This is a genomic window from Cellulomonas hominis (genome assembly GCF_901521055.1).
Lineage (GTDB): Bacteria > Actinomycetota > Actinomycetes > Actinomycetales > Cellulomonadaceae > Cellulomonas > Cellulomonas endometrii.
Window position 1 is genome coordinate 1 of the sequence record NZ_CABEGA010000036.1, and the last position, 42,788, is coordinate 42,788.

The following is a 42,788-nucleotide window of genomic DNA, read 5'->3' on the forward strand; positions in this document are numbered from 1 at the left end:
ATCTCCGATGTTCGTTATTCTTGATGTATTGTGGGATGCCGCCTCGTACGCCTGACTCTCCCCATCCGCTTTCGTCGGCGGCGTCAGATGTGTATAAGCGACCGCCCCCGCCGCCGCCTCCGCCGCCGTCGTCGACGACCGGGGGCGCACCCTCGCGACCCGGTCCTCGGGCGAGACGCGCCGGCACGCCGAGGCCCTGACGCCCCTGGTCGACGCGGTGCTGGCCGAGGCCGGTGTCGCGCGCGGCGACCTCACCGCGGTGGTCGCGGGCACCGGCCCGGCACCGTTCACCGGGCTGCGTGTCGGCCTCGTCACGGCCCGGACGCTCGGTCTCGCGCTCGGCATCCCGGTGCACGGCGTCTCGTCGCTCGACGCGGTGGCGCTCGCGACGGTGCGCGCGGCGGCCGACGGCGCGGTGGACCTGGGCGACCGGGAGCTCCTCGTGGTCACCGACGCCCGCCGCCGCGAGGTGTACTGGGCGCGCTACCGGGCGGTCGTCGGCGCGGGGACCGAGCCGGGCGTCGAGCTGGTGGACGGCCCCGCGGTCGAGGCCCCGGCGGCGCTCGCGGAGCGCGGGCTGGACGGCGCCGTGCTGGTCGGCCAGGGCACCGGGCTGTACCCGGACCTGCTGCCGGCCCTCGACGGGGCGCCCTCCGACGTCGACCCCGCGGACCTGGCGCGGGTCGCGCTGACGCGGTTGGGCGTCGGCGGCGACGGCGTGACGCTCCCGACGGAGCCGCTGTACCTGCGCCGCCCCGACGCGGTCCCGTCGGCCGCGGCGAAGCGGGCGCGCGCGTGACGGGTGCCCCCGCGGACGTCGTCCTGCGCCCGCTCACCGACGCGGACCTGGACACCCTCGAGGACCTGGAGCGGGTGCTGTTCGGGGCCGGCGCGTGGTCGCGGGCGTCGCTCGCCGAGGAGCTCGCCGGCCCGGGCCGCTGGTACGTCGGCGCGCAGGACCGGGCGTCCGGCGAGCTCCTCGGGTACGCCGGGCTGTGGTTCGACGGGTACGACGGGCAGGTGATGACCGTCGGCACCCGGCCGGACGCGCAGGGGCGCGGCGTCGGCCGGCAGCTGCTCGACGCGCTGCTGGACCACGCCCGCGAGCTCGGCGCCGGGGACGTGCTGCTCGAGGTGCGGGTCGACAACGAGCCGGCGCTGCGGCTGTACGAGCGCGCGGGGTTCGAGCGGTTCGGCCGCCGGAAGGGCTACTACCAGCCCGAGAACGTCGACGCGTGGACGATGCGCCGCCGGGTCGCCCCGCCGGCCTGACGCCGGCCCCCGCGCCGGCCCCAGTTACGACGCCGGCCCCCGGGACGACACAGGGCCCCCGCCGCGTGGCGAGGGCCCTGTCGTGCCGGAGAGGTCAGATCGTGCGGGCGACGTCCTCGAAGTCGAGGCGGCCCTGGCGCGGGTGCGAGGCCGGCATGCCGAGGCCCTCGTGCTCCGCGGGGGCGGTGCCCACGTTCGCGACCATGATCGAGCGCCACGGCGTCCCGGCGAAGAGGTCGGCGTCCAGGCCGGGGGCGTCGAACCCGGTCATGGGGCCGACGTGCAGCCCAGCGGCGCGCAGGCCGACGATCAGGTAGCCGGCCTGCAGGAAGGCGTTGTCGCGGGACATCCGCTCCCGCACCGGCTCGGCGGCCGCGAAGTTCTCGCGCGCGCCCGACATGTGCGGCGCGAGGCGCGGGAGCTGCTCGTGGAAGTCCAGGTCGGCGGCGACGACGATGCTGAGCGGCGCGCGCAGCGTCTTGGCCTTGTTGCCGTCGGCCATGTGGGCGACCAGGCGCTCGCGGGCCTCGGGGGAGCGGACCAGCAGCAGGCGCAGCGGCAGGGAGTTCATCGCGGTGGGGCCCCAGCGGACGACGTCCCAGACGGCGCGGATCTGCTCGTCGGTGACCTCGCCGTCGGCGAACGTGTTCACGGTCCGGGCGGCACGGAAGACGAGATCGGCGACCTCCTTCGGGACGCGGAGCTCCGTCGGGTCGGTCGGCGTGGTCGTGTCGATGCTCATGGTCGGTTGAATCCACAACCAACCCGGGACATTCCAGTTGCCTGGGTGAACTGGGTCACACCGGGCGGCATCAGGCCACTGCGCGCGCGAACCTAAGATGGGCACCATGCCCGAAGCACCGCTCGTCCTGGGGATCGAGACGTCCTGCGACGAGACCGGGGTCGCCCTGGTCCGCGCCCACCCCGACCGCAGCGAGCTCCTCGTCGACGCGGTCGCCTCGTCCATGGACGAGCACGCCCGGTTCGGCGGGATCATCCCGGAGATCGCGTCCCGCGCTCACCTGGAGCAGATGATCCCGACCGTCGAGCGCGCGCTCGGCACCGCCGGCGTCACGCTCGCCGACGTCGACGCGGTCGCGGTCACCGCGGGCCCGGGCCTGGTGGGCTCGCTCACCGTCGGCACCGCCGCGGCGAAGGCCCTCGCGTACGGCCTCGGGGTCCCGCTCTACGGCGTCAACCACGTCATCGGGCACGCCGCGGTCGACGAGCTGGTGCACGGGCTGTTCCCGGACCGCGTCATGGCCCTGGTCGTGTCCGGCGGCCACTCCAGCCTGCTCCTGGTGGACGACATCGTCACCGGGGTCCACGAGCTCGGGTCGACGCTCGACGACGCAGCGGGCGAGGCGTTCGACAAGGTGGGCCGCCTGCTCGGGCTGCCGTACCCGGGCGGCCCCCACATCGACCGGCTCGCGCGCCAGGGCAACCCCGAGGCCATCCGGTTCCCGCGCGGCCTCACCGCCGCGAAGGACCAGGAGAAGCACGCGTACGACTTCTCGTTCTCGGGGCTGAAGACGGCCGTCGCCCGGTGGGTCGAGGCCCGCGAGGACGCCGGCGAGGAAATCCCGCTGGAGGACGTCTCGGCGTCCTTCGCGGCGAGCGTCGCCGACGTGCTCACCGCGAAGACCATCGCCGCGTGCCGCCGGCACGGGGTCGACACGCTCGTGATCGGCGGCGGCTTCTCCGCCAACTCCCAGCTGCGGGACCTCGCGGCGCAGCGGTGCGCGGAGGCCGGGATCGACCTGCGGATCCCGCCGATCAAGTACTGCACGGACAACGGCGCGATGATCGCCGCGCTGGGGGCCGCCGTGGTGCGGCGCGGGCTGCCGGCCTCGGACCTCGGGATCGGCGTCGACTCGACGATGCCGCTGGAGACCGTGACCGTCTGACGGTCGGCGCCCGGCAACCGGCACGCGACGCCCGGGCGCCCGGCGCGCGACGCCCGGCGCCCCGCGTCAGAGCGGCCGGCCCGCCCGCATCTCCGCGACGAGCGACGCCACCACCGCGTCGAGCTCGCCGGCGTTGCGCCGGGCCACCGCCCGCTGCCGCTGGTACGACGCGCCCTTGCGGAGGATCACCCGCACGGCGTCCAGCTCCGCGGAGCAGCCCAGCCGCTCGGCGACCGGCTCGAGCTCGACCAGCAGGCGGCCCACCGCGTCGGTGACGAGCTCCTCGTCGCCGGCGGCGTTCGTGATGATGATCGCGTCCATGCCGTACCGGGCGGAGCGCCACTTGTTCTCCTGCGCGAACCACGGCGGCACCGTCGGCAGCGGCTCGCCGCGGTCGAGCATCGTCGAGAAGTGCTCGACGAGGCAGTGGGTGAGCGCGGCGAGCGCCGTGACCTCCAGCAGGCTGGGGGAGCCGTCGCAGATCCGGGTCTCGATGGTCCCGAACCGCGGCGACGGCCGCACGTCCCACCGGATCTCGTCGAACGCGTCGATGACCCCGGTGTGCAGCATGTCCCCGACGTAGGACTCCAGCTGCTCCCACCGCTCGAACTGGAACGGCAGCCCGGCGGTCGGCAGCTGCTGGAACATCAGGGCGCGGTTCGAGGCGTAGCCGGTGTCCTTGCCGCCCCAGAACGGGCTCGAGGCCGACAGCGACTGCAGGTGCGCGAAGCAGGTGAGCAGCGCGCGGGAGATCGGCAGGACCTTGTCGCGGTCCTCGATGCCGACGTGCACGTGGACGCCGTAGATGAGCATCTGGCGGCCCCACCACTGCGTCCGGTCGATCAGCGTCGCGTACCGCTGCTTGTCGGTGACCTTCTGCTGCGCCCACCGCGCGAACGGGTGCGTGCCGGCGCACATCAGCTCGACGCGCAGCGGGTCGGTGACCGCCCGCACCTCGTCGACGGCGCGCTGCAGGTCCGCACCTGCCTCGCCGACCGTGCGGCACACGCCGGAGACGACCTCGACCGTGTTGAGCAGGAGCTCCTGGCGGATGGCGGGGTGCTCGCCGCCGTCGGCGGGGCGCACGGCGTCGAGCACGGTGCTGGCGACCTGCCGGAGGTCGCCCGAGTCGGCGTCGACCAGGGCGAGCTCCCACTCGATCCCGACGCTGGACCGCGCCGAGGTCGCGAACGGCAGGCGGGCGGGCGTGGTCATGCGGCGACCGGCTCGACGAGGAGCACCTGCTGCTGGCCCCCGACCCGGGTGAGGACGACGGTGGCGCTGGTCGACCCGCGCAGGTCGAGCTGGCGGCGCAGCTGCTCCGGGACGACGGCCGTCCCCCGCTTCTTGATGGTGAGGCTGCCGACGTCGCGCTCCCGGAGGTACGCCCGCAGGCGCTTGAGGCCGAACGGCATCTGGTCCAGCACCCGGTAGGCCGTGGCGTACGGCGTCGCGTGCAGCGCGTCGGAGGTCACGTAGGCGATGGTGCGGTCCACGAGCCGTCCCTGCACCTCGGCGGCGGCCTCGGCGACGAGCCCGGCGCGGATCACGGCGCCGTCCGGCTCGTAGAGGTACGCGCCGACGTCGCCGACGGGCGGGTGCGCGTGGGCCTCCGGGTCGCCCGCGCGCAGCACCGCGGAGCCACCGCCCGCGCCGAGCAGCAGCGCCGAGCGGCCGGGCCCGTCGGGGGCCAGCGGGCCGAACCACAGCCCGAGCTCCACGACGTCGCCGTCGACGGACACCCACTGCGCCTCGGCGTCGTGCGGCAGGGCGCTGTGCGGGACGCCGGGCCCGAGCTTGAGGCCGAGGGCCGGCACGCGCTCGCGCAGCGCGAGGACCGCGTCGAGCGGCGGGGAGTACGCCGCCGGGTCGTGCACCCGGCTGCCGCCCGCGGTGCGGCGGGCGGGGTCGGCGTAGACCCCGTCGATCCCCTCGGCCTCCAGGTCGAGCGCGAGCCCGTCGCCGTGCCGGACCTCGGCCTCGGGGAAGTGCCGCAGGTTCACGGTGGCGAGCGCGGCGGTCGTCTCGTCCGCGTCGACCGCGAGCACCCGCAGGCCCACTCCGGCGAACGCCATCGCGTCGGCGCCGATCCCGGAGGTCACGTCGGCGACGCGCTGCACCCCGGCCGCGACGTACCGGCGGGCGTGCCGCGCGGCGACCACGAGCCGGGTCGCCTGCTCGAGGCCGGCGGGCGTGAACAGCATGCCGTCGGCGAACTCGCCCAGCTTGTCGTGCGCGCGGGCCCGCAGGCGCGACTGCGTGAGGGCGGCGGCCACCAGGTCGGCGGCGAAGCCGTCCTTGCGCAGCCGCTCCGACAGCGCCATCGCCTGCGCGTCGTCGTACGGCGGCAGGGCCGAGAGCAGGGCCCAGCCCTCGGGGCTGAGGAGCTTCGCGAGGCCGGACTGGTCCATCCGGCGATCCTCGCACGGGCGGCCCGTGCAGCGCCGACGCGCCGGCCGGACGTCCCCACGGTGCTGGCACTCGCCTTGACCGAGTGCTAACCGCTTCCTAGAGTGCGTGTTGGCACTCTCCCAGCGAGTGTGCCAGCGCACCGCACGGCTGCCGGCACCCGCGACGACGGCCGGCCGGACGGGGCGACAAGGACATCAGGCAGCACTCACACGCGAAGGGGAGGTCCGCTGTGTCGGTCTCCATCAAGCCGCTCGAGGACCGCATCGTCGTCAAGACGCTCGAGGCGGAGCAGACGACCGCCTCCGGTCTGGTCATCCCGGACTCCGCGAAGGAGAAGCCCCAGGAGGGCGAGGTCCTCGCCGTGGGCCCGGGCCGCATCGACGACAACGGCAACCGCGTCCCGCTGGACGTGGCGGTCGGTGACAAGGTCATCTACAGCAAGTACGGCGGCACCGAGGTCAAGTACGACGGCGAGGAGTACCTCATCCTCTCCGCGCGCGACGTCCTGGCGATCGTCAGCAAGTGACACCGCCCGGGCCGTCCACGACGTGACGGCCCGGTGAGGCACGACGAGGCCCCCTCCGCACGCGGAGGGGGCCTCGTCGTCGTGTCAGGCGGCTGGAGCGGTATCGCACCGCTGTGCAGTCGCCACGGGGGACGGCCCGGAGCTGGCGCCCGGGCTCAGGAGGACGCGACGGCCACCGCGGTATCCCACCGCTGGGTGGCCGTCGCGAAGGTGGTGGGTCAGACGACCTCGGCCCGGGTGCGGCCGGCGCGGCTCGCGAGCAGGGCGGAGCGCTCGTCCTCGGACAGGCCGCCCCAGACGCCGTACGGCTCGCGCACGGCGAGCGACTGCTCGCGGCACTCGTTGATCACGGGGCAGGTGGCGCAGATGGCCTTGGCCGCCTCGGCGCGGCGACGACGCGCGGCGCCGCGCTCGCCCTCCGGGTGGAAGAACAGGTCCTGGTCGGCGTCCCGGCACGCGCCCTGGTACTGCCACTCCCAGAGCTCCATCACAGGTCCCGGAAGGCGGGAGATCTCGGCCATGTGGTCCTCCATCCCTGCGACGGCGTGTGCCGTCGGGTGAATCGTGCTGTCCGGCAGTCCGGCCGCTTCCTGGGACTGAGGTCCCTGGTGCGGCGCTGAACTGCACTGATGAGGACAGTACAACCGAGTCAGCAGTTGTTCAAGACCGTGTCGTCATCCGATCTGACGCGGTTCGCTGGCGAATCGCTTCAGGGCGCGACGCGGGTGGCCCGCAGGTGACGCGCTTGGTCCTGTCGCGCTGACCGGATCGGCCGGGGCGATGACGCGGTTCGCCCGGCGGGCCGCGCTGGAAACCGCGCCAGATCCCCGGCACAATCGACGGCAGAGCGCGCGGGGCACACCGCGCGGACGAGACGGGCGAGATGCACAAGACCGAGGACGGCGACGTGACCGGCGGCCAGGACGGCCGGCCGGAGGGCACCGCCCGCCCGGACGACGCCGCCCGCCCGGACGCCGTCGCCCGCCCGGACGTGGTCGCCCACCCCGACGACGCCCGCCCGGGTGGACCGGCCGGCCCGGGGAGTCCGAACGACCCGGGGGACGCCGCCTCCGACCCCGCGAGCGGCCCGACGCTGACCGTCGCGGCCGTGGCCGGGCGCCTCGGCGTCGCCCCCGCGACCCTGCGGACCTGGGACCGCCGCTACGGCCTGGGGCCGTCCGAGCACACCGCGGGTGCCCACCGCCGGTACAGCGCGGCGGACCTGGCCCGCCTCATGACGATGCGGTCGCTCACCCTCGACGGGGTGCCGCCGTCGGACGCCGCGCGCGTCGCGCGGGAGAGTGCCCCCGCGCAGCCGGCCCCGGTGTCGGACGTCGCGGCGGTGCGGCACCTCACCGCCGTCCCCGACATGGTCGACGGCTCCGGGGCGTCCGACGGGTCCGCCAGGTCCGACGGCGGTGCCGCGCCGGCCGACCTCGCTGGTCAGGAGCCCGCAGCCCGGCCCCTGCACCCCGCCACCCCGACCGCCGTCATCGACGCCGCGCTGCGGGCCGACGCCGGCGAGGTCACGCGCCTGCTCGCGCTGCCCCCGGACGGCGACCTCGCCCGCTGGTGGTCCGACCTCGTCGGCCCGGCCCGGGCGGGGATCGCGGCCCGGACGGTGCTGGCCCGGCCCGGCGACGAGCCCGACGCCCTGGTGGTGGCGGCCGCGCTCGCGGTGCTGCGCGCCCGCAACGGGCACGTGCCGACGCACCCGTCGCGGCGGCGCATCGTCCTCATGCTCGCGGCGCCGGGTGAACCTCGGCCGCTGTCCCTGCACGTCCTCGCCGGTGCGCTGGCGGACTCGGGGGTCGACGCCCGCGTGGTCGCGGGGCCCACCGGCCGGCACCGGCTGCTGGAGATCGCGACGATGACGACGCCGTCCGCGGTCGTGATGTCGAGCGAGCTCACCGCCCCCGACCTGGGGCTCGTCGCCGCCCTCGCGGAGCAGCACCCCGAGCTGCCGGTGTTCGTCATGGTGCCCGACGAGGCCGCCGCGACGGTGCCGCTCGGGACGCAGGTGCACCGGGTCAGGACCGTGCCGGGGCTGGTGCACGAGGTGCTCGCCGTCTGCGGCTAGACCGATCCGTGACCGCTTCACGCTAACGTCGGCGCCGATCCGGCCGATACACCGAGGGTAGCCGGATCCGCCAGGGTCCCGGCACTGGCGAGAGGCGGAGGTCGATGGCGGGCGTCGTGGTGTGCCACGGATCGACGGCGGTGCGAGAGCGCATCGTCCTGACGGCACTCGGCGTGCCCGCGCTGGCACCGGTCCGCGCGGCGGCCTCGGTCGACGAGCTGATCACGCTGGCCCGGCGCGTGCCGCCGACCATCGTGCTGCTGGACGCGCACCTGCCGTCCCCGGGCCCCGTCGAGGCGATCCGCCGGCTCCGTGCCGTGCCGTCGCAGTCGACGGTCGTCATGCTCGCGGTGCCGGGCGACGAGATCGCGCTGGACCGCGCCATCTCCCTGGGGGCGCGCGGCTACCTGGCCCCCGATGTCGGCCGGGCGGAGCTCGCCGCCGTCGCCGCGCACATCCTCGCCAGCCCGTCCGTTCCCGGCTCCGGCGGCGGTGCTGCGCACGAGCAGCTCGCGGCGCACGGCGCCGTCGGGAGCGCGCCCACGCCGGTCGTCACCCGCACGGAGCTCCCGGCCCAGAGCACCGGCCGCGACGAGGTCTCGCTGACCAAGCGCGAGGTCGAGGTGCTGGTCGGCATGAGCAACGGCCGCTCGAACGCGCAGATCGGCCAGGAGCTGTTCCTGTCCGAGGACACGATCAAGACCCACGCCCGCCGGCTGTTCCGCAAGCTCGGTGCCGCCGACCGCGCGCAGGCGGTCGCCATCGGGCTGCGCCGGGGCCTCATCCGCTGACGCGGGCGGGCTCCGCCGGTGCCCGGCGCGTCTTCACCGGGCCCTCACGGGAGGCGTCCGGGAGGCACGATCAACCGCCGTATCATCGGGGGATGACCGACCTGGGTACCCCTGGATCCGCCGCGCCTGCCGACCCGTTCGGCTTCATCGGTCTCACCTACGACGACGTCCTGCTGCTCCCGGGCGAGACGGACGTCATCCCGAGCGAGGTCGACACCACGACCCGGCTCACGCGTGAGATCTCCCTGTCGATCCCGCTCGTGTCCGCCGCCATGGACACCGTCACCGAGTCCCGCATGGCCATCGCGCTCGCCCGGCAGGGCGGCCTCGGCGTGCTGCACCGCAACCTGTCCATCGAGGCGCAGGCCCACCAGGTCGACCTGGTGAAGCGCTCCGAGTCCGGCATGGTGTCCGACCCCGTGACCGTGGGGCCCGACGCCACCCTCGCCGAGCTGGACGCCCTCTGCGCGAAGTACCGCGTGTCCGGCCTGCCCGTCGTGGACGCCGACCGCCGCCTGCTCGGCATCATCACCAACCGCGACCTGCGGTTCGTGCCCCCGGCCGAGTTCACCACCCGCCGCGTGCTCGACACGATGACGTCGATGCCGCTGATCACCGGGCCCGTGGGCATCTCGAACGACGACGCCGCCGCGCTGCTCGGCAAGCACAAGGTCGAGAAGCTGCCGCTGGTGGACGACGCCGGCCGCCTGCAGGGCCTCATCACCGTCAAGGACTTCGTGAAGTCCGAGCAGTACCCGCTGGCCACGAAGGACCCGAGCGGCCGCCTGGTCGTCGGCGCCGCCGTGGGCTTCTTCGGCGACGCGTGGGACCGCGTGTCCGCGCTCGTCGAGGCCGGTGTCGACGTGCTCGTCGTCGACACCGCGAACGGCCACGCCCGCCTCATGCTCGACATGGTGCGGCGCATCAAGGCGGACCCGGCGACCAAGCACGTGCAGGTGATCGGCGGCAACATCGCCACCCGTGCCGGCGCGCAGGCGCTGGTCGACGCGGGCGTCGACGCCGTGAAGGTCGGCGTCGGCCCGGGCTCGATCTGCACCACCCGCGTCGTCGCCGGCGTCGGCGTCCCGCAGGTCACCGCGGTGTACGAGGCCTCGCTCGCGGCGAAGCCCGCCGGCGTGCCGGTGATCGCCGACGGCGGCCTGCAGTACTCCGGCGACATCGCCAAGGCCCTCGTCGCGGGCGCCGACACCGTCATGGTCGGCGGGCTCATCGCCGGCTGCGACGAGTCGCCGGGCGACCTGGTGTTCGTCAACGGCAAGCAGTTCAAGCGCTACCGGGGCATGGCCTCGCTCGGCGCGATGCAGAGCCGCGGCGACCGCCGGTCCTACTCCAAGGACCGGTACTTCCAGGGCGACCTGAGCGACGACGAGATCATCACCGAGGGCATCGAGGGCCAGGTGCCCTACCGCGGGCCCCTCGCCGCCGTCGCGCACCAGCTGGTCGGCGGCCTGCACCAGTCGATGTTCTACGTCGGCGCGCGGACCATCCCGGAGCTGCAGGCCCGCGGGAAGTTCGTCCGGATCACGCCGGCGGGGCTGAAGGAGAGCCACCCGCACGACGTGCAGATGATCTCGGAGTCCCCGAACTACACGGTCCGCTGACGGCGCGGTCGGCTGACGGCACGACGAAGGGGCCCGGTGCTGCTGCACCGGGCCCCTTCGCGCGTCCCGGGCCGGCCGGCCCGCCGCCGAGGTCGTCACTCCTGCACGAGGTCGTCAGTCCTGCGGGACGACCTCGTGCCGTCGTGACGACCTCGACGGGCGTGCGGGTCAGTCGCGGAACGTCTCGATCCGCGCGCCCAGCTCGACCAGGCGCTCCTGCAGGCCCTCGTAGCCGCGGGCGATGATGTCGACGTTGCGGAGCACGCTCTCGCCCTTCGCCGCGAGCATCGCCAGCAGGATCACCACGGCGGGCCGCAGCGCCGGCGGGCAGGACACCTCGGCGCCCGACCAGCGCGTCGGGCCGGAGACCTGCAGGCGGTGCGCGTCGAGCAGCCGCACGTCGGCGCCGAGCCGGGTGAGGTCGGTCAGGTGGATCGCGCGGCCCTCGTAGACCCAGTCGTGCACGAGCGTGCTGCCGGTCGCGCACGCGGCGATCACCGCGAAGAACGGCAGGTTGTCGATGTTCAGCCCGGGGAACGGCATCGGGTGGATCTTGTCGAGCGGCGCGCGCAGGTCGCTCGGGTGCACCGTGATGTCGACGAGCCGGGTCCGGCCGTTGTGCGCGGTGTACTCGTCGGAGAGCGTGTAGCGCAGCCCCATCTCGGAGAGCGTCGCGAGCTCGATCTCCATGAACTCGATCGGCACCCGCCCGACCGTGATCTCGGAGCCGGTGACGATGCCGGCCGTGAGGAGGCTCATCGCCTCGACCGGGTCCTCCGACACCGCGTACTCCACGTCGGCGTCGATCTGGGCCTTGCCGTGCACGCGCAGCGTGGTGGTCCCGATGCCCTCGATCCGGACGCCGAGCAGCTCCAGGTAGAAGCACAGGTCCTGGACCATGTAGTTGGGGCTGGCGTTGCGGATGGTGGTGACGCCCTCGCGGCGCGCGGCGGCCATCAGCGCGTTCTCGGTGACCGTGTCGCCGCGCTCGGTGAGCACGATCGACAGGTTCTCGGTGCCGGGGTCGGTGACGCGGGCGAGGTACCGGCCGCCGCTCGCGGTCACGGACAGGCCGAACGGGCGCAGGGCGATCATGTGGGGCTCGACGGTGCGGCTGCCGAGGTCGCACCCGCCGGCGTACGGCAGCCGGAACTCGGACTGCTGCCCGAGCAGCGGGCCGAAGAACATGATGATGGAGCGGGTGCGGCGCGCGGCGTCCACGTCGATGGCCTCGAGGTCGAGGTCCTTCGGCACGACGATCTCGAGGTCGCGGCCGTCCGCGGACCACGTGGCGCGCACGCCGACGGAGCGCAGCACGTCGACGATGCGGTCGACCTCGACGATCCGCGCGACGTTCTTCAGCCGGGTGGTCCCGCGGTTGAGCAGCGACGCGCACAGCAGCGCGACGGCGCCGTTCTTCGAGGTGTTGACGTCGAGCCGGCCGGAGAGCTGCACGCCGCCCTGCACGCGCAGGTGCGTGTGCTGCGGGCCGCCGAGGGTGACGATCGGGGAGTCCAGGGCGGCGCCGATCCGGGTCAGCATGTCGAGGCTGAGGTTCTGCGCGCCCTGCTCGATGCGGTGCACGGCGGACTGGCTGGTGCCGAGGAGCTCGGCGAGCTGGGTCTGCGTGAGGCCGCGGTGGCGGCGGGCGGACCGGACGAGCGAGCCCACGTGGGCGAGCTGCTCGGGGAGGGTGGGAGTCACGGTCGGGAGGGACGAGGTCACCGTCGGGACGGTTCCGGTCGTCGGGGTCGTCGTGGTCACGAGGACGACGCTAACTCATGGATGAGATATCCGCGCCCCCGTGGATGAGGAGATCGTGTGTCGAGGCGCCTGACGTGCACCGACGCATCTCACGCACGGCGTCACGCGATGAGCGTGTCCTGGATCGGGCGCCCGGCGAACCGCAGGTCGCGCGCGGGGTCGTGCGCGGGTGCGACGGGCTCCGTGGTGCGCACGCGGCCGCGGCTCGGCCACACGGACTCCGCCCCCGGCCCGGTGTGCCCGCGCTCCGCCCGCCACGCGTTGAACGCCTCAGCCCACGCCTGGTGCGCGGTGATCTGGTAGTCGTGCAGCGACACGAGGTCGAGGTCGCCGAGGTGCGGGAACCGGCCGACGATGCGGTCCAGCACGTCGAGCGTCGCCACCACGTCGACGTCCGCGGTGTGCAGGCTGCCGGTGTCGACCACCTGGTACACCCCGCAGAGGTCCACGAGCTTGCGCTTGCCCGACCGGTACCGGTCCTCCGCGCGGTCGAGCACCAGGGGGTCGATGACCGGGCGCAGCGCGCCGCCGAGGCGGTCCTCGACGGTCGGCAGCCCGTGTCGGTGCAGCTCGGCCTCCAGCAGGCAGAGGTCGTAGGAGGCGTTGTAGGCGACCACCGGCGTGCCCTCGCGGACGGCCTCGGCGATCTGCGCCGCGATCTCCTCCAGCGCCACCCGCGGCGCCACGCCGTGCGTCCGCGCGTGCTCGGTGCTGATCCCGTGGATCGCGCTCGCGGCCTCCGGGATGGGGACGCCGGGGTCGATCAGCCACGTCCGGACGTGGGTGCCGGTGCGGTCCCGGCGGACGAGCGCCGCCGTGACGATCCGGTCGTGGTCCACGTCGACACCCGTCGTCTCGGTGTCGAACCCCAGCAGCGGTCCGTCGGTCCAGGTCATCCGTCCGAGCTCCTTCCCAGCGCCGCCAGCATCGCACCGGGCGCCCACACGCCCGGGGACCCGCGCCCGGCCTGTCGCGGATGCGGGGTCGCGGCGACGGGGTGAGGCTGGGAGGAGCCCGCGGACCGCGGGACCCCCGAGACGAAGGAGACGTCATGGCACGCCTGACCGGCCGCACCGTCGCGTTCCTCACGAGCGAGCACGGCGTGGAGGAGCCCGAGCTGACCGCCCCCTGGCAGGCGGTGGCGGACGAGGGCGGCACCCCGGTGCTGGTCTCCGCGGAGCCCGGCACCGTCAGCGCGGTGAACAACGACCTGGACCCGGGCGGCGACTACCCCGTCGACCGGACGCTGGACCAGGTGTCGGCGGACGACTTCGACGCCCTGGTGATCCCGGGCGGCACCGTCAACGCGGACACGCTGCGGATGCAGGAGGCCGCCCAGGGCCTGGTGAAGGCCTTCGTCGGCGCCGGCAAGCCCGTCGCCGCCATCTGCCACGGCCCGTGGACGCTCATCGAGGCCGGCGTCGTGGACGGCGTCCGGCTGACCTCCTACCCGAGCCTGGCCACGGACCTGCGCAACGCGGGCGCCGACTGGGTCGACCAGGAGGTCGTCGTGTCGCAGACCGGGGGGAGCACGCTGATCACCTCGCGCAACCCGGACGACCTTCCCGCGTTCTGCGGCGCGGTCGTGGACGCGGTCGCGGGCTGACCTCCGCCGCAGCACCCGCCGGCGGGAGACCGGCGCGGGCGCCCGCCCCGGGGTGGGCCGCCCGCGCCGGTACCCTGGGCCGGTGAGCAACGAGATCGAGATCGGCCGCGGCAAGCGGGGACGGCGCGCATTCTCCTTCGACGACGTCGCGGTCGTCCCGTCCCGGCGCACCCGGGACCCCGAGGAGGTGTCCGTCGGCTGGCAGATCGACGCCTACCACTTCGAGCTGCCGGTGCTGGCCGCGCCCATGGACTCCGTGATGAGCCCCGCGACGGCCGTCGCGCTCGGCCGCGCGGGCGGGCTCGGCGTGCTGGACCTCGAGGGCCTGTGGACGCGGTACGAGGACCCGGAGCCGCTGCTCGCGCAGATCGCGGAGCTGCCGGCGTCCGAGGCGACCGCCCGGATGCAGGAGCTGTACTCCGCGCCGATCGACCCGGAGCTGATCCGCCGCCGCATCGGGGAGATCCGCGAGGCGGGCGTCACGGCCGCCGGCGCCCTGTCGCCGCAGCGCACCCAGGAGTTCTGGAAGGACGTCGTCGACGCCGGGGTCGACCTGTTCGTCATCCGCGGCACCACCGTGTCCGCCGAGCACGTGTCGGGCCGCGCGGAGCCGCTCAACCTCAAGCGGTTCATCTACGAGCTCGACGTCCCGGTGATCGTCGGCGGCGCCTCCACCTACACCGCGGCCCTGCACCTCATGCGCACCGGTGCGGCCGGCGTGCTGGTCGGCTTCGGCGGCGGCGCGGCGCACACCACCCGGGTGTCGCTGGGCATCCACGCGCCGATGGCCACCGCGGTGGCGGACGTCGCCGCGGCACGCCGGGACTACCTCGACGAGTCCGGCGGCCGGTACGTGCACGTCATCGCCGACGGCGGCGTCGGGCGGTCCGGCGACCTGGTCAAGGCGATCGCCTGCGGCGCGGACGCGGTCATGCTCGGGGCGGCGCTCGCCCGCGCGACCGACGCCCCCGGCCAGGGCTGGCACTGGGGCCCCGAGGCGCACCACCCGCACCTCCCGCGCGGCGAGCGGGTGCAGGTCGGCCAGGCCGGGACGCTGCAGCAGGTGCTGTTCGGTCCGGGCCACACCGCCGACGGCACGCTCAACCTCATCGGCGCGCTGCGCCGGGCGATGGCCACCACCGGCTACTCGGACCTCAAGGAGTTCCAGCGCGTGGAGATCGTCGTCTCCCCGTACCAGCCGCGCTGACACCGGCGCCGCGACTCCGGCGCACGGCACCCGGCGCACGAGGGCCGCTCTCCCCGCGGGGGAGGGCGGCCCTCGTCGTGTCCGTCCCCGCGCTCCGGGATGCCCGTTCGGGTGTGTGTTTGAGTCCGTATGGGTCTGGCTGGTTGCGATTTCCGGACCGGATCGGGCATGCTGGTCGCGCAGCACCCGCCGCCGGGGACGTCCCGGTGCACACTGGGAACCACACGACCACGACGGAGTCGACGTGTACGCAACGGAGCGCCAGCAGCAGATCCTCGCCGCCGCGCGGCGGGACGGCCGCGTGGACGTCGCCTCCCTCGCGACCGCCCTGGACGTCACCCCGGAGACCGTCCGCCGCGACCTCACGGTGCTCGAGCGGCACGGACTGGTGCGCCGGGTGCACGGCGGCGCGATCCCCGTCGAGCAGCTCGGGTTCGAGCCGGGCCTCGCCCAGCGGGAGGGCCTGCTCGCGGGGGAGAAGGACCGCATCGCCAAGGCGGCGCTCGACGAGCTGCCCGACGGCGGCGCGATCGTCCTGGACGCCGGCACGACCACGGTCCGGCTCGCGGAGCTGCTGCCCACCGACCGGGAGATCACCGTCGTCACGCACGCGCTGCCCGTCGCGACCGTGCTCGCCACCCGCCCCGGCATCACGCTGCACCTGGTCGGCGGGACCGTGCGGGGGCGGACGCTGGCCGCCGTCGGGACGTGGGCGCTGCGGGAGCTCGGCGACATCCGGGTGGACGTGACGTTCCTCGGCACCAACGGGCTCAGCGCCGAGCACGGGCTCACCACGCCCGACCTCGCGGAGGCGGCGGTCAAACGGGCGCTGGTCCGGGCGGCCAGGCGCACCGTGGTGCTCGCCGACCACACCAAGCTGGGCCGCGAGGACTTCGCGCACGTCGCGGACCTCGCGGAGGTGGACACCCTCATCACCGACTCGGGCGTCGCGCCGGAGCTCGCGGACGAGATCGAGGCCGCCGGCCCCCGGGTGGTGCGGGCATGATCGTCACGCTGACCCCCAACCCGAGCCTGGACCGGGCGCTGCACCTGGAGCGGCTGGAGCCGGGCGAGGTGAACCGCGCCGTCGCGACGCACCAGCACCCCGGCGGCAAGGGCATCAACGTGTCCCGGGCGCTCGCGGCGCACGGCGTCGCGTCCCGGGCGGTGCTGCCCTCCGGCGGCCCGGACGGTGCCGAGCTGGTGGCGCTGCTCGCCGCGCAGGGCGTCGACGCGCGGCCGGTGCCCGTGGCCGGGGACACCCGGTCCAACATCACGCTCACCGAGTCGAGCGGCGCGACCACGAAGATCAACGCGCCCGGCGCCGCGCTCGCGCCCGCCGAGGTCGACGCGCTGCTGGCGGCCGTCGAGGCCGAGGTGACCGTCGGCGCCGACGCGGTCGTCGCGGCCGGCAGCCTGCCCGCGGGCCTCGACGACGCGTTCTTCACCCGGGTCGCCGACCTCGGTGCCCGCCACGGCGTCCCGGTCGTCCTCGACACCTCCGGCGCGCCGTTCGCGGCCGCGGTCCGGCACGGCGGGCTGGCGCTCGTGAAGCCCAACGACGAGGAGCTCGCCGACCTGGTGGGGCAGGACCTCACCACCGTCGGCGACGTGCTCGACGCGGCACGGTCCGTGCGGGCGCTGGGCACCGACGCGGTCCTCGTCAGCCTGGGCGCGCACGGCGCCCTGCTCGTCGCCGACGGCGGGTCCTGGTGGGCCGGCGGACCGGCCCTGGTCCCCGTGTCCACGGTCGGCGCCGGGGACTCCACGCTCGCCGGCTACCTCGCCGCCGCGGGCGCCCCCGCCGACCGCCTGCGTCGCGCCGTCGCCTGGGGGCGCGCCGCCGTCCTCCTGCCGGGCAGCGCGGTCCCGCGCCCGTCCGACATCCGCACCACCGAGGTCGCCGTCGTGGCCGACCCCGACCCCGCACTCGCACTCAAGGAGCTCTGACATGAGCCAGCCGCTCACCTCCGCCGACCTCGTCGGCGTCGACCTGGTCGCCCGCGACCGCGACGACGCCACGCGTCAGCTCATCGCCCTGCTGGCGGCCGCCGGCCGCGTCACCGACGCCGACGGGTTCCACGCCGACGTGCGCGCCCGCGAGGCGCAGATGGCCACCGGCATGCCCGGCGGCGTCGGGCTGCCGCACGCCCGCTCGGAGCACGTCACCGCGCCGAGCCTCGCCGTCGGCAAGCTGCACGACCCGGTCGACTGGGGCGCCCCGGACGGCCCCGCCACGCTGGTGTTCCTCATCGCGGCCCCCGCGGGCGGCGACGCCGACCACCTGCAGATCCTGGCCGCCCTGGCCCGCCGCCTCGTTCACGAGTCGTTCCGGCGGTCGCTGCTCGACGCCCCCGACGCCGCGACGGTGGCGGAGATCGTCACGCGAGAGGTGGTCCCGTCATGAAGTTCGTCGCCGTCTCCTCGTGCCCCACGGGGATCGCCCACACGTACATGGCCGCGGAGGCCCTCGAGCAGGCGGGCAAGGCCGCCGGGCACGAGGTGCACGTCGAGACGCAGGGCGCCGCCGGGTCGACCCCGCTGGACCCCGCGATCATCGCCGCGGCCGACGGCGTCATCTACGCCGCGGACCTCGAGGTGCAGCACCGCGAGCGGTTCGCAGGCAAGCCGTTCGTCGACGTCGGCGTCAAGAAGGCGGTGCACGACCCCACGGGCGTGCTCGCGCAGGCCGTCGCCGCCGTCGAGCAGGGCCCGGCGGAGCCCACCGCGGCGTCGGCCGCACCCGCGGCGGCCGCGGGCGCTCCCGCGACGCGGGCGGACGCCGGCGCCGGGGTCGGCACCCGGGTGCGCCAGTGGCTGATGACGGGCGTGTCGTACATGATCCCGTTCGTCGCCGCGGGCGGGATCCTCATCGCGCTCGGCTTCATGATCGCGCAGGCGGCGTGGGGCGAGACCGGTGCGGTCCAGGTCACGCAGGTCCCCGTCGAGGACCTCATCTCCAGCTTCAGCATCGCCTCCGGCCAGGACTGGGCGGTGCTGCTGTACCAGACCGGCGGGGCCGCGTTCGCGTTCCTGGTGCCGGTGCTGTCCGGGTTCATCGCCTACGGCATCGCCGACCGGCCCGGCCTGGTGCCCGGGTTCGTCGGCGGCTCGATCTCCGTGCTCGTCGGCGCGGGGTTCCTCGGCGGCCTGGTCACCGGCTTCGTCGCCGGGTTCCTGGCCCTGTGGATCAGCCGGTGGCGGGTCCCGAAGGGCGTGCGCGGCGTGATGCCGGTCGTGGTCACCCCGCTGCTGTCGTCGCTGGTCACCGGGTTCCTCATGTTCGTCGTGATCGGGCGGCCGATCGCGAACCTGATGGACGGGCTGACGAGCTGGCTGAACGGCCTCTCCGGCTCGAACCTCATCCTCATGGGTGCGCTGCTCGGCGCGATGATGGGCTTCGACCTCGGCGGCCCGATCAACAAGGTCGCCTACACGTTCGCCGTCACGGGCCTCGCGACCGAGGGCCTGGCCACCGACGCGGTGCAGTACCGGATCATGGCGGCGGTGATGGCCGCGGGCATGGTCGCGCCGCTGGGGATGGCGCTGGCGACCTTCGTCCGCAAGCAGCTGTTCACGCACGCCGAGCAGGAGAACGGCAAGGCGGCGGTGCTCCTGGGGCTGTCGTTCATCTCCGAGGGCGCCATCCCGTTCGGGGCGGCCGACCCGTGGCGCGTCATCGTGTCCTCCCTCGTGGGCTCCAGCGTGACGGGGGCGCTCACCATGGCCGTCGGCTCCGGCCTGCGCGCGCCGCACGGCGGCGTCTGGGTGCTGCCGCTGATCTCGAACCCGCTGGGCTTCCTGCTGGCGGTGGCCGTGGGCACGGTGGTCACGGCCGGGATCGTCGTCGTGCTCAAGGGCCTCAAGCCGAACCCGCTCGTGCAGGCCGAGCGCGCCGCCGACGCCGCCGCGACGCCGGCCGCCCAGCCCGCCGTCGCCTGAGCCACGCGACGCCGGGACCTCCGACCCACTCCCGCCCCACTTCGCAGAGGAACGCTCTTCCGATGACGACACGAGCCGAGACCACCCGACAGGCCGCAGCCGGCACGGTGCTCCACGGGGCGGGGGTCGGCCGGCGCGCCGCCGTCGGGCCGGTGGTGCGGGTGCAGCCCGCGCCCGCCGTCCCCGGGGACGCCCCGGTCGTGCGGGACGGGCTCCCCGTCCCGGCCGACGACGTGCCGGACGCGGTGACGGCGGCGTTCGCCGCGGTCGCCGCCGGGCTGCGCGACCAGGCCGACCGGTCCACCGGGACGGTCGCCGAGGTGCTCGGCGCGACCGCGATGATGGCCGACGACCCGGCGCTGCAGGACCAGGTGCTGGCCCGCGTGCGCGGCGGCGAGCCGGCCGTCGCGGCGATCGACGCGGTGGTCGGGACGTTCGCGGCGATGTTCGAGCAGGCGGGCGGGTACCTGGCCGAGCGGGTCACCGACCTGCGCAGCGTGCGGGACCGGGTCGTCGCGCGGCTCGCGGGGCTGCCGGCCCCGGGCGTCCCGGAGCTGCGCGAGCCGTCCGTCGTCGTCGCGCGGGACCTCGCGCCCGCCGACACCGCCGCCCTCGACCTGGCCCGGGTGCTGGCCCTGGTCACCGAGGAGGGCGGCCCCACCGGGCACACCGCGATCATCGCGGGCCAGAACGGCATCCCGTGCGTCGTGCGGGTGACCGGTGCGGGGGAGCTCGAGGACGGCGTGCAGGTCGCGGTCGACGCCGCGGCCGGCACCGTCACGGTCGAGCCCGACCAGGCGCTGCGGTCCGCGCTGGAGACCCGCGCCGCCGCCGAGCTGGCGCTGGAGTCCGACACCGCGCCCGGGGCCACCGCCGACGGGCACCGCGTGGCCCTGCTGGCGAACATCGGCACCGCGGAGGACGCCGAGCGGCTGGCCGACGCGGCCGTCGAGGGCGTGGGGCTGTTCCGCACCGAGGTGCTGTTCCTCGGCCGCCAGCAGGCGCCGACCGTCGACGAGCAGGCCACGGCGTACGCCCGGGTGCTGCGGGCGCTCGGCCCGGACCGCAAGGTGGTGGTCCGGACGCTCGACGCGGGCGCCGACAAGCCGCTGGCCTTCGCCAACCTCACGGCGGAGGAGAACCCCGCGCTCGGGGTGCGCGGCTACCGCCTCGTCCGGTCGGCGCCCGACCTGCTGACCGACCAGCTCACCGCGCTCGCCCGCGCGGGCCAGGAGACCGGCACCGAGCCGTGGGTGATGGCCCCGATGATCGCCACCCCCGCGGAAGGCCGCGCGTTCGCGGAGGCGGCCCGGGCCGCCGGGATCCGCACCGCCGGCGTGATGGTCGAGGTCCCCGCCGCCGCGCTGCGGGCGGGCGCCGTGCTCGACGAGGTGGACTTCGTCTCGCTCGGCACGAACGACCTCGCGCAGTACACGATGGCGGCCGACCGGCTCCGCGGCGAGCTCGTGGACCTGCTCGACCCCTGGCAGCCCGCCGTGCTGGAGCTCGTCGCCGCCACCGCCCGCGCGGGCGCCGAGCACGGCCGGCCGGTGGGCGTCTGCGGCGAGTCGGCGTCCGACCCGCTGATGGCCCTGGTGCTCACCGGGCTGGGCGTGACGAGCCTGTCCATGTCGCCCGCCGCCCTGCCGGCCGTCCGGTTCGCGCTCCGGCAGCACACCCTCGAGCAGTGCCACGCGATGGCCGACGCTGCGCTGGGGGCGGTGGACCCGGCGACCGGCCGGGCGGCGGTCGCGGCGCTGCTCGACGCGGAGGCGCGGGCGACGCTGGGGGTGTGAGGGGCGCGCGTGCGAGCGGCGCGCGTGGTCAGACGCGTGCGGGCGAGCGGCGGCGGGTGCTGTCCGGGGTCTCGCCGATCACCCGGCGGTAGCGGCGCGTGAAGTGCGCCTGGTCGGTGTACCCGAGGTCGGCGGCGAGCGCCGCGAGGTCGGTGCGCGGGTCGGCGTACAGCGTGGTCGCGGCCGTCTGCAGCCGCCGGCACTCGATGAGCCACTTGGGCGTCACGCCGGTGTGCTGGCGGACCACCCGGCTGAGCGTCCGCACCGTCACGCCGAGCGCGTCGGCGAGCTGCGAGACGCGCAGCACGTCGGCGTGCTCCTCGGCGACCCGGCAGGCCTCGTTCGCGAGCCGGCCCGCGTCGTCGACCCGCGGCGCCACGGGGCGCAGCCAGTCGTCGAGCACGGGGGCGACGGCCCGCGGGGCGCCGGGCGCCGCCATCGCCGCCGTGACCTCGGCGAGCGGGGCGGACGGCAGCGGCTCGTGCCGCCCGGCGAGCCGCACCGCGTCGGTGGTGGTGAGCAGCCGGGTCGCGGCGGGCCGCAGCAGCACGCCGACCACCCACGACCGCCCGGTGAGCTCCTGCACGGCGAGCACGCGGTCCGGCCCGTGCAGCTCCGCGCGCCCGGGCTGGAGCACGACGTTGCCGGTCGGGTAGGTCAGGACGCGCTGCGGCCGGGTGTCGCCAGCGGGGACGTCCCAGCGGGCCACCCAGACGTGCCGCACCAGGTCGTGGAGGCCGTCGAGGCCGAACCGGTCGAACGCGACCTCGGCGTCGCCCGGGTTGAGGTGCCCCGCCGACCCGACCACGTCGCCCCGTCCCCTGTCCCGTTCGTACAAGACCCGTGCCGCCCGGCGCGGGACGGTGGACGCGTGACCGACAGCACCGCGCCCGCCACGGGCACCCACACCACCGACGGCGTGCCGCACGGCGTCACGTCCCTCACGCCGCACCTCGTCGTCTCCCCGGCGACCGCGGCCCTGGAATTCTACGAGCGGGCGTTCGGCGCGCGGGTGCTGGACGTGACGCGGATGGGCGACGTCGTCGGGGAGGCGTCTCTCGACCTCGGGAACGGCCGGTTCACCGTGAGCGACCCGATGCCGGCGTACGGGATCGTCGCGCCCGACCCCGCCGCCGCGACCTACTCCCTGGCGCTGCACGTGCCGGACGTGGACGCCGTGGTGGAGCGGGCGGTCGCCGCCGGGGCGACCCTGCGGGAGGCGTCGACGACGTTCGTGTCGGGCGATCGCTTCGGCTCGGTGCTGGACCCGTTCGGCGTGCGCTGGACCGTGATGACGCGGGTGGAGGACCTGTCGCCCGAGGAGAGCGCCCGGCGCGTGGCCCGGTGGGCGGCGGAGCAGGGCTGAGCCGGCCCGCGCGTGCCGCCGGGGCGCCCGGAGGACGCGCGCCGTAGCCTGGCCGCATGGTGCCCGACCACGGCGTGCTGGACCCGGAGACCGACCCGCTCGCCACCTTCGTGCTGGAGCCCGACGACCTGCGCACGCTCGCCTCCCGGGTGGTGTCCTCGCCCGGTGCGGGCACGCGCACGCACCACGCACCGTGGACCGGTGCCCCGCTCGCGTCGCTGGCGCAGTCGACGCCCGAGGACGTCGCCCGGGCGGCCCGGCGGGCGCGGGCGGCGCAGCACCTGTGGGCCGCGACACCCGTCCGGCGGCGCGCCGCGCTGCTGCTGCGGGTGCACGACCTGCTGCTGCACCGGCAGACCGACGTGCTGGACCTGGTGCAGCTCGAGACGGGGAAGGCGCGCGCCGCGGCGTTCGAGGAGGTCGTCGACGTCGCGCTGCTCGCCCGGCACCTCGGGGTCCGCGCGCCCCGCTACCTCGCGCCGGAGCGGCGTGCCGGGGTGGTGCCGGGGCTGACGTCCGTGCGGGTGCGGCACGACCCTGCCGGCGTCGTCGGCGTGGTCGCGCCGTGGAACTACCCGCTGAGCCTCACGCTCGGTGACGTGCTCCCGGCGCTCGCGGCCGGTGACGCCGTGCTGCTGCGGCCGGACCCGCAGACGCCGCTGACCGCGCTGTGGGCGGTGGAGCTGCTGGAGGACGCGGGCATGCCGCCCGGGCTGGTGCAGGTGGTGCTCGGTGACGGGCCGACCGTCGGCGCCGCCGTCGTGGACCACGTCGACCGCCTCGTGTTCACGGGGTCGACCGAGACCGGCCGTGCGGTCGCCGCGCGCGCGGGGGAGCGGCTGGTGCCGAGCACCCTGGAGCTCGGCGGGAAGAACGCGCTGTACGTCGCCGACGACGTGGACGTGGAGGTGGCGGCCGAGGGTGCCGTGCGTGCGTGCTTCGGCGGGACCGGCCAGCTGTGCGTGTCGGTGGAGCGCGTGTACGTGCACGAGGCCGTGGCGGACGCGTTCACCGCGGCGTTCGCCCGCCGCACCCGGGCGCTGCGCGTCGGCACGGGGCTGGACTACCGGGCGGACGTCGGGTCGCTCACGTCCGCCGAGCAGCTGGCCCGCGTGGTCGAGCACGTCGAGGACGCCCTGTCCGGCGGTGCGCGGGTGCTCGCGGGCGCGGTGCACCGCACGGACATCGGGCCGTACGTCTACGAGCCCACGGTGCTGGAGGGGGTGGGGGAGCACGCGCGGGCGCTCCGGGAGGAGACGTTCGGCCCCGTGGTGGCCCTGTCCCGGGTGGCGTCGGACGACGAGGCCGTGGCGGCCGTGAACGACTCGGTCTACGGGCTGAACGCGTCGGTGTGGACCCGCTCGTCGCGGCGGGGGGCGGCGATCGCGGCGCGGGTGCGCGCCGGCACGGTGAACGTCAACGAGGGGTACGCCGCCACGTGGGCGTCGGTCGCGGCGCCGCAGGGCGGGACCGGCGCGTCGGGCTGGGGGCACCGGCACGGCCGCGAGGGCCTGCTGGCCATGACCACGACCCGGACGGTGGCGGTGCAGCGGCTGGCGCACGGGGTCCGGGTCGCCGGCAGGACCGTCGTGCCGCCGCTGGGCGTCGGGCGTCTGCTCGGCGCGGAGCCGGAGCGGTGGACCGCGACGGCCGCGGGCGTGCTGCACGCGGCGCGGCGGGTGCGCCTGCGCTGAGCAGCCGCCTCGGAACCGCCCGCCTCAGCGCGCCGGCGCCGCCACGGGGGTCCCCGGCGCGGGCGTCCCGGGTGCCGAGGGCGCCGACGGCGCGGCGGCCGCGTCGCCGGCCTCGAACTGCACCCGGTTCCTGCCCTGCCGCTTCGCGCGGTACAGCGCGGCGTCGGCGCGCGCGGCGAGGGTGTGCGCGGCCTCGCCCGGCAGGGCCATCGCGCCGCCGAGGCTCATGGTCACCCGCAGGTCGGGCGACAGCTCGTGCCAGGCGTAGCCGGCGATGACGCTCCGGATCCGCTCGCACACCGCGGCCGCCTGCTCCCGCGGCGAGTCGAGCAGGACGAGCGTGAACTCCTCGCCGCCGACCCGGGCGACGACGTCCCCGACCCGCACCGCCGCGGTCATGATCTGGGCGACCCGGCGCAGCACCTCGTCGCCGACGGGATGGGAGTGCTGGTCGTTGACCGACTTGAACAGGTCGAGGTCGGCGACCACGTAGGCCAGGTCGGTCTCCTGCCCCAGGCGCGCGGCGAGGATGGCGTCCAGCCCGCGCCGGTTCAGCAGGCCGGTCAGCGGGTCGTGCGCCGCGTCGTGCTGCAGCGTCTCGTTGAGGGCGGCGAGCTCGGACGCGCGCTTGCGGGCCTGGTCGCGGGCCTGCCGGACGCGCTCGACGTCGAGCTGGGCGTTCACGACGATGCCGCGGCGCTCGGCGGCCTGGTCGCGCTGCAGCATGACGGCCTCGTGGTACCGGCGGTGGGTCTCGAGGGCGGCCCGCAGGTCGCCGGCGTCCTCGTGCACCTGCACCAGCTCGAGCAGCACGTCGGCGCGCTCCATCGGCCGCAGCGACTGCTCGGTCAGCAGCAGGCCGGCGGACAGGGTGGCGCGCGCGCCCGCGTAGTCGCGGCGCAGCCGCAGCAGGCGCCCGTGCGCGGCGTGGTAGCGGATCGTGAGGTAGCGCGCGGCGACCCGGGGGAGCGCGACCGCGACCTCCCGCAGGGCGGCCGAGGCCAGGTCCAGGTCCCCGCGGGCCATGTACGCGCGCGCGAGCCGGACCCGCGCCTCCGCGGCCATGCGCGGGTTCCCGGTGTTGCCGCCGTCGGCGTCCGGGACGCCGTGCGCGGCCTCCAGCCCCTGGGTCGCGAGCGACACCGCCCGGTCGGCCAGCGCCCGGGACCGGACCGGGTCGGACGCCGCGAGGGCCTCGCTCTCGTCCGTGTCGAGCTTCGCCAGGCCCGACAGGGTCGCGCAGGTGCCGTCCGGGCGGTCCAGCGCCGGCCAGAGCCGCGCGGCCTCGTCCAGCAGCTCCCGGGCCTTCTCCGGGAACCGGTTCATCGAGATGTACGTGTCGGCGAGGTTGTTCAGCGCCGCGGCCAGGCCCTCGGTGTCGTCGAGCTCGCGGCGGATCGCGAGCGACCGGTCGAGCAGCTCCAGGGCCGACACGTTGTCCCCGAACCCGTTGTAGACGGCCGCGAGGCCCTGCAGGAGTCGCCCCTCCCACGGGCGCAGGCCGTGGGTGGTGCTCAGCTCGAGGGCGCGCTCCATCGCGGCGAGTGCCAGCGCGTCATCACCCAGGAGGTGGTGCGCCCAGCCGCCGTTGTACTCGAGCTCGATCTCCACCGGCACGGCGTGCTCCGCCCGAGCCCGGTCCAGCAGGTCGGGCAGGGCGGCGACGCACAGCGCAGGCGCGGCGTCGCACAACCGGTCGATCCGGTCGAGCTCCGAGCGCCACGAGGACCGGGGGTCCCCCTGCGCCGCTCGGGCAGTCGTCATGAGAGCCGTATCGGGTCGTCGCCAGGGTTGCTGTAGGCATCGATCGGGTGAAGTCCGCAGCGCGGACGGATGACGTCCGAGCGGTGGGACCGTGACAGGACAGGGAAGCGCGCGGGGACGGCAGGAGGGCCCGCACCCGGCGACGGGTGCGGGCCCTCCTGAGCGGTGGACCGACCGGGTGGTCAGGCGATCGTGGCGACCGACTGCCGGGCGATCTCGAGCTCCTCGTTGGTCGGGATCACCAGCACGGTGACCTCGGCGCCGTCGGGGGAGATGACCGTCGGCTGCTTCTTGCGGCCGGCGTTGCGCTCGGGGTCGACCTGGATGCCCAGGCGCTCCAGGCCCTGCAGCGCGTTCAGGCGGACGATGTCGTCGTTCTCGCCGATGCCGGCGGTGAACGTGATGACGTCCACGTGGCCGAGCTCGGCGTAGTACTTGCCGACGTAGCCCTTGATCCGGTGGTAGTAGACGTCCAGCGCGGTCCGGACGTTCTCGTCGCCGTTCGCCGCGGCGTCGTGCACGTCGCGCATGTCGGTGTAGCCCGACAGGCCGAGCATCCCGGACTTCCGGTTGAGCAGCTCGTCGAGCTGGTCGATCGTGTAGCCGCCGACCCGCGCGAGGTGGAACAGCACCGCCGGGTCGATGTCACCGGACCGGGTGCCCATGACCAGGCCCTCCAGCGGGGTCAGGCCCATGGAGGTGTCGATGCACTCGCCGCCGCGGACGGCCGACGCCGACGCGCCGTTCCCGAGGTGCAGCACGATCGTGTTCAGCTCGGAGACGTCCTTGCCCAGGAACTCGGCGGTCGCCCGGGAGACGTACAGGTGCGAGGTGCCGTGCGCGCCGTAGCGGCGGATCTTGTACTGCGCCGCGACCTCGCGGTCGATCGCGTAGGTGTACGCGGCCGGCGGCATCGTGCGGTGGAACGCCGTGTCGAACACCGCGACGTGCGGGACGTTCGGGAACGCGTGCCGGGCGGCCTTCACCCCGGCGACGTTCGCCGGGTTGTGCAGCGGCGCCAGTGGGGACAGGGCGTCGATCTGGGCGAGCACCTCGTCGTCGATGACGGCCGGGCCGTCGAAGACGTCGCCGCCCTGGACGATGCGGTGGCCCACGGCGGTGAGGTCGGCCTCGCGCAGCTGCGGGCCCTGCTGCTCGAACAGGTCGAGGACCAGGCGCATGCCGGTCTCGTGGTCCGGCACCGCCTGCTCGAGGACCGTCTCGCCCGACGGGCCCTCGTGCTTGACCTTGCCGACCTCGAGGCCGATGCGCTCGACGATGCCGCTGGCGAGCGCGTCGCCGCTGGTCACGTCGACGAGCTGGTACTTGATCGACGAGGAGCCGGAGTTGATGACGAGGACGTGGTTCACAGCGAGCCTTCCGAGGTCGAGCCCAGGGCCTGGGCCTGGATCGCCGTGATGGCGACGGTGTTGACGATGTCCTGCACGAGGGCACCGCGGGACAGGTCGTTGACGGGCTTGCGCAGGCCCTGCAGCACGGGGCCGACGGCCACCGCGCCGGCGGAGCGCTGCACGGCCTTGTAGGTGTTGTTGCCGGTGTTCAGGTCGGGGAACACGAACACGGTCGCACGGCCCGCGACGTCCGACTCGGGCATCTTGGTCTTCGCGACCGAGGCGTCCACGGCGGCGTCGTACTGGATCGGCCCCTCGACGTTGAGGTCGGGGCGGCGCTCGCGGACGAGCTCGGTGGCGGTGCGGACCTTGTCGACGTCCGCGCCGGAGCCGGACGCGCCGGTCGAGTAGGACAGCATGGCGATCCGCGGCTCGATGCCGAACTGCGCGGCCGTGGCGGCCGAGGAGATCGCGATGTCCGCCAGCTGCTCGGCCGTCGGGTCGGGGTTGACGGCGCAGTCGCCGTAGACCAGCACGCGGTCCTCGAGGCACATGAGGAACACGCTGGACACGACGGAGGTGCCCGGCACGGTCTTGATGATCTCGAACGACGGCTTGATGGTGTGCGCCGTGGTGTGGGCCGCGCCCGACACCATGCCGTCCGCGAGACCGAGCTGGACCATCATCGTGCCGAAGTACGACACGGAGGACACGATCTCCCGCGCCCGCTCGACCGTCATGCCCTTGTGCTTGCGGAGCTCGGTGTAGTGCTCGGCGAACCGCTCCAGCAGCTCGCCCGACTTCGGGTCGATGACCCGCGCGGCGCTCAGGTCGAGGCCCAGCTCGGTGGCGCGGGCGCGGATCGACGTCTCGTCGCCGAGCAGGGTCAGGTCGGCGACCTGGCGCTGCAGCAGCGTGGACGCGGCCCGCAGGATCCGGTCGTCGGAGCCCTCCGGCAGCACGATGTGCTTCCGGTCGGACCGCGCGCGGTCCAGCAGGCCGTACTCGAACATGAGCGGCGTGACGACCTCGGGCACCGGCACCTCGAGCGCGGCCAGCGCCTCCTCGGCGTCGGTGTGCTTCTCGAACAGGGCCAGCGCGGTGTCGACCTTGCGCTGGGAGTCGGCCGACAGGCGGCCGCGGGTGCTCGCCGCCGCGCTGGCCGACCGGAAGGTGCCCAGGTCGGTGCGGATCAGCGGGAGCCGGCTGCCGAGGCCGTCGACCAGGCGCTCCACGATGGCCGGCGGGTAGAAGCCGCCGTTGAGGATGATGCCGGACAGCGACGGGAAGCCGTCGGCGGTGTGGGCCATGAGCAGGCCGAGCAGGATGTCCGAGCGGTCGCCCGGGACGATCACCACGACGCCGTCCGACAGCCGCTCCAGCAGGTGCTCGATCGACATCGCGCCGACCAGGACCTCGGTGGCCTCGCGGGACAGGAGCTGCTCGTCGCCGCCGACCAGGGTGCCGTCGACGGACTCCATGAGCTGCCGCACGGTCGGCGCCACGAGGAACGGCTCCTCCGGCAGCGCCCAGGCGGTCGCGCGGGTGGACAGCTCGGCGCGCACCGCGTCGACCGCGGCCGGGTCGCAGCGGTTCGCGACGATGGCGACGACCTGCGCGTGCCCCGCCTCGAGCTCGGACGCGGCCACCTCGGCGACCTGCCGGACCTCCTCCGGGGTGCGGCCCTGGCCCTTGACGCACAGCAGCACCGGGGCGCCGAGGTTCGCGGCGATCCGGGCGTTGAACCCCAGCTCGGCCGGGCCGGCGATGTCGGTGTAGTCGGTGCCGACGATGACCACGACGTCGCAGTCGCGGGCCACCGCGTGGTAGCGCTGCACGATCGTGGCGAGCGCGGCCTCGGGGTCGGCGTGCACGGCCTCGTACGAGGTGCCGATGCAGTCCTCGTAGGACAGGTCGACGCCGTCGTGGGCGAGCAGCAGCTCCAGCACGTAGTCGCGGGTCTCGGTCGACCGGGCGATCGGCCGGTACACGCCGACCCTCTGCACGGTGCGGGTCAGCAGGTCGACCAGACCGAGCGCGACGGTCGACTTGCCGGTGTCCCCCTCGGGGGACGTGACGTAGATGCTGCGGGCCACGGGTGGGGCTTCTTCCTCGTCGAGAGATGACCGGGTGTGTCAGGTGGTGGGATGAATTCTGCCGGACGTCCGGTGCCGAGGGGTGCGGACGGGCGGGTGACGGTGGCCACCAAGGAGCTCCGCGGGCCGTGTCGGCGCCCTCCGTCGTGACCAAGGTCCTAGAAGACCGATGGCCCGCACCGCGCGCGGTGCGGGCCATCGGCCGCGAGGGACTCGCTACTCGTTGTCACCGCCGGTGGCGGCGGTGGCGTTCTGCTGCGGGCCGCCGACCTCGGTGCCCGTCTCGCCGGCGTCGGGCCACACCCAGTCGCGCACCTCGGGGATGTCCTCCCCGTGCTTGCGGGTGTAGTTGTGCGCCTTCAGCCGGGCGTCGACCATCCGCTGGCGGAGCCCGGCGTACTTGGAGCCGAGCGAGGGCGTCTGGTCGATGACGTCGATCACCAGGTGGTACCGGTCGAGGTCGTTGAGCATGACCATGTCGAACGGCGTGGTGGTCGTGCCCTCCTCCTTGTACCCCCGCACGTGGATGTTCTTGTGCCCCTTGCGGCGGTACGTCAGGCGGTGGATCAGCCACGGGTAGCCGTGGTACGCGAACACGATCGGCTTGTCCGTCGTGAACAGCGTGTTGAAGTCGCGGTCTGACAGGCCGTGCGGGTGCTCGCGCTCGTCCTGCAGGCGCATGAGGTCCACGACGTTGACCACGCGCACCTTGAGGTCCGGCAGCTCGCGCTTGAGGATGTCGGCCGCGGCCAGCACCTCGAGCGTCGGGACGTCGCCCGCGCAGCCCAGGACGACGTCGGGGTCCTCGCCCTCGACCTCGGTGCCGGCCCACTCCCAGATGCCGAGGCCGCGGGTGCAGTGCGCCACCGCCTCGTCCATCGTGAGGAAGTTCGGCGCGGGCTGCTTGCCGGACACCACGACGTTGACGTACTGCCGGCTGCGCAGGCAGTGGTCGTACGTCGACAGCAGGGTGTTCGCGTCCGGCGGCAGGTACACCCGGACGATCTCGGCCTTCTTGTTGACCACGTGGTCGATGAAGCCCGGGTCCTGGTGGCTGAACCCGTTGTGGTCCTGGCGCCACACGTGGCTGGACAGCAGGTAGTTCAGCGACGCGATCGGCCGGCGCCACGGGATGTGGTTCGTGACCTTGAGCCACTTCGCGTGCTGGTTGAACATCGAGTCGACGATGTGGATGAACGCCTCGTACGAGGTGATCAGGCCGTGGCGCCCGGTGAGCAGGTAGCCCTCGAGCCAGCCCTGGCACTGGTGCTCCGACAACATCTCCATCACGCGGCCCGCGCGGGCCAGGTGGTCGTCGACGTCGGTCGGCAGGTACTCGGCGTTCCACTGCTTGTCCGTCACGTCGAACACCGCCTGCAGGCGGTTGGACGCGGTCTCGTCCGGGCCGAAGATCCGGAAGTTGTCCGGGTTCCGGCGGATGACCTCGGTCAGGTACACGCCGAGCTGGCGCGTGGCCTCCGAGATCGAGCCGCCCGGCACCGGGACGTCGACCGCGAAGTCGCGGAAGTCCGGCAGGCGCAGGTCCTTGAGCAGCAGCCCGCCGTTGGCGTGCGGGTTGTCGCTCATCCGCAGGGTGCCCTCGGGTGCGAGCGCGAGGATGTCCTCGCGCACCGAGCCGTTCTCGTCGAACAGCTCCTCCGGGCGGTACGACTGCAGCCAGCCCTCGAGCACCTTGAGGTGCTCGTCGGTGTCGCGGGCGCTGGCGAGCGGCACCTGGTGCGAGCGCCAGGAGTCCTCGACCTGCTTGCCGTCGATGACCGGCGGGCAGGTCCAGCCCTTGGGCGTCTTGAAGACGATCATCGGCCACGCCGGGCGGGACTCGTCGCCGGCGGCCGCGCGGGCCTTGATCTCGGCGATCTCGTCGAGCACCACGTCGAGCAGCTCCGCGAAGCGCGCGTGCACCGCCGCGTGGTCCTCGCCGTCGAACCCGCCCACGAACATGTGCGGCTTGTGCCCGTACCCGCGCATGAGGTCGAGGAGCTCCTCCTCGGGGATGCGCGCCAGCACCGTCGGGTTCGCGATCTTGTACCCGTTGAGGTGCAGGATCGGCAGGACCACGCCGTCCTTCGCCGGGTCGACGAACTTGTTGGAGTGCCACGACGTCGCCAGGGGGCCGGTCTCGGCCTCGCCGTCGCCGACGACCGCCGCGACCAGCAGGTCCGGGTTGTCGAACGCCGCGCCGTACGCGTGGGACAGGGCGTAGCCGAGCTCGCCGCCCTCGTGGATCGAGCCGGGGGTCTCCGGGGCCACGTGGCTCGGGATGCCGCCCGGGAACGAGAACTGCCGGAACAGGCGCTGCACGCCCTCGGCGTCCGGCGTGATGTCGGAGTAGACCTCGGAGTACGTGCCGTCCAGGTACGCGCTCGCGACGAGGCCCGGGCCGCCGTGACCGGGGCCGGTGACGTACAGGGTCGACTGCTCCCGCTCCGCGATCACGCGGTTCAGGTGGGCGTACAGGAAGTTCAGGCCCGGGGTCGTGCCCCAGTGGCCCAGCAGCCGCGGCTTCACGTGGTCCCGCGTCAGCGGCTCCCGCAGCAGCGGGTTGTCGAGCAGGTAGATCTGCCCCACCGACAGGTAGTTCGCCGCCCGCCACCAGGCGTCGATGCGTCGGAGCGTCTCGTCCGTGACGGGCTGGCCGGAGCCGGTCCGCCACGTGGCGAGCTGCGACGTCGTCGTAGTCATGTCTCTCCCCGTTGTCGCACATCCACCACGGATGACCGTGGGCCCGGTCGAGCACGCCCCGCCCGGACGACCCCAGCCTTGCGGCGCGTCGCGCCGCGATCCGGGACGTCCGACCTAGCCCGCCCCGCAGCTGCGAGGCAGCCGTCAACCATCCAACCCCATCGGGTGAGGCCCTGCACCTGCCCGCGGGCGTGCGACCTCGGGTTCTGCGGGGGAGGCGGGGGCCGCACGCGGGCGCGCCCAGGTGCGGCGGGTACCGTGCTGCGGTGCCCCAGGACCCGCCCGCCGACCCGCACGCGCCCGACGCGCCGGGCGTGCCGCACGCGCCGCGCGTGTCGCTGTGGCGCGTCGCGCGGACGCCGCGGATGGTCGCGCTCCTCGTCGTGCTGCTGGCCGCCGCCGCGGTGTGCGGACGGCTGGGCGCGTGGCAGCTGGAGCGCGCCGAGGTCCGGGGTGCGTCCGCGCAGGCCGCCCGGCTGGCGGAGATCGAGGCGCAGGAGCCGGTCCCGATCGAGCAGGTCCTGGCGCCGCAGTCCACGTTCGACGGGGCCCTCGTGGGCCGGCGCGTGGAGGCGACGGGGGAGTACGAGGCCGAGGGGCAGCTGCTCGTCGCGGGCCGCGCGCTCGGCGACCGCACCGGCCACCTGGTGCTGACCCCGCTGCGGGTGACGTCGGACGACCCGGCGGCGGACGGCGCGGTGCTGCCGGTCGTGCGCGGCTGGGTGCCGGACGGCGACCCGGACGCGGCGCTGCTCGAGGTGCCCGCCGGTCCGGTCACCGTCACCGGGTACCTGCAGGCGTCCGAGGACTCCGGGGCGGCGCACGGCAGCCTGCCCGCCGGCACCACCGACTCCATCTCGTCCGCCGAGCTGCTCGGCGAGTGGGGCGGGCCGATCTGGACGGGGTACGCGGTGCTGACCGGCGCCGACCCCGCCCAGGACCCCGGCATCGAGCTGCTGCCCCCGCCCACCCGGTCCGGGACCGGGCTGAACATCCAGAACCTGGGCTACGCGGCGCAGTGGTTCGTGTTCGGCGGGTTCGCGGTCTTCCTGTGGGTCCGGCTGCTCAAGGACGAGGTGCTCCGCGAGTCCGGCGCGTTCGATGCCGTGGCGGCACCGGAGGCGCCGGCCGCCCCGGAGGCGCCGGCCACCCCGGCGGCGCCGGCCACCCCCGCGGCTGCGGGACAATCGGTCGGCAGCACCAGCACCAGCACCCGAGAGGACCCCCGATGACCGAGCCCACCGCCTCGCCCGCCCCCGCACCCGTGCTGGAGGGCGCCCGGGCCCGGCTCGGCCGCTACCGGGTGATGGCGTGGATCACCGGCACGATGCTGCTGGTGCTGTGCCTGGAGATGGTGCTCAAGTACGTCTTCCACGCGAACGGCTACGAGCTGACCGGCGAGCCGAAGCCGGTGATCGGCACCTGGGTCGCCATCGTGCACGGCTGGATCTACGTCGTGTACCTGGTCACGGTCGTGCAGCTGTGGTCCGCCATGCGCTGGTCGCTCGGCCGGCTGGTGACCATGGCGCTCGCGGGCGTCGTCCCCGTCATGTCGTTCATCCTCGAGCGCCGGGTGCACGCGGACGCGGTCGCGCGGATCGACGGCACGCCCGCGAGCTGAGCCGCGCCGGGCACCGTCCGGCCGCGTCAGGGGACGGTCGCGGCCGTCCGGGCCGCCTCGGCGCGCCGCGCCCGCCACCGCGCGACCGGCCGCTCCACCAGCCACCAGCTCGCCGTCGCGGCGACCAGCGTGAGCACGACGGTCGCCGCCGCCCCGGCGAGGTCGTCGGGGTGGTGCAGCCAGCGCGCGATCGCCGCGTTCCACAGGTACGCCGCGTACGACACGGTGCCCAGGGCGACCGCGGGCCGCAGCAGCGGGCTCGGCAGGCGGGGCCACCGGCTCGCGGAGGAGATGAGCACCACCGTCGCGACCGCCACGGCCGGCACCCCGACCACGTACCAGGACGTGTGCTGCGCGACCCCGGTGAGCAGCGTGCCGGCGGCCAGCGCCCCCACGACGGCCAGGAGGGTCGCGCGCCGGGCCCGCGGGGCGGACGGCAGCAGGTGCAGCAGCTCGCCGCGGCCCAGGTACGCCGCGCAGCCGATGAGCAGCGCGGCGCCCCACGAGGTCGGGAGCGCGTAGACCCGGGCGGTGTCGGGTGCCACGACGAGCAGGGACACGATGCACGCGGCGAGCGACCCCGCGACGCACACGGCCAGCGCGACCCGCAGCAGCCCGCGCCGCCAGCCCCACGCGAGCACCAGCGGCCACACCAGGTAGAACTGCTCCTCCGTCGCGAGCGTCCAGAAGTGGTAGAGCGACTCGCTGCCGTGCGGCAGGCCGGGGACGTTCATCGTGTAGGTCAGCGCGGCCACCACCGACGCGGGGACCAGGCGGGCCTCGCCCAGGTGGTCCAGGACGCCCTCGACGACGACGTAGCCGGCCAGCACGAGCAGCAGCGGCGGGAACAGCCGCAGCGCCCGGGCGGCGTAGAACCGGCCGAACCGGACCCGGCCGTGCCGGTCCAGGTCCCGCATCAGCACGCCCGTGATGAGCCAGCCCGACAGCGCGAAGAACATCGTCACGCCGATGACGCCGGCGGCACCGAACACGTCGGGGGCGGCGTGGTTGAGCAGCACGAGGCCCACCGCGAACCCGCGGAGCGCGTCGAGGCCGGGGAGCCGCGCGGGACGGTCCGGGCTGCTCGTGCGGGGGTGCACGGCTGCCGACGCGCCGGAGACGACCGCGCGTGTCGCGGCCTCGCCCGGCGTCCTCCGTGCGTCATCCCTCACGTAACGGAAGATATGTCCGGTATGCGAGGTTTGGGAACGATGCAGGCGGGTGAGGTGCGGACGGGCACGGGATCTGCACATCCCCCGGCCGACGCTGACGTCACAGGAGGGTGGCGGGCGCCTCAGCGGGCGCCGCGGCGCGACGACCCAGGTCAGCGGGTGCGCGCCTCGCTATGCTGTGCCGCGCCGACCGGAAGGAGGTGTCGCCCGTGTCCCTGCACCACATGCAGATCGGGGAGGTCGCGGAGCGCACCGGCCTGTCCCTGCGCACCATCCGCTACTACGGCGAGGTCGGCCTCGTGCAGCCCTCGGCCCGCACCCACGGCGGCTTCCGCCTCTACACCGAGCCCGACATCGCACGGTTGGAGCTGATCAAGCGCATGAAGCCGCTCGACTTCTCCCTCGACGAGATGGGTGACCTGCTGGGGGTCCTCGACCGCCTCAACGAGCCCGGGATCAGCGCCGAGGAGCACGACGCCCTGCTCGAGCGCCTCGGCATGTACCGGCTCGCGGCGGAGGAACGGTCCCGCGCGCTGCGCGAGCAGCTCGCCGTGGCGGAGGACTTCCACGAGAGCCTCCGCAAGGAGATCAGCCGCCAGCGCCGGATCGGCGAGCGCTCCGGCTCCTGACGCGCGCGCACTACCCTGGAGCCGTGACCGACGCCTCCGCTGTCCCCGCGCCGCCTCCGTCCGCCCCGCCCCGCCCCGTGCTGGTCGTCGACTTCGGCGCGCAGTACGCGCAGCTGATCGCGCGCCGCGTGCGGGAGGCGAACGTCTACTCCGAGATCGTCCCGCACACCGCCACCGTCGCGGACCTGCTCGCCAAGGACCCCTCGGCGATCATCCTGTCCGGCGGGCCCTCGTCCGTGTACGCCGAGGGCGCCCCGTTCGTCGACCCGGCCCTGTTCGAGGCCGGCGTCCCGGTGCTCGGCATCTGCTACGGGTTCCAGGCGATGGCCAAGGCGCTCGGCGGCACCGTCGCGCAGACCGGGAACCGCGAGTACGGCGGCACCCCGGTCGAGGTCGTCACCACCGGCACCGTGCTCGCCGACAGCCCCGAGCAGCAGACCGTCTGGATGAGCCACGGCGACGCCGTGCACGCCGCCCCCGAGGGCTTCGAGGTCCTCGCGACGTCGGCCGGCTCCCCGGTCGCGGCGTTCGAGGACCGCGCCCGCCGCCTGTTCGGCGTGCAGTGGCACCCCGAGGTGAAGCACTCGCCGCTCGGCCAGCGCACCCTCGAGCACTTCCTGTACGAGGGCGCCGGACTGGCGCCCGAGTGGAACCCGGGCAACGTGATCGCCGACCAGGTCGAGCGGATCCGCGCCCAGGTCGGCGACGCCCGCGTGATCTGCGGCCTGTCCGGCGGCGTGGACTCCTCCGTCGCGGCGGCGCTCGTGCAGAAGGCCGTCGGCGACCAGCTGACCTGCGTCTTCGTCGACCACGGGCTGCTGCGCACCGGCGAGGCCGAGCAGGTCGAGAAGGACTTCGTCGCCTCGACCGGCGTCAACCTCAAGATCGTCGACGCCCGCGAGCAGTTCCTGCAGGCGCTCGCCGGGCACACCGACCCCGAGACCAAGCGCAAGATCATCGGCCGCGAGTTCATCCGCGTGTTCGAGGCCGCCGCGCGCGAGGTCGTCGAGGAGGCCGGCGCCCACGGCGAGGAGGTCAAGTTCCTCGTGCAGGGCACGCTGTACCCGGACGTCGTCGAGTCCGGCGGCGGCGAGGGCGCGGCGAACATCAAGAGCCACCACAACGTCGGTGGCCTGCCGGACGACCTGCAGTTCGAGCTGGTCGAGCCGCTGCGGACCCTATTCAAGGACGAGGTCCGCGCCGTCGGCCTGGAGCTCGGCGTGCCGGAGGGCATCGTCTGGCGCCAGCCGTTCCCCGGGCCCGGGCTCGGCATCCGCATCATCGGCGAGGTCACGCAGGAGCGCCTCGACATCCTGCGCGCAGCGGACCTGATCGCCCGCGACGAGCTGACCCGCGCCGGGCTGGACCGCGAGATCTGGCAGTGCCCCGTGGTGCTGCTGGCGGACGTCCGGTCCGTCGGCGTGCAGGGCGACGGCCGGACCTACGGGCACCCGGTCGTCCTGCGCCCGGTGTCCTCCGAGGACGCGATGACCGCCGACTGGACCCGCCTGCCGTACGACGTGCTGGCGACGATCTCGACGCGCATCACGAACGAGGTGCCCGAGGTGAACCGCGTGGTGCTCGACGTGACAAGCAAGCCGCCGGGCACCATCGAGTGGGAGTGAGACGAGTCTTCTGACCTGGGTCGCTGGCCCCGGGTTGGATCTACCGGGCCCGGAGCCAGCGCAGATGGTGAGTCCACACCTGTGCGGGTGACCTCGCGGTAGCGTCCCACGCATGCTGAGCGCCGCGACGGAGACCACCTTCTGGAGCCAGTCGTCCCCGATCTGGAACCTGCTGTCAGCTCTCCTCGGTGGTCTCATCGCGGCCGGTGCGGCTCTAATCACTGAGCAATACAGGGGCAAGCGTGAGCGCGCCCAGGAGCACGCGATCTATGTCAGGGACTTGTACCTGGAGACGCATCTCGCGTGCCGGAAACTGAGCATCGTCGTGACCGGGATCGTGAACGCCCTGGAGGACAAGCCCTGGGCCAAACCGCTCGATGACTACCGGGGCGAGTTTCGGGACGCGATGAACGAGTGGCAGCACCAGTCGCGCATCCTGGTCTTGTTCGGTGCGGAGGAAGTCGTCACGCCGGTCGTGTACTTCGGTGTCGTGGCCAGCGAAGTTGGGCGAGCGGTCTCCGTCAAGGAGTGGGGCAGCGCCCTGGGCTCCGCTCGCCAGCTTGGCGTCGCCGGACACGCCGTTAGCAACGCCATCCGAGAGACGGTCGGCCTGCGGGCATTCACTGAGGGTTGAGCACGGGTGCGAGAACTGCCCGCGCCAGGGCGAGTCCCGCAACCAGCAGGGACGCCACGCTCCACCATGGTGCGCGGCGGTTGTTGATGTCCTAGTGCAGTTGTGCGATCTCGCGCCCGTGGCCGCCGAACTTGCTGTCCACGTGGGTGTTGCGCTGACCCACTCGCCACGAGACACGTTTCAGTTCTGGCGTTGCTCAAGCTCGACCGCTGGCCGTGCACGTCTGACCTGAGTTCATCGAGCCAAGCCGCCACGACTGCCGGCGTCGCGACGTCTGCGTCACTCGCCGGGATCCTCCGTGGGTCGGGTCGGGTCGGGTCGGGTCAGGTTGGGCTCCGGCGCGGGCTCCGGCTCACGGGCGGGCCCACGGGCACGGGGCCGATCCGCTCGTGGAAGTGGATGTGCCATTTACGGTTCGGGTCGGGCGATGACGCACTCGGTGCCGGGATGACGACCCGCCCTCAGCGGCGAGTTCACTCTCTCGGCTCAGGTCGATGGTCGACGCAACCGCTAGCGTCGCGGATCATGTGGTTCGTTCAGGCACCCACCCCCAGTCCCATCCCGACGGTGTATATGTACGTCGATCAGGTGGGCGGGAGCGGGGGCGCGTGGACTTGGCTTACCTCCCTTGCCCCCTTCGCTGTGGCTCTACTTGCGCTTGGCGGCGTGGTCTGGTCGTCGCTTCACTCCTCCTCAACGACGCTCAAGGCCGAGGACAAGCGCGCTCGGACAGCGATCGACGCCGAGGACGCGCGCGCGAGAGCCGCCATCGCCGCCGAGGATCGTAGGCACGAGCACCAGATAGAACACGACGACCGACGCTGGCGGCGCGACACCCGAGCGGAGGCTTACTTCGGCGTCATCCGTGCTGCCACTAATGCAGTCGATGCGGCCGACCACATGGGTTGGTTTCTTCGCGATGTGGCGAAGCCCGGCCAGGGGTACAAGCCCGCTAGCCGGGATGCCGCCGACGAACAGTTGGGGCAATGGAACGCCGCCCGCGAGTCGAGCGCGTCCCTGCACCCCATCGTCCGAGCCATCGGCAGCGCCGAGATCGCAAACCTCTCGCATAGAGTGTCGAGGTACACCAGCCAGGCCCTAGATGAGGTCGTCGAGGCTAGTGACCGCGCCACCCGGGGGGAGGAGCCCTTCCTATGGAAGAGCGTTGCCAAGACCTCGCTGCGCAAGGCCCGGAAGGCGCGGAAGGCGCTGATTCGGGCCGTCCGAGCCGAACTGGGCGCAGACGGTGGGGCAGCACGACTAGCGACGGCTAACCCGGGTGAGCCAGAGCACGACAGCGACGAAAACGGCTAGGTCACTCTCCCTCGGCACGGGCCACGACGCGGCCGGCAGCATCAGGCTCGTTGTGGCGTCCGGCAGCGACACCGACCAAGCGGCGACGCAGGCGGTCGGTGCGCCCGAAAGGTGTCCAGGGCGATGTGCTGGCAAGGCGGGATGAACCGCAGACCGGGGACGTTTGACCTGGTAGGTACGGCCGCGTTTGTAGACGCGGTGGCGCAGCGCGGCGACGCGCGTCGCCTGGACCTGGGTGACGTCGACGGCGGTGTCAACGCGCACGACCCAGGTCGGGGCGGTAACGGGCTCCGGCGTTGCCGACGATTCGTTGCGCCCCCGCGAAGTCCGTCCGCGAGTACACGCATGCGGCGGCATCGCCCCACTGCTCCGTTCCGACGGTGTCGCGGTCGATCGTCGTGGTCAGGGACCCCCAGGTCCACGCCGAGGCTGAGGGTGGTGGATGGAGTGCCGGGGGCCGGGTCCGCGTCCGCGAGTCGCCAGATGCGCTGGTGGTCCACGTCGACGTGCCAGCCGATCCGCTGGGGCAGATCTCGTATCGGAGCCCACCATGGGTCGCCGCTGGATCATGAAACCCTGTGCCAGCGCCGGGCTCGTCCCAAGCGGCAGTGCGGAGTAGTGCGCGAGTCCTGACGAACCCAGCGGGAGTCTCCAACTCTCTGGAGTGACGCCGGCGCGAGCCGCGCGGTGAGGCCACGGCCCGGTGCCCTGCGGGGTGCTGGGCCGTCGTCGTCGGTGGGTGCTCGTCCGGACCGGTGTCAGCCGGCGGGGTGCACCAGCGCGAGCGCCGCCCGGAGCGCGCCGAGCTCGACCTGCCCGGGCGCGGACGCCTCCCCGACGGTGCCGAAGGTCGCCGCCGACCCGAACGTCCCGCCGGCGATCCGCGACGCCACGCCGAGCCCGCCCATCGCCATGGTGATGAGCGGCCGGCCGGTGCGCTGCGCGGTCGCCCAGGTGGCGGACAGCAGCGTCAGGACGTCGCCCGGGTCGTGCGGCGTCACGGCGACCTTGAGGACGTCGGCCCCGAGGTCGGCCATGCCCAGCAGGCGGTCGACGATCGCGTCGTGCGGCGGGGTGGCGGCGAAGTCGTGGCTGGACCCCACGACCGGGACGCCCGCGGCGTGCGCGGCGGCGACGAGCCGGGCGGCGGGTTCCCGGGCGACCTCGACGTCGAGCAGGTCGGCGAGCCCCGCGTCGAGCAGCGCCACCAGCAGCGACTCGTAGGCGGTGCCGTCCGGGTCGCCGCCGCCCCCCTCGGCGGCGGTGCGCACGGTGACGAGCAGGGGGAGCCCGTCGAGGGCGGCGACGAGTGCCCGGCCGGCCTCGACCGCCTCGGCCGTGGTCGCGTCCGCGAGCAGGTCCACGCGCCACTCGACGACGTCCGGCGCGGCGGCGACGACGGCGTGCGCCTGGTCGAGCAGCGCGGCCGGGGTGCGCCCCGTGAGCGGCACGATGACGGCGGGGCGCCCCGCACCGATCGTGGTGCCGCGGACGGTGACCGGCGCGCGCCGCGGTGCGTCGGCGGGGTCGGTGGGGGTCGGCGTCATGGGTCCTCCTGGCTCGGCGCCGAGGCTAGCGGACCCGCCGGGACGGGGCCTTGCGGTCCGCGACCAGGACCTATGTCCTAGGCTGAACGGGCGTCACCTCGTGGGACGAAAGGCCTGATCGGCGGGAAAATCGACTTTGTGCATGGCGTCACGAAGCCGATCTGCGGCGGGCGCATGACTTACGTCCCACCTCGCGGCCGCAGGGGGGAGCAGGCTTTTCCTCGTGGGGCTCACAGGTTCCACCGGACCGACCGACGGTCGTTCCGCAACGGGGGTATCTGAAGGGAACACCACATGTCTACCGTGGCAGCGACGGGCGGCTCGAAGGCTGCTCGCGTCATCGGCATCATCTCGGCGATCGCCGGCATCGTCCTCATCATCGCGGGCGGCATCACCTGGGGCATGGTCTCCAGCAAGCTCGCCGACCAGAACATCACCGTCTCGGAGGACGCCGCGAACTTCGGCGGCCAGGCCGTGACGAGCCCCTGGACGGCCTTCGCCCAGGCGGACATCATCGAGCACCACGCCCTCGAGGCCACCGACGGCAAGACCTACGCCGAGCTCGAGCAGGACGACCCGCTGCGCGAGGTCGCGATGAACGCGTCCTTCCTGCGCGGCTCGCTGTTCACCTCGGTCGTCGCGTTCGGCGTTGCCGCCCTGGTCATGGGCCTCGGCGTCATGTTCATCCTGATCGGCTACGCGCTGTTCGCCCTGGCCGGCCGCAAGGTCGCCACGGTCGTGGACAGCCGCGAGGGCGCCCCGGTGGACGCGGGCCTCAAGGCCTGACACCCGCCGCACCGCACGAAGGGCCGGGACCCGTACGGGTCCCGGCCCTTCGTCGTGCGCGGGGTGCGGCGCTCGCCGGCGGTCAGCTGCCGGCGGGGTGCTCCCGGTTCTTGCGGCGGGCTGCGCCGAGCACGGAGCCCACCAGCAGCGCCAGGCCCGCCGCGGCGAGCAGCACGATCAGGGCGAGCTGCACGTCGATCTGCGCGCCCGCCGCCGCGGCCAGGATGCCCACGCCGACCACCGTGACGACCAGCCCCCAGACCACGGTCGCCGAGCGCGGGCCGCGGTCCTCCGGGAGCGGCGCCGGGGCGGGCGTCGCCGCGGTGCTCGTCGCGCCGGCCGTCGGGGCGGTGCCCGAGAACGGGGCTGTGCTCGTGGAGGTGGTGGTGCCCGAGAACGGGGCGGTGCCCGGGAACGGGGCTGTGCCCGACGACGGCGTGGTGCTCGGCGACGGCGTGGTGCTCGCGCCGGGCGTCCCCGGTGCCGGGGCGGCGGACGACCCCCCGGCGGGCGTGGCGGGCGGGGTCGCGGGTGCCCGCTCGAACGTCCGGGTCGGGTCGAGCGTCTCGATCCGCTCGGTCTCGCCGCCGTCCGGCGTCCGGGCGATGCGCTCCGTCGCGGGCTCCGAGCCGGGCTCGGAGGTGTGCTCGATCTGCTCGGTGGCGGGCTCGGTGCCGTCGTCCGGTCCGGTGGTGGTCATCAGTCCTCCTCGATGGTGATGCTGCCGATGCCGACGTCCACGGTCAGCGCGATCTGCGCGTCCCGCCCGTCCGTCATCTCCTCGCTGCTGAACCGCCGGTCGTGCCCGACGCCGTCGGAGACCTGGCGCGTGCCGTCCAGGAGCCACTCGACGTTGCCGGCGCCGGAGGTGACGTCCGCGGTGACGGCCGTGCCGTCCGGGACGATCACCCGCACGTCGCCCACCCCGCCGTCGATCGGCACGACGAGCGTGTCGCCGGTCAGCGGCACCTCGGTGAGGTCGATGACCGCGTTGCCGATGCCGAAGGAGAACCCGTCCTCCGCGTCCTCGCGCGTGGTGACGGTGGTGTCGTAGCTGCGGAACGGGCGGTCGCTGGAGTCCCAGTCCCAGCGGTCCTCGTCGCCGAACACCACGGCCGGGCCGGCGACGACCATGCCGATGATCGCCAGCGCGGTCAGGCCGCCGGCGGTGCGGCCGCGCAGGCCGGAGACGATGATGCCGAGGCCGACCAGGGCCACGCCCCCACCCACCACGACAGCGGCGATCGGCCCGTCGTAGATGCCGGCGTAGTCCGCCGCCAGCAGGCCCGCGAGGCCCAGGAGGATGACGGCGACGACCACGCCCGTCAGGGCGGCGCCGGGTCCGCGGCGCGGGGGCTTCGGGGGGGAGCCCGGGGGCGCCCGCGGCGCACCAGCGGCAGCCACGTACTTCAGCGACGCCGCCGCCACGACGCCCACCGCCGACCCGGCGCAGGCCGCGGCGTTCCGGGTCGCGTTCCGCAGCGCGCTAGACGACGGCGGCACGGGGCTGCGTGCGGGCAGCAACGGCTCGCTGCGGTTCGACTCGGTGCTGGTGGCGCC

The 42,788-nt window shown here is 74.3% G+C and carries 38 protein-coding genes and 1 pseudogene; 24 read left to right on the plus strand and 15 right to left on the minus strand.

Annotated features, from left to right (window positions below; all coding sequences use genetic code 11):
* Nucleotides 1-112: 112 nt before the first annotated feature.
* Nucleotides 113-799: pseudogene (gene tsaB, locus KJP73_RS19265) on the plus strand (tRNA (adenosine(37)-N6)-threonylcarbamoyltransferase complex dimerization subunit type 1 TsaB); the annotation flags it as partial.
* Nucleotides 796-1,272: a ribosomal protein S18-alanine N-acetyltransferase gene (rimI, locus tag KJP73_RS19270; RefSeq protein ID WP_249669296.1), complete on the plus strand. Its 477-nt coding sequence runs from the start codon at nt 796-798 to the stop codon at nt 1,270-1,272. The pseudogene tsaB and the gene rimI, both read left to right, overlap by 4 nt.
* 94 nt (nt 1,273-1,366) lie before the next feature.
* On the opposite strand, the gene KJP73_RS10495 is transcribed toward rimI, so the two are convergent.
* Nucleotides 1,367-2,014 carry a malonic semialdehyde reductase gene (locus tag KJP73_RS10495; RefSeq protein WP_213282807.1) on the minus strand — a complete coding sequence of 216 codons (648 nt, stop codon included), beginning with the start codon at nt 2,012-2,014 and terminating at the stop codon, nt 1,367-1,369.
* A gap of 106 nt (nt 2,015-2,120) precedes the next feature.
* Here KJP73_RS10495 and tsaD point away from each other — a divergent pair, with 106 nt between their 5' ends.
* Nucleotides 2,121-3,179 carry a tRNA (adenosine(37)-N6)-threonylcarbamoyltransferase complex transferase subunit TsaD gene (gene tsaD, locus KJP73_RS10500; RefSeq protein WP_213282808.1) on the plus strand — a complete coding sequence of 353 codons (1,059 nt, stop codon included), beginning with the start codon at nt 2,121-2,123 and terminating at the stop codon, nt 3,177-3,179.
* A gap of 66 nt (nt 3,180-3,245) precedes the next feature.
* On the opposite strand, the gene KJP73_RS10505 is transcribed toward tsaD, so the two are convergent.
* Both KJP73_RS10505 and KJP73_RS10510 read right to left on the minus strand, forming a co-directional pair.
* Nucleotides 3,246-4,394 (minus strand): glutamate--cysteine ligase, encoded by a 1,149-nt coding sequence (locus KJP73_RS10505; RefSeq protein ID WP_213282809.1) that lies wholly within the window; start codon nt 4,392-4,394, stop codon nt 3,246-3,248.
* Entirely contained in the window at nt 4,391-5,590 is a 1,200-nt protein-coding gene (locus tag KJP73_RS10510) for a class I SAM-dependent methyltransferase (protein ID WP_213282810.1), read from the minus strand. Before KJP73_RS10510 ends, KJP73_RS10505 begins: the two co-directional genes overlap by 4 nt.
* 230 nt (nt 5,591-5,820) lie before the next feature.
* Here KJP73_RS10510 and groES point away from each other — a divergent pair, with 230 nt between their 5' ends.
* The gene (gene groES / locus KJP73_RS10515) at nt 5,821-6,117 is read left to right on the plus strand and encodes a co-chaperone GroES (protein ID WP_213282811.1); all 297 of its coding nucleotides are present in this window, start codon (nt 5,821-5,823) and stop codon (nt 6,115-6,117) included.
* A gap of 218 nt (nt 6,118-6,335) precedes the next feature.
* Here groES and KJP73_RS10520 read toward each other — a convergent pair whose 3' ends face one another.
* Entirely contained in the window at nt 6,336-6,638 is a 303-nt protein-coding gene (locus tag KJP73_RS10520; protein ID WP_213282812.1) for a WhiB family transcriptional regulator, read from the minus strand.
* Between the two features lie 362 nt (nt 6,639-7,000).
* Here KJP73_RS10520 and KJP73_RS10525 point away from each other — a divergent pair, with 362 nt between their 5' ends.
* The 3 genes from KJP73_RS10525 (at nt 7,001) to guaB (ending at nt 10,610) form a co-directional block, all read left to right on the plus strand.
* Nucleotides 7,001-8,197: a MerR family transcriptional regulator gene (locus tag KJP73_RS10525; RefSeq protein WP_213282813.1), complete on the plus strand. Its 1,197-nt coding sequence runs from the start codon at nt 7,001-7,003 to the stop codon at nt 8,195-8,197.
* A gap of 140 nt (nt 8,198-8,337) precedes the next feature.
* Complete coding sequence (locus KJP73_RS10530) at nt 8,338-8,988, plus strand: response regulator transcription factor (protein ID WP_249669298.1); 651 nt, start codon at nt 8,338-8,340, stop codon at nt 8,986-8,988.
* Between the two features lie 92 nt (nt 8,989-9,080).
* Nucleotides 9,081-10,610 carry an IMP dehydrogenase gene (gene guaB, locus KJP73_RS10535; RefSeq protein ID WP_213282815.1) on the plus strand — a complete coding sequence of 510 codons (1,530 nt, stop codon included), beginning with the start codon at nt 9,081-9,083 and terminating at the stop codon, nt 10,608-10,610.
* A 168-nt stretch (nt 10,611-10,778) separates the two neighbouring features.
* Here guaB and KJP73_RS10540 read toward each other — a convergent pair whose 3' ends face one another.
* Both KJP73_RS10540 and KJP73_RS10545 read right to left on the minus strand, forming a co-directional pair.
* Nucleotides 10,779-12,314 carry a helix-turn-helix domain-containing protein gene (locus tag KJP73_RS10540; protein WP_213282842.1) on the minus strand — a complete coding sequence of 512 codons (1,536 nt, stop codon included), beginning with the start codon at nt 12,312-12,314 and terminating at the stop codon, nt 10,779-10,781.
* A 161-nt stretch (nt 12,315-12,475) separates the two neighbouring features.
* Nucleotides 12,476-13,270, minus strand: a complete 795-nt coding sequence (locus KJP73_RS10545; protein WP_213282816.1) for an exonuclease domain-containing protein — start codon at nt 13,268-13,270, stop codon at nt 12,476-12,478.
* A gap of 155 nt (nt 13,271-13,425) precedes the next feature.
* Here KJP73_RS10545 and KJP73_RS10550 point away from each other — a divergent pair, with 155 nt between their 5' ends.
* The 7 genes from KJP73_RS10550 to ptsP all read left to right on the plus strand — a co-directional run bounded on the left by KJP73_RS10550 (nt 13,426) and on the right by ptsP (nt 20,925).
* A complete protein-coding gene (locus tag KJP73_RS10550; protein WP_213282817.1) occupies nt 13,426-13,980 on the plus strand; it encodes a type 1 glutamine amidotransferase domain-containing protein in 555 nt (184 codons plus the stop codon).
* 82 nt (nt 13,981-14,062) lie between these two features.
* Nucleotides 14,063-15,187 (plus strand): GuaB3 family IMP dehydrogenase-related protein, encoded by a 1,125-nt coding sequence (locus tag KJP73_RS10555; RefSeq protein ID WP_213282818.1) that lies wholly within the window; start codon nt 14,063-14,065, stop codon nt 15,185-15,187.
* A gap of 244 nt (nt 15,188-15,431) precedes the next feature.
* Entirely contained in the window at nt 15,432-16,193 is a 762-nt protein-coding gene (locus KJP73_RS10560; RefSeq protein ID WP_213282819.1) for a DeoR/GlpR family DNA-binding transcription regulator, read from the plus strand.
* Nucleotides 16,190-17,137: a 1-phosphofructokinase gene (pfkB, locus tag KJP73_RS10565; protein ID WP_213282820.1), complete on the plus strand. Its 948-nt coding sequence runs from the start codon at nt 16,190-16,192 to the stop codon at nt 17,135-17,137. Before KJP73_RS10560 ends, pfkB begins: the two co-directional genes overlap by 4 nt.
* 1 nt (nt 17,138) lies before the next feature.
* Nucleotides 17,139-17,594: a PTS sugar transporter subunit IIA gene (locus KJP73_RS10570; protein WP_213282821.1), complete on the plus strand. Its 456-nt coding sequence runs from the start codon at nt 17,139-17,141 to the stop codon at nt 17,592-17,594.
* Nucleotides 17,591-19,129 (plus strand): PTS fructose transporter subunit IIC, encoded by a 1,539-nt coding sequence (locus KJP73_RS10575; RefSeq protein WP_213282822.1) that lies wholly within the window; start codon nt 17,591-17,593, stop codon nt 19,127-19,129. Before KJP73_RS10570 ends, KJP73_RS10575 begins: the two co-directional genes overlap by 4 nt.
* A gap of 62 nt (nt 19,130-19,191) precedes the next feature.
* Complete coding sequence (gene ptsP, locus KJP73_RS10580; RefSeq protein ID WP_213282823.1) at nt 19,192-20,925, plus strand: phosphoenolpyruvate--protein phosphotransferase; 1,734 nt, start codon at nt 19,192-19,194, stop codon at nt 20,923-20,925.
* Nucleotides 20,926-20,953: 28 nt separating this feature from the next.
* Here ptsP and KJP73_RS10585 read toward each other — a convergent pair whose 3' ends face one another.
* The gene (locus KJP73_RS10585; protein ID WP_213282824.1) at nt 20,954-21,733 is read right to left on the minus strand and encodes an AraC family transcriptional regulator; all 780 of its coding nucleotides are present in this window, start codon (nt 21,731-21,733) and stop codon (nt 20,954-20,956) included.
* A 63-nt stretch (nt 21,734-21,796) separates the two neighbouring features.
* Between KJP73_RS10585 and KJP73_RS10590 the strand changes: the two genes are divergently transcribed.
* Both KJP73_RS10590 and KJP73_RS10595 read left to right on the plus strand, forming a co-directional pair.
* The gene (locus KJP73_RS10590; protein WP_213282825.1) at nt 21,797-22,291 is read left to right on the plus strand and encodes a VOC family protein; all 495 of its coding nucleotides are present in this window, start codon (nt 21,797-21,799) and stop codon (nt 22,289-22,291) included.
* A 56-nt stretch (nt 22,292-22,347) separates the two neighbouring features.
* Nucleotides 22,348-23,985, plus strand: a complete 1,638-nt coding sequence (locus KJP73_RS10595) for a succinic semialdehyde dehydrogenase (RefSeq protein ID WP_213282826.1) — start codon at nt 22,348-22,350, stop codon at nt 23,983-23,985.
* Nucleotides 23,986-24,009: 24 nt separating this feature from the next.
* On the opposite strand, the gene KJP73_RS10600 is transcribed toward KJP73_RS10595, so the two are convergent.
* The 4 genes from KJP73_RS10600 to KJP73_RS10615 form a co-directional block, all read right to left on the minus strand.
* Nucleotides 24,010-25,749, minus strand: coding sequence for a tetratricopeptide repeat-containing diguanylate cyclase (locus KJP73_RS10600; RefSeq protein WP_213282827.1), 1,740 nt, complete (start codon nt 25,747-25,749; stop codon nt 24,010-24,012).
* 182 nt (nt 25,750-25,931) lie between these two features.
* Complete coding sequence (locus KJP73_RS10605) at nt 25,932-27,119, minus strand: acetate/propionate family kinase (protein ID WP_213282828.1); 1,188 nt, start codon at nt 27,117-27,119, stop codon at nt 25,932-25,934.
* Nucleotides 27,116-29,197, minus strand: a complete 2,082-nt coding sequence (gene pta, locus KJP73_RS10610) for a phosphate acetyltransferase (protein WP_213282829.1) — start codon at nt 29,195-29,197, stop codon at nt 27,116-27,118. Before pta ends, KJP73_RS10605 begins: the two co-directional genes overlap by 4 nt.
* A gap of 216 nt (nt 29,198-29,413) precedes the next feature.
* Nucleotides 29,414-31,900 (minus strand): phosphoketolase family protein, encoded by a 2,487-nt coding sequence (locus KJP73_RS10615; RefSeq protein ID WP_213282830.1) that lies wholly within the window; start codon nt 31,898-31,900, stop codon nt 29,414-29,416.
* A 266-nt stretch (nt 31,901-32,166) separates the two neighbouring features.
* Here KJP73_RS10615 and KJP73_RS10620 point away from each other — a divergent pair, with 266 nt between their 5' ends.
* Both KJP73_RS10620 and KJP73_RS10625 read left to right on the plus strand, forming a co-directional pair.
* Entirely contained in the window at nt 32,167-33,132 is a 966-nt protein-coding gene (locus tag KJP73_RS10620) for an SURF1 family protein (RefSeq protein ID WP_249669299.1), read from the plus strand.
* Complete coding sequence (locus KJP73_RS10625) at nt 33,129-33,521, plus strand: DUF3817 domain-containing protein (RefSeq protein WP_213282831.1); 393 nt, start codon at nt 33,129-33,131, stop codon at nt 33,519-33,521. The genes KJP73_RS10620 and KJP73_RS10625 overlap by 4 nt, the downstream gene beginning before the upstream one ends.
* A gap of 26 nt (nt 33,522-33,547) precedes the next feature.
* Here KJP73_RS10625 and KJP73_RS10630 read toward each other — a convergent pair whose 3' ends face one another.
* Nucleotides 33,548-34,693: an acyltransferase family protein gene (locus KJP73_RS10630; protein ID WP_213282832.1), complete on the minus strand. Its 1,146-nt coding sequence runs from the start codon at nt 34,691-34,693 to the stop codon at nt 33,548-33,550.
* A gap of 209 nt (nt 34,694-34,902) precedes the next feature.
* On the opposite strand from KJP73_RS10630, the gene KJP73_RS10635 reads away from it, so the two are divergent.
* From KJP73_RS10635 to KJP73_RS10650, 4 genes are all read left to right on the plus strand, one after another.
* Nucleotides 34,903-35,322, plus strand: a complete 420-nt coding sequence (locus KJP73_RS10635; protein WP_249669300.1) for a MerR family transcriptional regulator — start codon at nt 34,903-34,905, stop codon at nt 35,320-35,322.
* A gap of 23 nt (nt 35,323-35,345) precedes the next feature.
* On the plus strand, nt 35,346-36,947 hold the full coding sequence (gene guaA, locus KJP73_RS10640) for a glutamine-hydrolyzing GMP synthase (protein ID WP_249669301.1): 1,602 nt from the start codon (nt 35,346-35,348) through the stop codon (nt 36,945-36,947).
* A 112-nt stretch (nt 36,948-37,059) separates the two neighbouring features.
* The gene (locus KJP73_RS10645) at nt 37,060-37,581 is read left to right on the plus strand and encodes a hypothetical protein (protein ID WP_213282834.1); all 522 of its coding nucleotides are present in this window, start codon (nt 37,060-37,062) and stop codon (nt 37,579-37,581) included.
* Nucleotides 37,582-38,148: 567 nt separating this feature from the next.
* Nucleotides 38,149-38,895, plus strand: coding sequence for a hypothetical protein (locus tag KJP73_RS10650; RefSeq protein WP_213282835.1), 747 nt, complete (start codon nt 38,149-38,151; stop codon nt 38,893-38,895).
* A 758-nt stretch (nt 38,896-39,653) separates the two neighbouring features.
* Here the strand turns inward: KJP73_RS10650 and aroD are convergent.
* Complete coding sequence (gene aroD / locus KJP73_RS10655; protein WP_213282836.1) at nt 39,654-40,442, minus strand: type I 3-dehydroquinate dehydratase; 789 nt, start codon at nt 40,440-40,442, stop codon at nt 39,654-39,656.
* Nucleotides 40,443-40,736: 294 nt separating this feature from the next.
* Between aroD and KJP73_RS10660 the strand changes: the two genes are divergently transcribed.
* A complete protein-coding gene (locus tag KJP73_RS10660; RefSeq protein WP_213282837.1) occupies nt 40,737-41,228 on the plus strand; it encodes an aromatic ring-opening dioxygenase LigA in 492 nt (163 codons plus the stop codon).
* An 82-nt stretch (nt 41,229-41,310) separates the two neighbouring features.
* Here the strand turns inward: KJP73_RS10660 and KJP73_RS10665 are convergent, their stop codons facing one another.
* Nucleotides 41,311-41,928 (minus strand): hypothetical protein, encoded by a 618-nt coding sequence (locus tag KJP73_RS10665; protein ID WP_213282838.1) that lies wholly within the window; start codon nt 41,926-41,928, stop codon nt 41,311-41,313.
* The gene (locus tag KJP73_RS10670; protein ID WP_213282839.1) at nt 41,928-42,548 is read right to left on the minus strand and encodes a LiaF domain-containing protein; all 621 of its coding nucleotides are present in this window, start codon (nt 42,546-42,548) and stop codon (nt 41,928-41,930) included. Before KJP73_RS10670 ends, KJP73_RS10665 begins: the two co-directional genes overlap by 1 nt.
* Here KJP73_RS10670 and KJP73_RS10675 point away from each other — a divergent pair.
* The coding region (locus tag KJP73_RS10675; RefSeq protein ID WP_213282840.1) for a hypothetical protein at nt 42,532-42,788 on the plus strand (257 nt) is incomplete at its 3' end. The two genes, KJP73_RS10670 and KJP73_RS10675, sit on opposite strands and share 17 nt — an antisense overlap.

Bases quoted from the DNA above. Each gene is read 5' to 3' on its own strand.
- KJP73_RS10525 (WP_213282813.1), top strand. From the start codon at position 7,001: ATGCACAAGACCGAGGACGGCGACGTGACCGGCGGCCAGGACGGCCGG.
- guaB (WP_213282815.1), top strand. From the start codon at position 9,081: ATGACCGACCTGGGTACCCCTGGATCCGCCGCGCCTGCCGACCCGTTC.
- KJP73_RS10575 (WP_213282822.1), top strand. From the start codon at position 17,591: ATGAAGTTCGTCGCCGTCTCCTCGTGCCCCACGGGGATCGCCCACACG.
- KJP73_RS10625 (WP_213282831.1), top strand. From the start codon at position 33,129: ATGACCGAGCCCACCGCCTCGCCCGCCCCCGCACCCGTGCTGGAGGGC.
- KJP73_RS10615 (WP_213282830.1), bottom strand. From the start codon at position 31,900: ATGACTACGACGACGTCGCAGCTCGCCACGTGGCGGACCGGCTCCGGC.
- KJP73_RS10570 (WP_213282821.1), top strand. From the start codon at position 17,139: ATGAGCCAGCCGCTCACCTCCGCCGACCTCGTCGGCGTCGACCTGGTC.
- KJP73_RS10520 (WP_213282812.1), bottom strand. From the start codon at position 6,638: ATGGCCGAGATCTCCCGCCTTCCGGGACCTGTGATGGAGCTCTGGGAG.
- KJP73_RS10510 (WP_213282810.1), bottom strand. From the start codon at position 5,590: ATGGACCAGTCCGGCCTCGCGAAGCTCCTCAGCCCCGAGGGCTGGGCC.
- KJP73_RS10505 (WP_213282809.1), bottom strand. From the start codon at position 4,394: ATGACCACGCCCGCCCGCCTGCCGTTCGCGACCTCGGCGCGGTCCAGC.
- KJP73_RS10660 (WP_213282837.1), top strand. From the start codon at position 40,737: ATGTCTACCGTGGCAGCGACGGGCGGCTCGAAGGCTGCTCGCGTCATC.
- tsaD (WP_213282808.1), top strand. From the start codon at position 2,121: ATGCCCGAAGCACCGCTCGTCCTGGGGATCGAGACGTCCTGCGACGAG.
- KJP73_RS10595 (WP_213282826.1), top strand. From the start codon at position 22,348: ATGGTGCCCGACCACGGCGTGCTGGACCCGGAGACCGACCCGCTCGCC.
- KJP73_RS10545 (WP_213282816.1), bottom strand. From the start codon at position 13,270: ATGACCTGGACCGACGGACCGCTGCTGGGGTTCGACACCGAGACGACG.
- KJP73_RS10645 (WP_213282834.1), top strand. From the start codon at position 37,060: ATGCTGAGCGCCGCGACGGAGACCACCTTCTGGAGCCAGTCGTCCCCG.
- KJP73_RS10665 (WP_213282838.1), bottom strand. From the start codon at position 41,928: ATGACCACCACCGGACCGGACGACGGCACCGAGCCCGCCACCGAGCAG.
- aroD (WP_213282836.1), bottom strand. From the start codon at position 40,442: ATGACGCCGACCCCCACCGACCCCGCCGACGCACCGCGGCGCGCGCCG.
- KJP73_RS10600 (WP_213282827.1), bottom strand. From the start codon at position 25,749: ATGACGACTGCCCGAGCGGCGCAGGGGGACCCCCGGTCCTCGTGGCGC.
- KJP73_RS10495 (WP_213282807.1), bottom strand. From the start codon at position 2,014: ATGAGCATCGACACGACCACGCCGACCGACCCGACGGAGCTCCGCGTC.
- pfkB (WP_213282820.1), top strand. From the start codon at position 16,190: ATGATCGTCACGCTGACCCCCAACCCGAGCCTGGACCGGGCGCTGCAC.
- ptsP (WP_213282823.1), top strand. From the start codon at position 19,192: ATGACGACACGAGCCGAGACCACCCGACAGGCCGCAGCCGGCACGGTG.
- KJP73_RS10550 (WP_213282817.1), top strand. From the start codon at position 13,426: ATGGCACGCCTGACCGGCCGCACCGTCGCGTTCCTCACGAGCGAGCAC.